Origin of the sequence: Janibacter massiliensis, from assembly GCF_900289115.1 — a bacterium.
Lineage (GTDB): Bacteria > Actinomycetota > Actinomycetes > Actinomycetales > Dermatophilaceae > Janibacter_A > Janibacter_A massiliensis.
Window position 1 is genome coordinate 2180480 of the sequence record NZ_LT985196.1, and the last position, 55551, is coordinate 2236030.

62 protein-coding genes, 1 tRNA gene and 1 pseudogene (2 of these 64 only partly in view) are annotated in these 55551 nt (G+C 72.2%); 29 read left to right on the forward strand and 35 right to left on the reverse strand.

Going from position 1 to position 55551, the window contains the following annotated elements:
• The 3 genes in view from DAA34_RS10615 to DAA34_RS10625 are tightly spaced (at most 43 nt apart) and all read right to left on the reverse strand, a layout consistent with a single transcriptional unit that may run on beyond the window.
• Nucleotides 1–639: the 5' portion of an HIRAN domain-containing protein gene (locus tag DAA34_RS10615; RefSeq protein WP_106819174.1), read on the reverse strand. Its footprint begins 231 nt before the window's first position; only the first 639 of its 870 coding nucleotides appear in the window; the start codon lies at nucleotides 637–639; its stop codon lies beyond the left edge, outside the window.
• A 43-nt stretch (nucleotides 640–682) separates the two neighbouring features.
• Nucleotides 683–1231, reverse strand: coding sequence for a PH domain-containing protein (locus DAA34_RS12540; protein WP_106819176.1), 549 nt, complete (start codon nucleotides 1229–1231; stop codon nucleotides 683–685).
• Nucleotides 1232–1264: 33 nt separating this feature from the next.
• The gene (locus tag DAA34_RS10625; protein ID WP_106819178.1) at nucleotides 1265–1732 is read right to left on the reverse strand and encodes a helix-turn-helix domain-containing protein; all 468 of its coding nucleotides are present in this window, start codon (nucleotides 1730–1732) and stop codon (nucleotides 1265–1267) included.
• A 246-nt stretch (nucleotides 1733–1978) separates the two neighbouring features.
• Between DAA34_RS10625 and DAA34_RS10630 the strand changes: the two genes are divergently transcribed.
• The 26 genes from DAA34_RS10630 (at nucleotide 1979) to DAA34_RS10755 (ending at nucleotide 22843) form a co-directional block, all read left to right on the forward strand.
• Complete coding sequence (locus DAA34_RS10630; RefSeq protein ID WP_158707713.1) at nucleotides 1979–2209, forward strand: helix-turn-helix domain-containing protein; 231 nt, start codon at nucleotides 1979–1981, stop codon at nucleotides 2207–2209.
• A 646-nt stretch (nucleotides 2210–2855) separates the two neighbouring features.
• Nucleotides 2856–3041, forward strand: a complete 186-nt coding sequence (locus tag DAA34_RS12180; protein WP_158707714.1) for a hypothetical protein — start codon at nucleotides 2856–2858, stop codon at nucleotides 3039–3041.
• Nucleotides 3042–3127: 86 nt separating this feature from the next.
• On the forward strand, nucleotides 3128–3814 hold the full coding sequence (locus tag DAA34_RS10640) for a hypothetical protein (protein WP_106819184.1): 687 nt from the start codon (nucleotides 3128–3130) through the stop codon (nucleotides 3812–3814).
• Nucleotides 3811–4038, forward strand: a complete 228-nt coding sequence (locus DAA34_RS10645; RefSeq protein ID WP_106819186.1) for a helix-turn-helix domain-containing protein — start codon at nucleotides 3811–3813, stop codon at nucleotides 4036–4038. The genes DAA34_RS10640 and DAA34_RS10645 overlap by 4 nt, the downstream gene beginning before the upstream one ends.
• Nucleotides 4039–4161: 123 nt before the next feature.
• On the forward strand, nucleotides 4162–4518 hold the full coding sequence (locus tag DAA34_RS10650) for an HNH endonuclease (RefSeq protein ID WP_158707715.1): 357 nt from the start codon (nucleotides 4162–4164) through the stop codon (nucleotides 4516–4518).
• An 87-nt stretch (nucleotides 4519–4605) separates the two neighbouring features.
• Nucleotides 4606–5076 (forward strand): hypothetical protein, encoded by a 471-nt coding sequence (locus tag DAA34_RS10655; protein WP_106819188.1) that lies wholly within the window; start codon nucleotides 4606–4608, stop codon nucleotides 5074–5076.
• Nucleotides 5066–6490 (forward strand): hypothetical protein, encoded by a 1425-nt coding sequence (locus DAA34_RS10660; protein ID WP_158707716.1) that lies wholly within the window; start codon nucleotides 5066–5068, stop codon nucleotides 6488–6490. Before DAA34_RS10655 ends, DAA34_RS10660 begins: the two co-directional genes overlap by 11 nt.
• 26 nt (nucleotides 6491–6516) lie before the next feature.
• Entirely contained in the window at nucleotides 6517–6723 is a 207-nt protein-coding gene (locus DAA34_RS10665) for a hypothetical protein (protein WP_106819190.1), read from the forward strand.
• Nucleotides 6720–7907 (forward strand): phage portal protein, encoded by a 1188-nt coding sequence (locus tag DAA34_RS10670; protein WP_106819191.1) that lies wholly within the window; start codon nucleotides 6720–6722, stop codon nucleotides 7905–7907. The genes DAA34_RS10665 and DAA34_RS10670 overlap by 4 nt, the downstream gene beginning before the upstream one ends.
• Complete coding sequence (locus DAA34_RS10675) at nucleotides 7904–8539, forward strand: HK97 family phage prohead protease (protein WP_158707717.1); 636 nt, start codon at nucleotides 7904–7906, stop codon at nucleotides 8537–8539. The genes DAA34_RS10670 and DAA34_RS10675 overlap by 4 nt, the downstream gene beginning before the upstream one ends.
• Nucleotides 8540–8635: 96 nt before the next feature.
• Nucleotides 8636–9841, forward strand: coding sequence for a phage major capsid protein (locus tag DAA34_RS10680; protein ID WP_106819192.1), 1206 nt, complete (start codon nucleotides 8636–8638; stop codon nucleotides 9839–9841).
• A gap of 89 nt (nucleotides 9842–9930) precedes the next feature.
• Nucleotides 9931–10395, forward strand: coding sequence for a hypothetical protein (locus DAA34_RS10685; protein ID WP_106819193.1), 465 nt, complete (start codon nucleotides 9931–9933; stop codon nucleotides 10393–10395).
• Between the two features lie 2 nt (nucleotides 10396–10397).
• Nucleotides 10398–10982: a hypothetical protein gene (locus DAA34_RS10690; protein WP_106819194.1), complete on the forward strand. Its 585-nt coding sequence runs from the start codon at nucleotides 10398–10400 to the stop codon at nucleotides 10980–10982.
• Nucleotides 10979–11467 carry a hypothetical protein gene (locus tag DAA34_RS10695; protein WP_106819195.1) on the forward strand — a complete coding sequence of 163 codons (489 nt, stop codon included), beginning with the start codon at nucleotides 10979–10981 and terminating at the stop codon, nucleotides 11465–11467. Before DAA34_RS10690 ends, DAA34_RS10695 begins: the two co-directional genes overlap by 4 nt.
• On the forward strand, nucleotides 11464–11781 hold the full coding sequence (locus DAA34_RS10700) for a hypothetical protein (protein ID WP_106819197.1): 318 nt from the start codon (nucleotides 11464–11466) through the stop codon (nucleotides 11779–11781). Before DAA34_RS10695 ends, DAA34_RS10700 begins: the two co-directional genes overlap by 4 nt.
• Entirely contained in the window at nucleotides 11778–12803 is a 1026-nt protein-coding gene (locus tag DAA34_RS10705) for a phage tail tube protein (RefSeq protein ID WP_106819199.1), read from the forward strand. The genes DAA34_RS10700 and DAA34_RS10705 overlap by 4 nt, the downstream gene beginning before the upstream one ends.
• 3 nt (nucleotides 12804–12806) lie before the next feature.
• Complete coding sequence (locus DAA34_RS10710) at nucleotides 12807–13376, forward strand: hypothetical protein (protein ID WP_106819201.1); 570 nt, start codon at nucleotides 12807–12809, stop codon at nucleotides 13374–13376.
• A gap of 118 nt (nucleotides 13377–13494) precedes the next feature.
• Nucleotides 13495–13914, forward strand: a complete 420-nt coding sequence (locus tag DAA34_RS10715) for a hypothetical protein (protein WP_106819203.1) — start codon at nucleotides 13495–13497, stop codon at nucleotides 13912–13914.
• 38 nt (nucleotides 13915–13952) lie between these two features.
• A complete protein-coding gene (locus DAA34_RS12185; protein WP_158707718.1) occupies nucleotides 13953–14099 on the forward strand; it encodes a hypothetical protein in 147 nt (48 codons plus the stop codon).
• A gap of 22 nt (nucleotides 14100–14121) precedes the next feature.
• A complete protein-coding gene (locus tag DAA34_RS10720) occupies nucleotides 14122–15906 on the forward strand; it encodes a phage tail tape measure protein (RefSeq protein WP_106819205.1) in 1785 nt (594 codons plus the stop codon).
• 2228 nt (nucleotides 15907–18134) lie between these two features.
• Nucleotides 18135–19676 carry a hypothetical protein gene (locus DAA34_RS10730; protein WP_106819209.1) on the forward strand — a complete coding sequence of 514 codons (1542 nt, stop codon included), beginning with the start codon at nucleotides 18135–18137 and terminating at the stop codon, nucleotides 19674–19676.
• Nucleotides 19673–20788, forward strand: a complete 1116-nt coding sequence (locus tag DAA34_RS12325; protein WP_199847455.1) for a hypothetical protein — start codon at nucleotides 19673–19675, stop codon at nucleotides 20786–20788. Before DAA34_RS10730 ends, DAA34_RS12325 begins: the two co-directional genes overlap by 4 nt.
• A gap of 47 nt (nucleotides 20789–20835) precedes the next feature.
• The gene (locus DAA34_RS10740) at nucleotides 20836–21279 is read left to right on the forward strand and encodes a hypothetical protein (protein WP_158707719.1); all 444 of its coding nucleotides are present in this window, start codon (nucleotides 20836–20838) and stop codon (nucleotides 21277–21279) included.
• Nucleotides 21276–21659 carry a hypothetical protein gene (locus DAA34_RS10745; RefSeq protein ID WP_106819213.1) on the forward strand — a complete coding sequence of 128 codons (384 nt, stop codon included), beginning with the start codon at nucleotides 21276–21278 and terminating at the stop codon, nucleotides 21657–21659. Before DAA34_RS10740 ends, DAA34_RS10745 begins: the two co-directional genes overlap by 4 nt.
• Before the next feature lie 63 nt (nucleotides 21660–21722).
• Entirely contained in the window at nucleotides 21723–22508 is a 786-nt protein-coding gene (locus tag DAA34_RS10750) for a peptidoglycan recognition protein family protein (RefSeq protein ID WP_106819216.1), read from the forward strand.
• On the forward strand, nucleotides 22505–22843 hold the full coding sequence (locus DAA34_RS10755) for a hypothetical protein (protein WP_106819218.1): 339 nt from the start codon (nucleotides 22505–22507) through the stop codon (nucleotides 22841–22843). The genes DAA34_RS10750 and DAA34_RS10755 overlap by 4 nt, the downstream gene beginning before the upstream one ends.
• An 88-nt stretch (nucleotides 22844–22931) precedes the next feature.
• On the opposite strand, the gene DAA34_RS10760 is transcribed toward DAA34_RS10755, so the two are convergent.
• From DAA34_RS10760 to DAA34_RS10835, 16 genes are all read right to left on the reverse strand, one after another.
• A complete protein-coding gene (locus tag DAA34_RS10760; RefSeq protein WP_106819220.1) occupies nucleotides 22932–23765 on the reverse strand; it encodes a hypothetical protein in 834 nt (277 codons plus the stop codon).
• Between the two features lie 201 nt (nucleotides 23766–23966).
• The gene (locus tag DAA34_RS10765) at nucleotides 23967–24755 is read right to left on the reverse strand and encodes a hypothetical protein (protein ID WP_106819222.1); all 789 of its coding nucleotides are present in this window, start codon (nucleotides 24753–24755) and stop codon (nucleotides 23967–23969) included.
• Nucleotides 24756–24758: 3 nt separating this feature from the next.
• A complete protein-coding gene (locus DAA34_RS10770) occupies nucleotides 24759–25724 on the reverse strand; it encodes a helix-hairpin-helix domain-containing protein (RefSeq protein ID WP_106819224.1) in 966 nt (321 codons plus the stop codon).
• A gap of 125 nt (nucleotides 25725–25849) precedes the next feature.
• The gene (locus DAA34_RS10775) at nucleotides 25850–26272 is read right to left on the reverse strand and encodes an arsenate reductase ArsC (protein ID WP_106819226.1); all 423 of its coding nucleotides are present in this window, start codon (nucleotides 26270–26272) and stop codon (nucleotides 25850–25852) included.
• A 5-nt stretch (nucleotides 26273–26277) separates the two neighbouring features.
• On the reverse strand, nucleotides 26278–27246 hold the full coding sequence (locus tag DAA34_RS10780) for a DegV family protein (protein ID WP_234354218.1): 969 nt from the start codon (nucleotides 27244–27246) through the stop codon (nucleotides 26278–26280).
• Nucleotides 27247–27297: 51 nt separating this feature from the next.
• On the reverse strand, nucleotides 27298–30219 hold the full coding sequence (gene leuS, locus DAA34_RS10785) for a leucine--tRNA ligase (protein WP_106819230.1): 2922 nt from the start codon (nucleotides 30217–30219) through the stop codon (nucleotides 27298–27300).
• An 81-nt stretch (nucleotides 30220–30300) separates the two neighbouring features.
• The gene (locus DAA34_RS10790; RefSeq protein WP_106819232.1) at nucleotides 30301–30969 is read right to left on the reverse strand and encodes a sirohydrochlorin chelatase; all 669 of its coding nucleotides are present in this window, start codon (nucleotides 30967–30969) and stop codon (nucleotides 30301–30303) included.
• Complete coding sequence (locus tag DAA34_RS10795) at nucleotides 30966–31871, reverse strand: sulfite exporter TauE/SafE family protein (protein WP_106819234.1); 906 nt, start codon at nucleotides 31869–31871, stop codon at nucleotides 30966–30968. Before DAA34_RS10795 ends, DAA34_RS10790 begins: the two co-directional genes overlap by 4 nt.
• The gene (locus DAA34_RS10800) at nucleotides 31868–32398 is read right to left on the reverse strand and encodes a precorrin-2 dehydrogenase/sirohydrochlorin ferrochelatase family protein (RefSeq protein WP_106819236.1); all 531 of its coding nucleotides are present in this window, start codon (nucleotides 32396–32398) and stop codon (nucleotides 31868–31870) included. The genes DAA34_RS10795 and DAA34_RS10800 overlap by 4 nt, the downstream gene beginning before the upstream one ends.
• 4 nt (nucleotides 32399–32402) lie before the next feature.
• Nucleotides 32403–33686: a sulfate adenylyltransferase subunit 1 gene (locus DAA34_RS10805; protein WP_106819238.1), complete on the reverse strand. Its 1284-nt coding sequence runs from the start codon at nucleotides 33684–33686 to the stop codon at nucleotides 32403–32405.
• On the reverse strand, nucleotides 33686–34633 hold the full coding sequence (gene cysD, locus DAA34_RS10810; RefSeq protein ID WP_106820114.1) for a sulfate adenylyltransferase subunit CysD: 948 nt from the start codon (nucleotides 34631–34633) through the stop codon (nucleotides 33686–33688). Before cysD ends, DAA34_RS10805 begins: the two co-directional genes overlap by 1 nt.
• A gap of 11 nt (nucleotides 34634–34644) precedes the next feature.
• Entirely contained in the window at nucleotides 34645–35358 is a 714-nt protein-coding gene (locus DAA34_RS10815; RefSeq protein ID WP_106819240.1) for a phosphoadenylyl-sulfate reductase, read from the reverse strand.
• Nucleotides 35355–37061 carry a nitrite/sulfite reductase gene (locus tag DAA34_RS10820; RefSeq protein WP_106819242.1) on the reverse strand — a complete coding sequence of 569 codons (1707 nt, stop codon included), beginning with the start codon at nucleotides 37059–37061 and terminating at the stop codon, nucleotides 35355–35357. The genes DAA34_RS10815 and DAA34_RS10820 overlap by 4 nt, the downstream gene beginning before the upstream one ends.
• Before the next feature lie 240 nt (nucleotides 37062–37301).
• Entirely contained in the window at nucleotides 37302–38666 is a 1365-nt protein-coding gene (locus DAA34_RS10825; RefSeq protein ID WP_106819244.1) for a flavin monoamine oxidase family protein, read from the reverse strand.
• The gene (locus tag DAA34_RS10830; RefSeq protein WP_106819246.1) at nucleotides 38663–39907 is read right to left on the reverse strand and encodes a peptidase C69 family protein; all 1245 of its coding nucleotides are present in this window, start codon (nucleotides 39905–39907) and stop codon (nucleotides 38663–38665) included. The genes DAA34_RS10825 and DAA34_RS10830 overlap by 4 nt, the downstream gene beginning before the upstream one ends.
• Nucleotides 39908–39960: 53 nt before the next feature.
• Nucleotides 39961–40623 (reverse strand): hypothetical protein, encoded by a 663-nt coding sequence (locus DAA34_RS10835; protein WP_106819248.1) that lies wholly within the window; start codon nucleotides 40621–40623, stop codon nucleotides 39961–39963.
• A gap of 137 nt (nucleotides 40624–40760) precedes the next feature.
• Here DAA34_RS10835 and DAA34_RS10840 point away from each other — a divergent pair, with 137 nt between their 5' ends.
• Complete coding sequence (locus tag DAA34_RS10840; protein ID WP_106819250.1) at nucleotides 40761–42611, forward strand: glycerophosphodiester phosphodiesterase family protein; 1851 nt, start codon at nucleotides 40761–40763, stop codon at nucleotides 42609–42611.
• A 53-nt stretch (nucleotides 42612–42664) separates the two neighbouring features.
• On the opposite strand, the gene DAA34_RS10845 is transcribed toward DAA34_RS10840, so the two are convergent.
• From DAA34_RS10845 to DAA34_RS10890, 10 genes and pseudogenes are all read right to left on the reverse strand, one after another.
• Nucleotides 42665–43108 (reverse strand): iron chaperone, encoded by a 444-nt coding sequence (locus tag DAA34_RS10845; RefSeq protein ID WP_106819252.1) that lies wholly within the window; start codon nucleotides 43106–43108, stop codon nucleotides 42665–42667.
• On the reverse strand, nucleotides 43108–43518 hold the full coding sequence (locus DAA34_RS10850) for a VOC family protein (protein ID WP_106819254.1): 411 nt from the start codon (nucleotides 43516–43518) through the stop codon (nucleotides 43108–43110). The genes DAA34_RS10845 and DAA34_RS10850 overlap by 1 nt, the downstream gene beginning before the upstream one ends.
• A gap of 10 nt (nucleotides 43519–43528) precedes the next feature.
• The gene (locus DAA34_RS10855) at nucleotides 43529–43978 is read right to left on the reverse strand and encodes a helix-turn-helix transcriptional regulator (protein WP_106819256.1); all 450 of its coding nucleotides are present in this window, start codon (nucleotides 43976–43978) and stop codon (nucleotides 43529–43531) included.
• Between the two features lie 73 nt (nucleotides 43979–44051).
• A tRNA-Ala gene (locus DAA34_RS10860) sits at nucleotides 44052–44124 on the reverse strand.
• Nucleotides 44125–44191: 67 nt separating this feature from the next.
• Nucleotides 44192–44845 (reverse strand): histidine phosphatase family protein, encoded by a 654-nt coding sequence (locus tag DAA34_RS10865; RefSeq protein ID WP_106819258.1) that lies wholly within the window; start codon nucleotides 44843–44845, stop codon nucleotides 44192–44194.
• Nucleotides 44842–45219 carry a ribosome silencing factor gene (rsfS, locus tag DAA34_RS10870; RefSeq protein WP_106819260.1) on the reverse strand — a complete coding sequence of 126 codons (378 nt, stop codon included), beginning with the start codon at nucleotides 45217–45219 and terminating at the stop codon, nucleotides 44842–44844. The genes DAA34_RS10865 and rsfS overlap by 4 nt, the downstream gene beginning before the upstream one ends.
• 1 nt (nucleotide 45220) lies before the next feature.
• Nucleotides 45221–45841, reverse strand: a complete 621-nt coding sequence (gene nadD / locus DAA34_RS10875) for a nicotinate-nucleotide adenylyltransferase (RefSeq protein WP_267894625.1) — start codon at nucleotides 45839–45841, stop codon at nucleotides 45221–45223.
• The gene (locus DAA34_RS10880; RefSeq protein ID WP_158707720.1) at nucleotides 45838–46113 is read right to left on the reverse strand and encodes a hypothetical protein; all 276 of its coding nucleotides are present in this window, start codon (nucleotides 46111–46113) and stop codon (nucleotides 45838–45840) included. The genes nadD and DAA34_RS10880 overlap by 4 nt, the downstream gene beginning before the upstream one ends.
• A gap of 532 nt (nucleotides 46114–46645) precedes the next feature.
• Nucleotides 46646–47929 carry a glutamate-5-semialdehyde dehydrogenase gene (locus DAA34_RS10885; RefSeq protein WP_106819266.1) on the reverse strand — a complete coding sequence of 428 codons (1284 nt, stop codon included), beginning with the start codon at nucleotides 47927–47929 and terminating at the stop codon, nucleotides 46646–46648.
• A 54-nt stretch (nucleotides 47930–47983) separates the two neighbouring features.
• Nucleotides 47984–48166 (reverse strand): annotated as a pseudogene (locus DAA34_RS10890) (IS481 family transposase); the annotation flags it as partial.
• Nucleotides 48167–48274: 108 nt separating this feature from the next.
• Between DAA34_RS10890 and DAA34_RS10900 the strand changes: the two are divergent.
• Nucleotides 48275–50665: a hypothetical protein gene (locus DAA34_RS10900; protein ID WP_106819268.1), complete on the forward strand. Its 2391-nt coding sequence runs from the start codon at nucleotides 48275–48277 to the stop codon at nucleotides 50663–50665.
• A 101-nt stretch (nucleotides 50666–50766) separates the two neighbouring features.
• On the opposite strand, the gene DAA34_RS12190 is transcribed toward DAA34_RS10900, so the two are convergent.
• Nucleotides 50767–50955, reverse strand: coding sequence for a hypothetical protein (locus tag DAA34_RS12190; protein WP_158707721.1), 189 nt, complete (start codon nucleotides 50953–50955; stop codon nucleotides 50767–50769).
• 109 nt (nucleotides 50956–51064) lie between these two features.
• Here DAA34_RS12190 and pdxY point away from each other — a divergent pair, with 109 nt between their 5' ends.
• Nucleotides 51065–51919: a pyridoxal kinase PdxY gene (gene pdxY, locus DAA34_RS10905; protein ID WP_106819270.1), complete on the forward strand. Its 855-nt coding sequence runs from the start codon at nucleotides 51065–51067 to the stop codon at nucleotides 51917–51919.
• A gap of 21 nt (nucleotides 51920–51940) precedes the next feature.
• Here the strand turns inward: pdxY and proB are convergent, their stop codons facing one another.
• From proB to DAA34_RS10930, 5 genes are all read right to left on the reverse strand, one after another.
• Nucleotides 51941–53092, reverse strand: a complete 1152-nt coding sequence (gene proB / locus DAA34_RS10910; RefSeq protein ID WP_106820116.1) for a glutamate 5-kinase — start codon at nucleotides 53090–53092, stop codon at nucleotides 51941–51943.
• The gene (obgE, locus tag DAA34_RS10915; protein WP_106819272.1) at nucleotides 53085–54602 is read right to left on the reverse strand and encodes a GTPase ObgE; all 1518 of its coding nucleotides are present in this window, start codon (nucleotides 54600–54602) and stop codon (nucleotides 53085–53087) included. Before obgE ends, proB begins: the two co-directional genes overlap by 8 nt.
• A 121-nt stretch (nucleotides 54603–54723) precedes the next feature.
• Complete coding sequence (rpmA, locus tag DAA34_RS10920) at nucleotides 54724–54987, reverse strand: 50S ribosomal protein L27 (protein WP_106819274.1); 264 nt, start codon at nucleotides 54985–54987, stop codon at nucleotides 54724–54726.
• Between the two features lie 42 nt (nucleotides 54988–55029).
• Complete coding sequence (gene rplU / locus DAA34_RS10925; protein WP_106819276.1) at nucleotides 55030–55338, reverse strand: 50S ribosomal protein L21; 309 nt, start codon at nucleotides 55336–55338, stop codon at nucleotides 55030–55032.
• Nucleotides 55339–55502: 164 nt separating this feature from the next.
• On the reverse strand, nucleotides 55503–55551 hold the 3' portion of the coding sequence (locus tag DAA34_RS10930) for an Rne/Rng family ribonuclease (protein WP_106819278.1). Its footprint extends 2576 nt past the window's final position; the window shows 49 of its 2625 coding nt (coding positions 2577–2625); its start codon lies beyond the right edge, outside the window; it ends in the stop codon at nucleotides 55503–55505.

Sequence of the window (55551 nt, forward strand, 5' to 3'; positions counted from 1 at the left end):
GGTCAGGACGGCGGCGTAGGTGGCGTCTGGCCCGTGCTGGCGGTACAGGCCCAGTAGCCGTTCTTGGTGAGGTTCTTCCTTCGTGGCTTGGCAGCGGTTGCCCGGCTCGAGCGCGCGCCACGGCTGCTGGGGGAAGGGGTTCGCGGCGTAGAGGTGGGACGGGTCGGCGGGCAGCTGGACCGTGACCCGCGCGTACACCCTGCGGTCGTCGGCGCGTGCCCACACCCGCGCTGGGGCGTGCAGCGCGTAGCCCCTGGAGGCGAGGTGGGTGAGTGCACCGTTCCACCGGGCGGCGTCGTCTCGAGGCAGGTAGCCGACGTGCTCGCCGCGGACACGGACGCTGATCGCGTTCGCGTCGTAGGGGTTGCCTGGGTCAGGGGCAAGAACGGCGTCGTCTCGGATCTCCTGCCCTTGCAGCGTGGCGAAGGCGGGATGCCCGTGGAGGAGCCGGCGGAAGGCGTCGTCGTACCAGTTTTCTCCCGCGACCTCTTGGGTGATGGGCGTAGGCCCCCAGCTGACGTAGCGACCGAGCTGCGGTGGCGCGGGGACGTGCGGCACCGCCCCACTTGCCCGTGCGTGCGCCGCCGGGTGGTGCGCCGGCTGCGCCGACCGCTTGAACAGGGACGTGAACCACCCCATCAGGACCCCTCTTCCTGCCTGAGAGCCGTGCCGGCCTCGGATGTCAGAGCCGGGCGAGCAGCTCGGCCTTCTTAGTGCTGAACTCGTCGTCGGTGAGGATCCCCGCGTCGCGGAGCTCACCGAGTTGCCGGAGCTGGTCCATGATCTGCGCGGCCGGGTCTGCCGGGGCCGGCGTAGCAGGCGCGGCCGCCGGCGCAGTGGCCGGAGCCGGGGCGGGGCCCGCGGGAGGGGCGGAGGCGGGCACGAGCCGGGCCTTGGTGACCTGGACGAACCCGGCGAGGTCCTCGACCTCGCTGATCCACTTCAGGGTGACCTTGTTGCCGGACGCGAAGAACGTGAGGGTGTGGCCCATCATGCCCTTGGACTGCTCGAACGATGAGATGTTCGAGTAGGGGAAGGACTCCAGGTCGTACCCGCCGATCTTCTTCGCGAAGAAGAGGACCCGCCGGTCGGTCGCGATGAGCGCCCCGTTGCGGCTGGTCTTGCTGCCCATGAGGGTCGTCTCGTAGGCGCCGGCGACCGCGGCTTGGATCTGTTCGCCTTGCTCGAGGTGCTCTCGGGCTGCCTCGACGTGCTTGTCTCGCTTGGCCATGGTGCCCCCTTCGATCGTTGTGTTGTCGGTGGTCTAGGTCTGGGCGTCCTGGTCTTGGGACAGGCGCGCGCGGTCAGCGTCGCCGGGGCGGCCGGCCGAGCGGGCAGCGATGCCCGTCGGTGGACGGCCGTCTACTGCGCGCAGACGCGGCCTCACTTCTCCGAGCTCAGGCCGCTCGGCCATCGAGCGGATCAGCTCCTCGACGGCGCGCCGCTGCCGGTCCGTCAGGAGGGATGCCTCCGCCGGCGGCGACCACGGCCGCACCGTCGCCTCGCCGAGCCACCCGGCGACGTCGTCGCCGAGCTCACGGACGAGCGCCGCGACGGTCTCCGCCGACGGCTTCCGCCCGGTGCCCTTGATCGCGGCCGACACCGTAGACGTGTGCATCCCGCACGCCTCGGCCAGCCTGGACAAGCTCGGCACGTCGTGGGTGTAGCGCGGGTCCGTGAAACCACGCTCCACCAAGCGCGTCGCCCACGGCTCAGACAGGGTCCTCTCCATGTCTGCAACCCTCCTCGCGACACGCGGACGGCGTCTACCTCCGCTGTAGACAGTGAGGTTACAGATTCCACGCGTGTAACTCGCGGTCTGGCGGAAAATGCTGGGGCAAACCCCGCCTCAACCTGTAGACAAAACCGTCTACTGGCGTCTACTCTCTTGCGCAACGCACAACCACCGTCTACGGTCAGGGGAAGTCAGATGGTCCGCACCGAGTGGAGGCTCGATATGCAGCTCAGGGACTCGCACATGCTGAAGCAGTACATGGAGTTCAAGCGCCTCACGATCCGGGAGCTTGCGACCCAGGCGCGCGTCTCGCGCTCCACCGTCGGCCACCTCGTCTCGGGCGCTCGCCGCACCGCGAAGCCCGAGACCGCACGCGCGATCGAGGAGGCGCTCGGCGCCCCACCGGGTCTCCTCTTCGAGCCCCGTGCGTCTCGCGTCTCGCGCGAGGTGAAGCGCGACCCGGTCCCGGCATGACGCCGGCGGAGGAGCGGCGGGCGCGTGAGGTCGAGGAGATCCGCGCGGCGGGTCGTGCGACGGCCCGGCGGCTGCTCGAGGAGCACGGCTCGCCCCCGGAGGACGTCGTGGCTCGTGTGGTCGCGATTCGTGACCGGGTGATCGCCGGGATGACCTCCCCACCCCGGCTCTTATACACATCTCCGAGCCCACGAGACGGACTCCTATCTCGTATGCCGTCTTCTGCTTGAAAAAAAAAAAAAACATCAACAATCCCCCCCTCCTCCCCATCTTCTCTTCTCACTTCATCTTCTTACGCCCCCTCATCAAACCCCACCCCTCCCTACCTCTTCCCTCTTCAATTCTCATATCTTCTCCTTCACCGTCTATCTACCTCTTTNAGGGTCTCGACGCGCGGCAGCTGCGCGATGGGCAGCGGGGCCCGGACGGACTGAGATGGACGGCGCACTTCGCGTCGTGCCTCGCGGCTCGGTCTCGTGCGCGTCGCCGCACATCGTCGCGGGTCGAGCCGGAGCCGTCCACGGAGAGCGTGGCTCCGGTGGTGTCGCTCGAGGACCGGCGCCGGCTGGACGAGGTCGACCGGACGCGGTGCCCGATGCCCGGGTGTGACTGGTCGGACGAGGGCCGCGTCCGGGATCACCCGTTGATGAGGGATCGGCACTACTGGGACACCCACGGCGCTGGGGCTCGACCGCAGTACGCGCGGTGTGCGGAGCCGCCGTACTGCGGGTGGGAGATCACAGTCCCGTCGATCGCGCACCTCGACGAGCTCCGCGCCCAGGTCCGAGAGCACTACGCCACCCACCCCGCCCACACCGCAGAGAGGTCCTGATGAGCGAGCAGACGTCACCGTGCCCAGGCCGGTGCAACCGGGCGTGGCGGGCGGCCGAGGCGCGGGCCCGCCGAGCAGCTGCGGCGGTGATCGCAGACGGTCGCGAGCCGACGGATGATGAGCGGTCGCTCATCCTGCACGGGGTCGAGCCGGCGCCCGGGTCGCCGGTGTGGTGCGCGGCGTGCTCGACGCGGATCCAGGAGTCGCTTGGTCGCCTCCCCGATCTCGTCGCTGGCGTGTGGGCGGTGGCCACGCCGCCGCCCGGCCGGCTGTCGACACAGGTCGGCGCCGGCCGTCTCGCGCCGTTGCCCGCGTCCGAGGTGAAACCGCGGGGCCGTGGCCGGCGGGTCTCGCCGGCGGGGTCACCAGCGATCGTGGTTGTGGACGAGGTCGCCGCCGCGCTGCGTGGGTGGGAGCGTCTGGTGCGGGAGGATCTAGGTCACACCCAGGCGGACCGGCACCGGCCTGGTCAGGACACGGTCACCGCCTCGGTCGCCTACCTCGTGGAGTGGGTCGCCGCGCTCCTGTCGCTGCCGGAGGCTCAGGAGGTCGGGGAGACGATCACCACGCTCGAGCGGCGTCTCGAGATCGCCTCGGGGATGGACGAGGTCCAACGCCTGCAGACCCCGTGCCTGCGGTGCGATCGCCGGGCAGTCGAGCACCGTGATGGAGCTGCCCACGTCGCCTGCGGGCAGTGCGGGGCCGTGTGGACGCTCGATCAGTGGGACTACGCGCTCGGCGTGGCTGCCAGGGCCGGTCGGCGGCGCGCATGACTCGCGTCCTCACCACCGACGACGTCGCGCTGCTGACGACCACCGAGGCAGCCCGGCTGGCCTGCGTCCAGCCACGCACGGTCCGAGCGTGGATCGAGCGGGGCCACCTCGAGCCGGTGGTCATCGACGGGAAGCGCTTCGTGACCGAGGCCGACGTCCTCGACTGCGAACGCGCGAGGCGGCGCTCAGGGCGGCGCCCGCACGCATCCGGCGGTGGATCGTGACCGGGCGACACGCGGCCGCGGGAGGGCTGCTGGCGGACGCCGGAGGGGATGTGTACCCTTCGATGCAGGCGGGACAACTGTGCCCGCTGGCGGCCCTCGGATCGAATGTCGGGGGCCTTCGTCATGCCCCGTGAGTTCCGACCTGGCCGCGAGGGCAGGGAGTGGCGGGCAGCCCGCGCTGCGGTCCTCGTCCCCGGCGTGACCTGCGCATGGCCTGACTGCCCGCACCCCGGAGTCCCGCTCGACCTCGACCTCCCGCGCTCCGACCCATGGTCGGCGACGGTCGACCACCACGTCGAGCTCGTCGACGGCGGTCACCCGACCGACCCGGCGAACCTGGCGCCGATGCACAGGACGTGCAACCAGGCGAAGGAGAACCGACGCCGGTCGAAGGCGCGACTCACCCCGCCGAAGACGCGCCCGGCGACCCGTCTCCGCCCGCGGCGCCCGTCACCGTCCGGCGAGCCGCCAGTTCTTTGAGCGGCCGCCCGCGATGTCGACCGCGCCTTCGACCAAAAAAACACCACGCGGAATCTGGGGTGGCGCGCCACGGAAGGGAGGCCGGCCATGGCCGAGGTCAGGAAGCACGGCCGGTCCGGGTACCGCCGCGGATGCAAGTGCGGGATCTGCCGCGCTGGGCACAGCGAGGCCGCCCGCGAGTACCGCGCCCGCAAGAAGCGCGAGACCGACGTGGCCCGTGATGCGGAAGCACCCACGCCGCCGCCGGCACAGCCCGTGTCCTGCGATGTCGAGTCACGCATCGACTTCAACGCTGCGCCCGGCGAGATCGAGACGGCCCTCACGTCGGAGCTCGAGAAGATGATCGGTGAGCCGCCGTTCAAGCAGACCCTGTTCGTGCTGGCCAGGTACAACGCGCGGATCCTCGACCAGCTCCCGGCGATCGAGCGCCCGGACCTGGCCAGTGGGCTGCAGTCGCGCCTCTTCGACGTGTTCGACAGGCTGCGGAAGGTCGAGGCCGGGACGCGTGTCGGCGTACCCGCTGACCTCTCCGGCCTCCTCGGCCCCGATGACAGCTGAACCGCGCTTCGCCACCCCTCGCAACCCCGCCCGCCAGACCTGCGGCGGGAAGGTCGCGAAGATCATGCGGGCCATCGGCCAGGAGCCCCTGCCGTGGCAGCGCGACGCGCTCGCGGTGGCGTGCGAGATCGACCCGGCCACGGGCCAGTTCTGGTACAACACCGTGATCGTCGTCGTGCTCCGTCGAGCAGGGAAGACGACGATCTCCCGAGCGAAGCTGACGCACCGGGCCCTGACGACCTCGAGCGCGCTGATGGTCTACAGCGCCCAGGACCGGAAGATGGCCCGCCGCCGGCTGAACCAGGACATCTACCGACCGCTCGCGGCGTCTCCGCTCGGGGTGACCCTCACCAGACCGAACTGGCGGCCTGGGGAAGAGACGGTCCACTGGACGACCGGGGCCGAACTCGGTATCTCCGCGATCTCCCGGAAGAGCGGCCACGGCGACACCCTTCACGAGGCGCACGTCGACGAGGCGTTCGCGCACGTCGACTCGACCTACGAGGACGGCGTCCAGCCGGGTCTGATGACGGTCCCCGGATCTCAGCTGTGGGTGCTCTCGGCCGCTGGCGATGAGCGCTCGACCTACCTCCGCAAGAAGGTCGACCTCGGTCGCGCGATCGTCGAGTCGGGCCTCGACTCTCGGACCTGCTACATCGAATACTCCGCCCCGGAAGACGCCGATCCGAACGACCCCGCGACCCTCGCGGCGGCTCACCCCGCGGTCGGTCATCAGATCAACCTGGACCGGACGATGTCCCTCCGGGTCGGCGCTGACGAAGAGGCACTCACCGGGTGGAACCGGGCGTGGCTGGGCTGGTGGCCCCGCAAGAGGATCTCGACGTCGGTGATCCCCGTGGCGGCGCTCGAGAAGAACTTCGTCTCGCCGGAGGTCGACGCCTGGACCGGGACGCCGGTCTGGACGATCGACGTCAGCCCGGAGCGGGAGTACGCGTCGATCGGGATGGGCGCCGAGCCGCTCGACCCGGCACGCCGCGCCTACGTCGAGCTCTACGAGCGGCAGCTCGGCACGTCCGCAGTCGTCTCCACGCTGCGGGCACTCAGGAGAGAGCACGGCGGCAACGTCGTGGTCGTCGACGCCGGCGGTCCAGCGCGCTCGCTGATCCCCGACCTCAAAGCCGAGCGGTTCCGCGTCGAGACGATGTCCGCCACCCGCGTCATCGACGCGTGCGGGTCGTTCTACGACGACGCGCTCGTCGGACGCCTGGCACTGGTGAGCGACGAGGTCGTCAACGACGCGCTCGAGGCCGCGGTGAAGAAGCACGTCGGCAAGTCGTTCAGATGGGCCCGCGGCACCGGGGACATCACCCCCCTGTACGCACTCACTCTCGCCCGGCAGGCCGTCGTCGACGGGCACGCCACCAACTACGCCGTCGCCGACTCCCTGCACTGACCCGACCGCCCTGAACGGAGGACCACATGCCGACGAACCTCGTGACCGACGTCCTCGAGCTCTGCGGGCTGATCCTGCTCGTCCTCGCGGCCGGCACCCTGGCTGTCGCACTCACCCCGCCGAGGTTCGACGCTCCCGCTGCCGGCCTCACCAGTGGCCTCGGGCTCATCGCCATCTCCGCTCTGCTTTCGGCCCGGAGCACGCACGAGACCCGCGCGAAGGACCGCCCGTGACGTTCCTCTTCGGGCGGCCGGAGACTCGGTCGGTCGCGGGCCCGGAGGCGTCCGAGCGTCTGTCAGCGTGGGGCCGCGGTGACAACGTCGCCCTGATGGGTGACAGCCCGGCCGACGCGCTGCGCCTCATCCCGGTCTACTCGGCCGTCGCCGGGATCGCGGAGGACATCGCCACCACGCCCGTCCGTGCATACCGGGACACCGGGGACGGCACGCGCTCGCCGTTGGGGCGCCAGCCGGAGTGGCTGGCGACCCCGGCGCCGTGGGGAGGTCGGATCCCCTGGCTGCACCAGGCGCTGACGAGCCTCCTGCTGCGCGGCAACGCCTACGGCGTCGTCGTCGCGACCGGGTCGAACGGGTGGCCGTCCAAGATCGTGTGGCAGCACCCGGATCGGGTGACCGTCACCGAGAAGGTCCCCGGGATGCCCCCGGAGTACCGCGTCGGCAACGTCCCGGTCCCTGCGGAGTCGATGGTGCACATCCCCGCGTTCGTGCTCCCCGGCTCGTTCGTCGGCCTGAGCCCGGTCAGCCTTTTCCGGGTCCAGCTGACCAAGAGCCACAAGGCGCAGCAGTACGCCGCGGACTTCTTCGACCGCGGGATCATGCCGCCCGGGGTGCTGAAGAACACGCAGCAGACGATCTCGGCGGCGCAGGCTCGACTGGCGAAGTCGAGGTTCAAGGCCGCCGTCGCCGACCGCGACATCTTCGTCACCGGGTCGGACTGGGAATGGACCGCGCTCCAGGTGCCCAAGGACGATGCCGCGTTCCTCGAAGCGATTCAGGCGGGCGCGACGGAGATCGCCGCGATCTTCCGCGTGGCACCGGAGGACATCGGCGGCAAGGCCGGCGGCAGCCTCACGTACTCAACCGTCGAGCTGAACGAGCTGAAGCGGAACCGTCGCACGCTCCTGCCCTGGACGCGCCGGCTCGAGGAGTCGCTCACGGCCTGCCTGCCCCGGCCCCAGTACGTGCGCTTCAACCTCGACGCGCTCGCCCGTGCGGACCTCAAGACCCGGATGGAGGCGCACGAGATCGCGCTCCGGACGGGCATGGAGACCAACGCCGAGGGCCGGGCGCTCGAGGAGCGCCCGCCACTCACCGCGGACGAGATCGCCGAGTGGCAGGCGAACTACCGCAGCACGTCCCCGACCATCACCGTGACCGCACCCAAGGAGGCGCCGTGAGCATCCCCAACCTCGAGACCCGGTGCGCGGACCTCGGCCCCGTCGAGCTGCGCGAGTCGCCCTCCGGTGGCCGCGTCCTCGCCGGGTACGCGGCCGTGTTCAACCGCTACAGCCAGAACCTCGGCGGCTTCGTCGAGCAGGTCGACCCGGCCGCCTTCAACAAGTCCCTCGCAGACGCCGTCCCGGTGATGTGCCGGCTGAACCACGCTGACGCGGCACTCCTGGGTGCCACGTGGGCGGGAACCCTCCGTCTCTCCGTGGACGGGACCGGCCTGCTGTACGAGGTCGACCTGCCCGGGACGAGCGCCGGGAACGACGTCCACACCCTCGCGCAGCGAGGGGACCTCAAGTGGTCCTCGTTCGCGTTTGTCACGATCGAGGACGAGTGGTCGGTGACCGATCAGGGCTTCCCGCTGCGAACCCTCCGCGCGGTGAAGCTGATCGACGTCGCGCCCGTCAACTCGCCTGCGTACCTCGACACCACCGTCGCGGCCCGCTCGCTCGAGCGGGCCCGCGCCACCCAGGACTCCTCGCCCCAGGGCGAGGCGGCACGACCGGACCCGGCAGCGGCAGCACCGCACCCGTCCGTCGCGCTCCGCCGTCGACTCCTCGAGCTCGACGCGCTCCGGTAACACCCCGGCCCGGGCAGCGAGACCCGCACCCGGCAGAACCACCACCACACCGCCATCCAGCCCCGTGCCGGGGCAGACCCAGTCCAGGAGGACACCATGAGCAGCACGCTCGCGAAGACCCTGACCGAGAAGCGTCAGAACATCTGGAACGAGTCGATGGGGCTACTCGACGCCGCGGCGAAGGAGAACCGCGACCTCACCGCCGAGGAGCAGGAGAAGTACGATCGGATGAGCTCGGACCTCTCCGAGCTCCGTCAGCGCATCGACCAGATCGCCGAGACCGAGCGGAACAACGCCGCGATCGAGGTAGCCCTCCGCAACCTCGCGCCGTCCGCCGAGGAGCGGTCCGGCGGGGACCCCGCCGCGGCGCAGGAGGCCGCCATCCGCTCCTTCTTCGCCGGTGAGGTGCGGTCCGTCGAGATCGACCGTGCCCCGGGCGAGTCGTTCCGGGACCTGACGTCGGCCGTCGCCGGCGCCACGCTGGTGCCGAAGACCTTCTACGGGCAGCTCGTCGAGCGGCTCATCGCGGGCAGCGGCATCCTCGCGGCCGGTGCGACGGTCCTCGAGACCGGCACCGGCGAGCCGATGGAGATGCCGGTCGTCACCTCCGGGGTGACGTCGGCGCTCGTCCCCGAGGGCACGGCGATCCCGAAGTCCGACCCGGTCTTCGGGAAGCGGACGCTGGGCGCGTTCAAGTACGGGAACCTCGTCCAGGCGTCGATCGAGCTCGTCAACGACTCGAAGGTCGACCTGACCAGCTGGCTCGCGGACGAGTGCGGCCGGTCGGCCGGCGCAACGCTCGGCGCGGACCTGATCAACGGCGACGGCGTCAACAAGCCCGCCGGTCTCATCGGGTCCGTGACGGCGGGCGTCACCGGCACCGCCGCCACGCCCAAGGCCGACGAGCTGATCGACCTCTTCTACTCGGTGACGGCGCCCTACCGCGCCAGCCGGCAGGCCGCGTGGCTGATGAAGGACTCGGTCATGGGCTCGGTCCGCAAGCTGAAGAGCACGGACGGCCAGTACCTGTGGCAGCCGGCGCTCACCGCGGACGCCCCGGACATCCTCCTGAGCAAGCCGGTCCACACCGACCCGTTCATGCCGACCACCGCGGCGGGCGCGAAGAGCGTCCTGTTCGGCGACATGAGCCGGTACACGGTCCGTCTCGCCGGCGGTGTCCGGTTCGAGCGGTCCGACGAGTACGCCTTCGGCAACGACCTCGTCACCTTCCGGTGCCTGGTCCGCGGCGACGGGCTCCTCGTCGACCAGTCCGGCGCGATCAAGGCGTTCGTCGGCGCCTGATCGGCCTCCTGACCGGGGTGGCCCGACGTCGTCGGGTCGTCGGGCCACCCCTCCACCCGGAACCATCCACGAGCACGAGGAGACAGCACATGCCCGCCACGAAGACGGTCATCATGGCCGCCCAGATCACCGGCACCCGCAACGGCGAGGACTGGCCCGCCCCCGGCAAGGAGATCGAGCTGCCCGAGGGTGAGGCCAACGACCTCGTCCGGTCGGGTCTCGCGATCGACCCGGACGACGTCGAGACCGCGACCGTCCCGGTCGTCGCCGAGACGGCCACGACGGACGGTCGCCGCCCGCTGAAGGCCGGCCCCGCCGGTGAGGGCCTCGACACCGCCACGATCGCCGACAGCAAGTACCCCACCGGGCCCCACGAGGACACCCCGCCGATCGACGGCACCGGGATCCCCGCTGACGCGCCCGGCGACAGCGAGGCCCCGGCGGGCAACGCCTCCCGCGAGGCCTGGGCCGCCTACGCGGTCGAGCAGGGAGCCGACGCGGCCGACGTCGCGGACATGAGCCGCGACCAGCTCCGCGAGACCTACGGCGCCTGACCGTGTACCTCCCGTCCGAGGCCGGCATCCGGTGGGACTCGATCGACCCGGCCGCGACGCCGGTCTCGGACGAGGAGGTCTTCGCGCACCTGCGGTTCGACTCCGAGCAGACCCAGGTCCGCTTCCGTGACCAGGTCATGCTGTACGCGGCGGCGGCCACGCGGGTCGTCGAGGACATCGTCGGCCCCCTTACGGAGGCTCGCGGCGTGCTGACGGTGACGCGCGCGGGGCGCACGGTTCTTCTCCCGACCGCCGCGGCAGTCCTCGAGGTCTCCGTCGGCGGAGCCCCCGTCACCCTCGGGCCCACCAACGTGGACGAGGAAGCCGGGATCGTGTACCTCCCGCCGGCGCTGGTCGGTCGGACGGTGACCATCCGGTACCGCGCCGGTGAGAGCGCGATCCCCCCGAACGTGCGCCTGGCGATCCTCGAGGAAACCCGGTTCCTGTGGCAGCTCGGCCAGCAGGGACCAGGACGCGCGGCCGGCGGGGGCGCGCCGGGAGCGGAGTGGACCCCGTCAGGGTTCGCAGTCCCCCGCCGTGTCGTCGAGCTCTGCGCCGGAGCGAACCGCCTCGCGGGGTTCGCGTGACCGGCTACACCGCCGGCCCGTCGTTCCGGGTGGCGCTCCGCGACGTCGTCGCCGACCTCCTCGAAGTGTCCGGCGCGGACGCGCTCGTGACCCTCGGCCCGCCGGACGGCGCGACCCTCCCGGACACCATCGTCCAGATCGGTGGGGTCACGGCCGACCAGGAGGTCGCCACCATGGGGCCCCAACGCTCCCGCGAGGAGCGGCTCGAGGTCGAGGTCCTCTTCTCCCTCGCGATGGGCGGAGGGTCCGAGGTCGACGACGAGCTCACGGCCCGCGCGTTCGACCTCCTCGGCTCCGTGGAGCACCACCTGCGCGTCGTGGACACCACCGTCCGCGGGACCGTGCGGCAGTGCTTCCTGACCCGCTACCGCTCGGACGGCGCTGGCCCCGACGCAGACACGAGCGCGGGCCGGTTCATCGACATCACCGCCACGTTCACCGCACACGCCCGGGTGACGGGCACAACCAGAAGGAGCTCCCCGTGAGGATCCGCAACGTCTCCCCCCTCGGTGCGCTCGACGTGCCCCTCCTCGGCGCGATCGTCGAGTCCGACGCCGTGGTCGACGTCGCCACCGACCACGCGCGCGTCCTCCTTGAGCAGGACCGGAACTGGCAGCCCGCGGACGACGAGGCTGCCGCGCTCCTCCACGCCGAGCAGGTCGACAAGGCCCCCGCAGGCAACGCCTCCCGCGAGACCTGGGCCGCCTACGCCACCGAGCAGGGCGCCACCAGCGACGAGCTCGACGGGATGACTCGCGACGAGATCCGCGACACCTACGGCCCCCAGGAGGACCAGTGAGCACCCAGCAGGACCTGTCCATCGGACTCGGCAAGGAGACCGTCTACGGCACCTCGGTCCCCGCCCAGACCTTCCTCGAGTTCACCAACGAGAAGCTCACCTACGCCCCGTCCTTCTACCAGGGCAAGGGCCTCCGCCCGCGCTCGCAGGTCGCGCGCGGATCGCGCCGTGGCATCACCCAGGTGAAGGCGGAGGGGTCGATCGAGCTCGAGGCCACCACGAAGGGGCTCGGGACGCTCCTCGCCGCCGCGTTCGGCCTCTCGACGTCGACGGCGATCCCGAATCAGACCGGCGCCTACCAGCAGGTCCACATCCTCGACAAGGACGACTGGCACCCCTCGTACACGATCCAGAAGGGCATCCCCCTCCTGGGTGGCGCGATCCAGGCGTCCACGTTCATCGGCGCGCAGTGCGGCTCGATCAAGATCAGCGCCAAGAAGGGTGACGCGGTCCAGGTCGAGACCGAGTGGGTCGCCAAGGACGTCCGCAACGACGTCGCCTACGCCTCCCCGTCCTACGCGGTCGGCGCCGACATCTTCACCTTCGTCCACGGCGCCATCACCGTCGGCGGCACCATCACCCCGCCCACCGCGACCGCGCTCGCATCCGGTGGGACGACGGTCGCGACCATCACCGAGTGGGACATCGAGGTCAAGCGGAACCTCGACGACAACGGCTGGAACCTCGGATCCGGAACGGGCCGGGCCCGCCCGGCCGCGCTCGGCCTGACGGAGATCACCGGGTCCATGAAGGCGGAGTACAGCGACAACATCCTCCGGGACGCCTACCTCGCGAACACGCCGCTGTCGATGGTCCTCACCTTCACCCACCCGTCCCGGATCGGCGCGAGCACGATCAACCCGACGCTCCAGGTCGTCGTGCCCCAGATCCGCCTCGAGGGTGACTTCCCGACCAGCAACGGCGGCGACGTCATCGAGCTCGACTGCAAGTACGTGGGCCTTCACGACGAGGTCAACGAGCCGATCTACGTCGCGTACCGCACCTCCGACACCGCGATCTGACCGGTGGCGTCACGCTCCACCCGCGGCGCCCGCGGCGCTGGTCAGAACGAGTCGTTCACCGTCACATCGAACCTCCGTGAGGTGCTCGCCGACCTCAAGGAGTTCGACCCCGCGCTGGCCCGCTCGACGCGTCGCGCGCTACGCCGGTCGGGCGACGACGCCATCAACGACATGAAGGCGATCCTCGATCAACCGCCCCCGGGCGTCGTCACGGGCGTGACGAAGAAGCGACGTAAGGTCGTCGCGGTCCACACCAGGGCCGCCACGCGCCGCTCGACCGGGCGCTCGCGGGCGTTCGTGAAGAAGAATCTCAAGACGCGGGTCGTCGCCGGCAAGCGGCGTCAGGGGATCCACATCCGCGGGGACGGGTCGCCCTTCTCTCGCAGCTACAACCTGAAGCGGTGGCGCCACCCGATCCGGTTCAACCCGGACGTCACCACGGCCGACCAGGTGCCGTGGGTGGAGCAGGCCGGCCGCCCGTACTTCGGGAAGCCGATCGCGAACCGAGCCGGCGACATGCGCAAGAACATCGAGCAGGCGCTCACCGAGGCGCTTCAGAAGGTCGAGGCGTGACCGGCCAGTCACCGGGTGACCCGTGGCGATGTGCGTGGTGCGGAAAGCACCACGTCGTGCCGTCACTCGCCCGCGACCACGAGACCCGATGCACCACCCGACCCCAGGAGAGAACCCGATGAGCGACCAGTCCGAGCCCGCACAGACGATGCGCTTCCGCCACAAGGACTTCAAGAACCAGTGGGTCGACGCCGTCTCGATGGACGAGGCCCGCGCGCAGGACCTCGCAGCACTCCAGCGGGAGACCGGCTGGAAGATGGGCAAGGTCCAGGAGATGGCCAAGCTCGAGATGGTCGCAGCGTCGATGGTCGTCTTCTTCACGTGGCGCTCCCGCGGGCGTCTCATCACGCTCCGGCGCGCCGAGGAGATCCTCGACGAGCTCGCTGAGGATGACGTGTGGGTCCCCGATGCCGCGGACGGCGACGGCGACGACAGCGACGGTGAGGCAGCGCCGGACCCTCGACTGGCCCCGCCGGCTTCCGGTCGGGGCGCCGCCGTCGACGAGCAGACGCCAGCCGGGACGACGCGCCACCCGTAACTCGGGAGGACTGGATCACCCACTCGATCCGGTCGCGCATGGTCCACGTGGCCCGGCTCTTCCCCGGCGTGACACCGCCCGTCCTGTGGGCACTCCCGCTCGTCGAGTGCTGGGCCTTCCTCGCCGCGTGCGACGTCGCGCTCGAGGAGGAGCGCCGCGCGGCGACCGAGCTCGACCAGAACTGACTGACCGCCCGAGGAGGTGCTCATGGCCGCCAAGGATCTGATCTTCAACATCATCGCCCGCGACCGCGCGTCGAAGGAGCTCGACAAGGTCGGTGACACCGCCCAGAAGCAGGGCGGGAAGTTCGACAAGCTCTCCGCCGGCGCCGACGTGGCGCTGGCCGCGGTCGGTGGCGCCGCACTCACCGTCGGTGCCGCGTCGGTGCGCGCCGCGTCGTCGACGGAGCAGTCCCTCGGTGGCATGCAGGCCGTGTTCAAGAAGAACGCCGGCCAGATCGACGCGGCGTCCAAGAAGGCCGCCGACAGTCTCGGCATCACCCGGGACGAGTACCTCAGGCTCGCGACTGTCCTCGGCGCCGGCCTCAAGAACAAGGGGATCGAGGACTACGCCGGGTCGACCGAGAAGCTCATCACGATCGGTGGTGACCTTGCGGCGCAGTTCGGCGGCTCCACGAAGGAGAGCGTCGAGGCGCTCGCGTCCGCGATGCGTGGCGAGACAGATCCCATCGAGCGGTACGGCGTCACGATGAACGCCACCATGATCGAGGCCGAGGCCTTCGCGATGGGGCTCGCGAAGCCGACCAAGGACCTCGGCAAGATCAAGGCCGCCCAGAACAAGGCGATCCTCGCTCAGCGGGACTACACCGAGGCGCTCCGAGAGCACGGCAAGGGTTCCGACGAGGCACTGAGCGCTGAGGCCAAGCTGATCAACGCCAAGTCCAGGCTCTCGAAGGCAATGGACGGCGAGAAGGTCCAGCTCACCGACCAGCAGAAGGCCCAGGCCGCGCTGTCGCTGGTCACAAAGCAGACCGCGGACGCGCACGGCGCTGCGGCCCGCGAGTCGGGGACACTGGAACGGCAGCAAGCAAAGCTGAGCGCGAGTTGGGAGGACACCCAGGCACAGCTCGGTCAGTCACTCCTCCCGACGGTCACAAAGCTTGTGGGCGCGCTCGCGACGGTGTCCTCGTGGATGGCGAGCAACCCCGGGAAGGTCAAGGTCGTCGTCGCCGCGCTCGGGGTCCTCACCGGCGTGATGCTGGCGCTCAAGGTGGCCACCCTCGCAGCGGCCGCAGCCGAGGGTGTCGCGTCCGCCGCGAAGCTCGGCGGCGCAGCAGCCACCGGAATCGCGACCGCCGCGCAGTGGGCGTGGAACGCCGCGGCCGCGGCCGCCGCGGCAATGAACCCGTTCGCGTGGATCGCCGTCGCGGTCGTCGCCATCGTCGTCATGTACAAGAAGGTCGGCTGGTTCCGCGAAGGCGTGAACAAGACCTTCTCGTTCATCGTCCGCGCGATCAAGGGCTTCCCCCTGGTGTTCCGGTTCGTAGTCGACAAGATCAAGCACTACGCCGGGATCCTGAAGGACGCGTTCATGAGCGTGTTCAAGTGGACCCCGATGGGACTGCTCATCACCAAGTGGCGCCCCATCATGGGCTTCTTCAAGAACCTCGGGACCACCATCAGCAGGGGCTTTCGCTTCGCGCTCCGCGGCGTCGCCCGCGCCTGGAACGGCTCGATCGGCAAGGTCGGGTTCACCGTCCCCGGGTGGGTTCCCGGGGTCGGCGGCAAGTCCTGGTCCGTGCCCGACATGCCTGTCCCCGCCCTCGCGCGCGGTGGCATCGTCAGCTCCCCGACCCTCGCGCTCATCGGCGAGGCCGGCCCCGAGGCGGTCGTCCCGCTGCACCGCGGTCGCGAGTTTGGTCTCCGCCCCGCCCGTCCGCGTGATGTCCCGGTCGAGATCCCCGTGGTCCTCGACGGGCGCGTCCTCGCCCGCGCCATGGCCCGCGTCAGCCTCGCCGACGGCCGCGCATGAGGCCCACGACACCGGCCTGGGACGCGGCGCTCGCCGACCGCGCGAACCACCCCGTGCAGGTCTCGGGACAGATGGTCACCCGGCCCGGCATCAGCCCGGACGTCCGCGACCTGTCCCGGGCGGTCGAGCTCGTCGTCACCCGCGAGCTCGCAGGTGACGCACCCGAAGAGGTCACCTTCCTCGGCGGCGGAGCGATCACGGAGGCCTCAGCGACCCTCGACCTGCGCGACGGCGCCCCCCACCCCGCGGACTCCCGCGATCGGTGGCTCGCAGGAACCTTCTCCCCCGACGCCGGGTACGACGGGGACCTCCAACCACTCTTCCGCGGCGTCACCCGGGAAGCGAACTTCACCGAGGACACCCGATACGTCACATGGAAGGCCCTGGGCCTCGAGGAGCGGTGCCGCCAGCCCGTCTCCCTGCCCGCGTTCGGCGCGGTCAAGGACCCGACGTTCAACCGGTTGTGGCGCTACCCGACGAACGCCTCGGCCGTCGTAGTCGCCGCGCTCCACGCCGCCGGCATCCGGTACACGCCGGCGCCCCGCGCGAACTGCATCATCTCCGTCCCGCTCGCGTTCGGCGCGCTCGCAGACGTCGGGTGGGTGGCACCAAAGGGGACGGGCGTCCCCCCGGGCGCCTCGTTCCTCACGCAGGGCCGGTTCGGCAGCACGCTCGCGACCATGCCGTCGTGGCAGCTCGACGTGTGGCCGTCAGGGTGGTCGACGTGGCGCCCGGGGTGCCGCTTCATGGCCGAGTTCTTCTACAACCGGAACCGGAGCATCGCCGGCGACTTCATCACCATCAAGCTCGGGTCGACCGGTGAGGTCCGGGTGTACGGCACGTCGAGCGGGACGGTGCAGGTCCTCGCCCGGCAGGACTGGTCGCAGTCCTGGACCACCCTCGGCTCGTGGACCGAACCGGACGGCGGCTGGCACCACTGGTGCATCGCGCTCCACCAGTCCGGGTCCTGGTCGCTCCGCAGGGACACCACCGTCGTGCTGTCCGGGTCGTGGTCCCCGCCGACCGCGGCCGGTCATTACCCGATGCACCTCCTTGTCGAGACCGGCCGCATGCAGGCGCTGGCTGCCTACCTCGTCGACTCCACAACCGCGCTGACCGTGCCGGACGCGTCGATCCTCGACTTCACTCCCCAGGCGGACGTCGAGCAGTCCGCGCTCACCCTGGAAGCTCTGCCCGAGATCCAGTCCCGTGAGGCGTGGGACCTCATCCGCGAGATCGCCGGGGCCGAGTTCGCCGCAGCCGGGTTCGACGAGAGCGGGCGCTTCTCCTACCGCTCCCGCGCAACCGTCAACGCCTCGACGTCCCCCGTGCTGACGCTCGACACCGAGACGATCGACCGCCTCGACGGATCTGCACGTCTCGACAGCGTCCGAACCGCGCTCACCACAACCGCACCACGACCCCGCCTCGAGGAGTACCCCACCGGGTCCACCACCTCGAAGGTCGCAGCGTTCGTCGCGGACCAGCCGCTCGCCTTCCACGACGGCCACTCGTCGACCATCATCGATGTTGGCCGTCCCGTGCAGCTCACCGACGGCAAGGTGTACCTCGTCCAGGCCAACCCCGGCGGCGTGTACGACCTCCCCGCGTCCATGGTCATCTGCACCGACGCGAGCGGCAACAACGTCTACACCAACGCCGGCACCTACATCTGGGCCACGGCCTACCCCATCGGGCCCAACACCATCCGGCTCGAGGTCGAGAACACCACCGGCGTCACGATGTACGCCGTCTGGCCCAAGGCCTTCGACGAGCCCAACTACACCACCACCCCGTTCGGCGTGAAGACCGGAGACCCCGCCCTTTTCATCGCCTCCCGCCACGCCCCCGNGGGGGCGCCCGATGTGTGTAAACGCCACCCCCCCCCCCCCGCCGTCGTCGACGTCACCGACCAGGCCGCCACCGCAGCCTGGGGCACCCGCATCCTCAAGCTCGACGAGAGCCCATGGCGCCAGGGCAGGACCGCCACGACCGCGCTCGCGGAGGCGCTGCTGTCGTCGATCACCAGCCCACGGCTGGAGATCGACGACGTCACGATCCCGGGTGATCTTCGCCTTCAGCTCGCTGACCCGATTATGTTCCGCGACCCGGCCGGGTTGGTCCCGGACATCCGCGCCCGTGTGACCCGGATCCAGCACCGCTTCTCCCGCGCCGTCGAGGCCGGGCACGTCACGACCATCTCCGCCCGCACGATCTGAGGAGCTGCCATGCCGACCCGCCCCGTCCTCGTCCTCGGCGACCAGCCTCAACCACTGGTGCTGCGAGTGACCCGCGGCGAGCCCGCCACGCTCGCCGCGGCACTGCGCGACACCGATCAGCAGCCCCGCCCGTGGGCACCACCGGTCTCCCTCGTCCTCGACGACACCGCCGGCACCCGCATCGACGCGACGCTCGAGGATGACCTCGCGACCTGGAACCTCACCGCCGACCAGGCCGCCGCAGCGGTCGCCGCCGAGCGGGTCCGTATCGAGGAAGCCGGCACCACCGTCGCCGCCGGGTTCGTCGCCGACAGCGACGCGTTCCACGCCGGTCACCGCGGCAACGCGATCCAGGTGGAGCGCGTCCGCCGCGGCAGCCCGGGTAAGGAGCCCCCGCCCACGGACATCACCATCGGGGAGGTGGCGACCCTCCCGACTGGAGTGGGCGCCTCGGCATCCGTCAGGGGAGTTGCGCCCAACCTCATCTTGGATCTCAGGCTGCCGAAGGGCGCCAAGGGTGATCCGTGGGACGCGCAGGCGCAGGCGCAGGCGCAGGGCTTCTGGATGGTCGTGTCCGACACCCCGCCGACCGAGACGACGATGTATGGCGTGCCGGTGGTGTGGGTGCCGGAGGTCGAGCCGCTGCAGGACGTGCCGGTGATCCCGCGGGAGCCCGCGTGGCAGATCAGCGCGGGCACGTTCTCGGTCCCGTCGTTCGTCGGCGTGGACTACATGTACGACGGCCGGGTCGTCACCGGCACCGTGACGGTCCCCTCGACCCGGCCGCTCGACGTGACGGTCACGGCAGTCGCCCAGCCCGGTTACTACCTCACCTCGCCGTACTCGTGGACGAAGAACTACCCCGACCCCAACGCCTACCTGCTCCAGTCCTCGGACGACTTCACGGGTCTCGCAGCGGGCGAGCAGTTCATCACCGCACCGGCGGGTGCTGTCGCGGGGTGGAATACGGCACGCGCATGGGACAACGCGCTCGGCGGTGCGAGCCAGATCAACTGGCGGTACAGCACCTCCATGAACCCGGACCTGACGCTCACGAAGGCCACGGCTGGCGGGGCGATCGAGTTCGTCGGCAAGGGCGCGTGGGTGGGGCAGCAGCGGGCCTTCCAGACGATGGACCAGTCGCAGGTCATCGACTTCGACGTGGATGCCCTGCCGTTCGGGTCGGGCACCTCCAGCTGGACGGTCACCCTCGGCGGGGTCATCTCGGGCAACGCCATCACCGGCGGCGCGAGCGTGAAGGTGACGATGGGCGCGACCCCGCAGATCACGCTCTCGGCGACCGGGCTCACAACCTCCCCGGCCTACAACTACGCGGGTCCGGCGAAGGGTCGCTGGCGGTTCGAGTGGACCGGCGACACCCTGTCGGTCACTGCCCCGTCGGGGCAGAACCACGCATACTCCACCGTGGGGATCACCGGCACCCGTGGTCGCATGGTGGGCGTCGCGGTGTCCCTCTCGAACTACGCCACCGCCTCCCACGCATGGCGGGTCAACAGCATCATGGCCGGGTCGCGGGCGGTGCAGCCGTGAGGAGGCCTCAGGACAACGGCTACTGGTCGCGCTCCATCCCGCGCACCTACCACCCCTCCGAGGGCGCGTGGAAGCCGGGCGAGATGGACCGCTTCAAACTCGAAGGGGCGTCGGCAGTCTCGCCGTTCTCGCCCTATCTGGGTGAGGGCACAGTCCTCCAGCGCGACATCTCTGCCATGCCGATCGCCGAGGACTCGGCCGCGCACGCGAAGTGGATGTGGGACAACGGGACGCTGGTGTCGTCCACCCGGACGGGCCTCAACTCGTCAGCGTTCGGGACCAGACCCATCCCGATCTACGTCGTGGACTCCGCAGACCCCACCTGCGGGTTTCAGTACATGGACGACGCTCGGGGGGCGGGCCAGCAGCACGAGCAGATGTACCTCGAAGGCCCGATCCCGTGGCCGTCGTGGGCGAAGCCTGCTTCCAACCAGGACATGAGCATCGCGATCTACGACACGGCGACCGGGATCATGCGCGAGTTCTTCATGGTCCGACCAGTCTCCGGCAAGCCCGGCCACTGGATTTCCCAGTCTGCCGGGTATTCCATCGCTCGCCCCGGCCTGACGGGGCTGTCTGAGACCAACTACCCGCTCTCGCTGGACACCGGGACGAGCGCGGCAGTGGGTATGCACAACCCGCTGGGGTTCATCGGCGTGGCCGAGGCGCGGATGGGGCGGATAGATCACGCAGTGTGCTTCACGACCTCGCAGATGCGGAAGGGGTGCTCGTGGCCCGCTGTCTCCGGTGACGGCACGAGCGACGACCCGAACGCTCCCGTGGAGGGTCAGTGGTGCCGCCTGCCGAAGTGGGTCGACCCTCGGGACTACCACCCGTTCACCGGCCTCATCATCCGCGCGTTCCAGGAGTACGGCGGGCTGGCGACCGACAAGAACCTCTACTGCCATGCCTTCAACCTGGAGAACTGCCAGACCGAGATTCACCTCACCGGCGTGGACCCGTGGGTCAGCGAAATCCCGAGCCTGTACGAAGGGTCGCTCGACGTCAATGGCTTCCCGTGGCACCTGACCGAGTGGGCGCCCATCGACTGGGGTCGACCCAGCATCGACTGGAAGCTCCGTCCGGGCCACGGGTGGCCAATCGTCCGATGAGCCCTTGGCGAGTCACCCCGACCGATGGAGGCACCGTGGACGGCATCATGACAACCGCTCGTCGCGAGACCTGGCGATGGCTCCTCATCGCCTACGCGATCCTCTCCGCAGCTGTCGGCGCGGTCGGCATCTTCGCGCCGTCCGCCGCGATGGAGGCAGCAGTCGGCCTCTGGACCATCGCCTACGGCGTCGGCATGGTCGGCGCCGGACTGCTCGCCGCTTTCTACGGCATCCTCGGGCGGTGGCGGGCCGTGCAGACCGCGATCCTCTCCCTCGCCGCGCTCGCGGCGCTGCACGGCGGGCTCATCGTCGCAGCGACCGGGACGGGCGGGACGATGAGCGGCCTGCGGGTCGCCGTCGCCGCGGTGGGGCTCATCGGGTGGGTGCTGACGCTCCGGCGGCTCATCGAGCTCCAGGAGGCCACGGCGCGGCTCGAGATGCGGAACCTGCTGCTCCGGGCGGACGCGGACGAGCGGGGTGGTCACGAGTGAACGGGCTCATCATCGAGATCCTCAAGATGGCCCTGCCTGCGGCCGCCGGAGGGGCTTTCATCGGTCCGATCCTCGCGGCCCGCAAGGACGGCCGGGACGGCCGTCGTGACCACGTCGACCTCGTCGGTGAGTGGGAGGCCCGCTACGCCTCCCTCGTGGAGCGGCTGGACGCCTCGATGGGGCGTGCCGCCGCGGCGGAGGACCGGGCCGCTGCGGCCGAGCGCGCAGTGTCGGACCTCACCCGCCGCGTGGACGAGATGACTCGTGTCGAGGAGCTCCTCGCTCAGCACATCGTCTCCCTGCGGACCGGCGTCGAGGTTGGGACGGTCCCGCCCCTGCCGCCGCTGCCGCCGGAGATCGCGGCGCGCCTGCGCTTCTGACCCCCGAACCACCAGCCCCCGAGCCGCACCGGCCGGGGGCTTCGTCATCCCCGGAGGATCACCATGTACCTGACCGACCTGGCTGACGCCTGCCGCAAGAGCGGCCTGCGAGTCGTCGAGGTCCCCGGGTGGCGCACCCGCGGCCACGGACCGATGCAGTCCGTGTCCGGGATCGTCTGCCACCACACCGCGACGTCCGCGCGGGCCACGGGGTCTTATCCGAGCCTGGCCATCGTCCGTGACGGCCGCTCCGACCTGCCGGGCCCGCTCTCGCAGCTCGGGCTCGGCCGTGACGGCGTCGTCTACATCATCGCCGCCGGCAAGTGCTGGCACGCCGGGCCGGTCATCGACGGGCGCTACAGCAACAGCAACGCCATCGGTATCGAGGCCGAGCACGACGGCCTCGGCCCGTGGTGGGACCCGGCGATGTACGACGCCTACGTGCGGCTGGTCGCCGCGCTGCAGTCGCACTACGGGATCGCCGCGCCCCCGCGCGGCCACAAGGAAGTCGCCATCCCCCTCGGGGTGAAGGTCGACCCGACGTTCGACATGGACCGCTTCCGCGCTGACGTGGCGCGGGGAACCACACAGGAGGAGCTCATGGTCACCACCGACGACGAGAAGAAGATCCGCGCGATCGTCCGCGAGGTCGTGCGCGAGGAGGTCCGGGCGGGCATCAAGGCGCTGCTCGCGACGAAGATCCCGCTCAGCGCGGGCGTGAAGGCGATCAACGGGTCGAAGCTGACGGAGATCTCGGTCGCGGGCGCGCTCGGCTACTCGACGCTGATGCTGCCGGTCGCGCGGATCATCCGCGCTGCGGAGCGTCGCAAGAAGGCGGCCCGGAAGTGACGACGGCGACCCCGACTCAGACGCGGCACCCGCGGCGTGCGGCGGCGCGCACGATCGTCCAGACGGCGATCTCGATCGTCCTCGTCCTGGGGATCGTGTGGCCATCGGTCGACGGCATCGCCCGGGACGAGCTCGCCCAGCACGCGACCCTGCCCGCGTGGCTCGACGCGACCCTCGTCGCGGTCGGCGCGGCGATCGCGGTCACGGCCGGGATCCTGTCCCGGGTGATGGCCATCCCCCAGGTCGACCACGCACTCCGCAGGATCGGCCTCTCGGCCGCGCCGCGCCCCGGTAGCCCGTCCGGCGAGGGTCTCGACGTCGACGACCTCCTGTGACCTGATAAGCGCGCACTCATCAGCGCTGGACCGATACGGCCCCCGGCCTCCCCTCGTGGGAGGTCGGGGGCCGTTTCGTCGTGCCCGGTCAGCGGTTGACGATCGCGTGGATGCGCGCCTTGGTGAGACCGGTCGTGGAGGCGATGTCCGTGAGGGAGACGCCCTGCTCGTGTGCGTCGCGGATCGCGGCGTCACGCTCCTGCTGCGCGGCGGTGGCCTGGTCCCGCAGGTGCGAGGCGCGGGCTGCGATGGAGCCCAGGTCGCCGCGCACGTAGGTCTGCACCGCGTCCGCGACGAGGTCCACGTCGTCGTCTGCCCACTCGACGCTCTGCGCGCTGTCGAGGATCTGTCGGGCGGTGGCGGCCGGGAAGCCCGGCTGGACGTTCGACGGCCGGGCAGCGAGCGTCTCGGTCATGGTGTCGACGATCATCGCCTCGATCACGCCGGCGTCGAGACCGCCGCGCAGAAGGACTCGCGCGAGAGCCGCGGGCGCGGGGTCGAGGTGGAAGGACAGCGGCTGCGCGGCCTCCCTGCGTGCGATGACCATGAGGGCCAGCGCCGCGTCGAGGACCTCCGTGCGCTGCTGGCTGCTCCACGTGCGGACCGTCGCGACCGCGAGCCGGGTGCACCGCTCGAGCGCCGCGGCGATCACGGTCTCGTCGTCCTCACCGTAGGCGAGGTCCTCGAGGGACAGCGCCGGCCCGGGCCCGGTGCCGAGGGTCACCCACACGCGGGAGACGAGGTCGACCCGGGACGCTTCGGCGCTCACCTGGGTGAGGCGCTCGTAGCGGCCGCGGTGGTGCGCCCACAGCCCCTCGACGCCGATAGGCGCGCGCTGCTCGGCGGGCGAGATCGGGGACAGCGCGGCCGCCGTGACGATGGCCTCGACGGTGTCTCGCTCGATGTGGTCGTAGTCCAGCATGGCTGCTCCTCGGCTCGGTGTTCTCCTGTGCAAACACCCTCAGTAAACCGCAGTGAACCGAATAAGTCAACAGGTGTGAACGACGCCCGCCCCACCGGCCCGGACCGAACCCGTGACACCGTGTGGGGCAGACGCCCGGGCTGACCTCGCTGTCCCACCCCGCCGAACGCGGGGACTGGCTGATCTCGGCCCAGGTTTTGACTATGTGCGGTGTGCAATCTCCCCCGAGACGGCGCTCAGGTGGGACATCCCGGTCTCGGTCATCGCGTCGGTGAGCTCCGGCGGGGTGCCGGAGGTGTCGCCGACGACGAGCCCCGGCAGGAGCCCGCGGGAGTCGGCGGGCAGCCCGGCGCACGCCTCCCGCAGCCCCGCCCGCATGTGATCGGTCGAGCGCAGCCACGGCGGCCGGGGGTCGACCTCCGGCATCTCGGCCCGGACGACGGCGACCTCGCGCTGGCCTGGATCGGCCGCCCGCAGCCCACCGTCGAACCGCACCCGGTCTCGCCAGCCGAGCTCGCGCCACCGCTCGTCACCCCGGACGAGAACGGGGCTGCTCACCCGCGCGGTCTGCCCTCGCGCCGTCACCCGCTCGAGCCGGACCCGGACGATGACGGTCACCGCGTCCTGGCCGGGCCGCGTGAGCACGACCGGCTCGGCGAGCACCACCCCTTCCATCCGGGCGTGGGTCCCGGCGGCGGCCCACCCCGGGACCGGGCCGGCCGTGCGAACGGACCCGTGGGCCGCGGACGCGAGCAACGTCAGACCCGTCGCCAGGAGGACGAGGGCGGCGAGGGGCCGGGCGCGCAGCACGACCCCGGCGGCGATGCACGACGCCGCGAGCCCACCGACGAGCCAGGGCTCACGCGTGATCGTCGCCGCGGTCCCCGCCCACGCGACGAGGGCGGGCACCAGGAGCCGGAGGTCCAGCCGGGGATGGGCACGGGCAGAGTCGCCGCGTGGTACGTCGGCGTCCCGCCCACGGTGCGGCATCCGTCAGACCGTGACGTGCGGAGCGATCTCCGCGAAGGTCTTCTCGCCGATCCCGCTGACCTCCTTGAGCTCGTCGACCGAGGTGAACCGACCGTGCTCCGTGCGCCACGCGAGGATCTTTTCCGCCGTGACTGGCCCGACGCCCGGCAGCTCCTCGAGCGCTGACTGGTCCGCCTCGTTGAGGTTCACCTGGCCGGCACCGCCCGCCGCACCGCCGGCCGGTGCGGCACCGGGCGCACCCGGCCCGGACGGCGCGAGGACGGACGGTCTCTCACCCGGCGCGGGGATGCGGATCTGCTCACCGTCGACGACCGGTCGCGCCATGTTGACGTCGCTCGTCCGCGCGGGCTGGCGCACGCCCCCGGCCCTGCGGACGGCATCGGCCACCCGGGAACCCGCCGGCAGCCGCACCACCCCCGGCCGGCGGACGCGCCCGACGACGTCGACGACGACCTCCCCGGTCGCCCCGGGTGCGCCGGCGGGCGCCGCGGCACCCGGCGACGGCTCCGCAGCGCCGGCCGACGATGCGGACGCCCCGGCGGTCGACGTGAAGCCGCTGCGGTCTCCCGTCTGCTCGACACCGTCCGGGGATGCGGCGACCGGCGTGCCGGCGTCCTGGGCGCGCAGGACCCGAACCCCCAGGACGACGGCCACCCCGACGACGAGGACGAGCACCGTGGCAAGGACGCGCCCGTCGACGGCCAGCCGACCCTCCCGCAGGGCCGGGGGGATCGTCAGAGGCGCCGGGGCGGCCGTCCCCGCTCGCGCGCGGCGCCGGAGGACTCCGTCGCGGACGCCGTCGGGGGCGGGGTCCGTGGCGACGTCGTCCCGGGTGGGCACCCACGCGTCGCCGGGTCCCCCGCTCGTCGCTCGACCCGCGCGGTCGTCCCCGGGCGTCCGGGAGTCGGCGACCTCGGCGAGGATCTCGAGCAGGCGGTCGCGCGGCGGGTGCTGGCGGGTCAGCGGCATGACCGGGACGCTAGGGATCCGGCCCGGCGCGATCACCCTCGCTCAGGCGCCTGTGGATCGGACCACGCGCCGGCCGCTGGCTGTGGACGGCGACGAGGCCGGGCCGCCGGTCCGACCAGGTCCGCTCAGCCCGCAGACCCCACCACGGGGACGTCGAGGTCGCGCAGCAGCGTCTCGACCCGGACGCGGATCTCGTCCCGGACGCGGCGCACCATCGCCACGTCCTGCCCCGCCGGGTCCTCCAGGACCCAGTCCTCGTAGCGCGTGCCGGGGAAGTACGGGCAGGTGTCCCCGCACCCCATCGTCACGACGACGTCCGAGGCCTGCACGGCCTCCGGGGTGATGATCTTCGGGGTCTCCCCCGCCAGGTCGATGCCGACCTCGAGCATGGCCTCGTGGACCGCCGGGTTGATCGAGTCGGCCGGGGCGGACCCGGCCGAGCGCACCTCGACCGCACCGCCGGACAGGTGCCGGGTCCACGCCGCGCCCATCTGGGACCGCCCGGCGTTGTGGACGCACACGAACATCACGGAGGGCTTCTCGCTCATGGGCATCAGTGTGCCCGAGGCGCGCCGTGACCCGGGCCGTGGGGACAGACGGCGACCCCGATCGTCCCCGGGCCGCCGTGCACGGCGACGACGGCCGCGAGGTCGACGACGGAGACGGACCCCACCTGTGGCAGGCGCTCCTCGAGTCGGCGAGCGAGGCTCTCGGCGCGGTCGGCCGCATCGACGTGCTCGACGACGATCTCGGTGCCGGAGGCCCAGGCCGGGACGGCCGCGACGCGCTCGGTGACGATGTCCTCGATCCGCGCGAGCGCCTTCGTCGCCGTCCGCACCTTCTCGATGGGCACGATCGCCCCGTTGCGGACCTCGAGCACCGGCTTGATCGACAGACGGGCGCTGAGGAAGGCCGCCCCCGCCCCGATCCGACCACCGCGTCGGAGGTGGTCCAGCGAGTCGACGTAGAAGATCGTCGAGCTCGCCCCGCACTCGCGGCGGACGACGTCGACGACGTCGTGGGCGTTCCCCCCGTGCCGACCGGCGCGGGCCGCCCGGGCCGCCGCCAGCCCGACGGCCATCCCGACGGCGCGGCTGTCGACGAGGTGGACGGGCAGCTCGGCGCGACCGGCCGCGAGCCGGGCGGACCCGATCGTGCCGGACAGCTCGGCGCTCGGGTGGACCGAGACGATCGAGCCCGCGCCCCGTTCCGCGGCCGTCGCGTAGGCGCGGGCGAAGGCGTCCGGTGACGGGCGCGAGGTCGTCACCGGGGCCCGTCGCCGCAACGCGTCGGTGACCTCCTGCGCCGTGATGTCGACCCCCTCGACGAACTGCTCGTCGTCGACGACGACGTGCAGCGGCACGACGATCACGCCGGACTCCTCCGCCAGCTCCACCGGCAGCGACGCGGTCGAGTCAACGACGAGCGCCACCGGCTTCTGCTCCGCGGGCGGCGGGTCGCCCGCGGAGGCGACGGTCTCGACCGACGGGTCGTCCGACGCGTCCGTGGGCGTCACGGGCACGCCGAGGCCCACGGTTCCGTCGCCCTCGAGGCCTGCCCCCGTCGTCATGGCTCAGGCGGGGACGACGTTGACGAGCTTCGGCGCACGGACGACGACGGTGCGGATGCCGCCAGCCGTCGCCGCCGCGACCTTCTCGCGGGCCAGCACGAGCTCGCGCAGAGCGTCCTCGGAGATGTCGGCGGGCACCTCGACGCGGTCGCGGACCTTTCCCCTGATCTGGACGACGCAGGTGACCGTGTCCTCGACCAGCAGGCTCTCGTCGACCTCCGGGAACGGCGCGAAGGCGAGTGAGTGCTCGTGACCGAGCCGCCGCCACAGCTCCTCCGCGACGTGCGGCGCGATCGGCGAGAGCATGAGGACGATCGCCTCCGCCACCTCGCGCGGCACCGCGTCGAGCTTGGTCAGGTGGTTGTTCAGCTCGATGAGACGGGCGATCGCCGTGTTGAACCCGAGCGTGGCGTAGTCCGACCGGACGGCCGCGATCGTCCGGTGCAGAAGGGTCGCCGTCGCGGCCTCGAGCGGGGCGTCGACGACGCGGCACTCCCCGCTCTCCTCGTCGACGACGTTGCGCCACAGCCGCTGGAGGAAGCGCTGGCTGCCGACGACCGCGCGGGTGTCCCACGGCTTGCTCTGCTCGAGCGGGCCGAGGGACATCTCGTAGACCCGGAAGGTGTCGGCCCCGTACGCCTCGTACATCTCGTCGGGGCTGACCATGTTCTTCAGCGACTTGCCGATCTTGCCGAACTCGCGGTTGACCGGCTGCCCCTGCCACGTCCACGTCGACTCGGCCCCGTCGGCCGACGGCACCTCCTCGACATCGGCGGCCGGCACGTACTGACCGCGGTCGTCGGTGAACGCCGGCGCCTGGATGTAACCCTGGCTGAAGTACGTCCGGAACGGCTCCTCGCTGCTCACGTGGCCGAGGTCGTGGAGCACCTTGTGCCAGAACCGGGCGTACAGCAGGTGCAGCACCGCGTGCTCGACGCCGCCGATGTAGAGGTCGACGCCGCCGGGGTCGCGCGTGCCGGCGGGCGCCCCGGGCACCGGCTCCGGGCGCGGGCCGATCCAGTACGCCTCGTTCTCGGGGTCGACGAGCGCGTCGGCGTTCGCCGGGTCGAGGTAGCGCAGGTAGTACCAGCACGAACCGGCCCAGTTCGGCATCGTGTTCGTCTCGCGGCGATAGCGGCGGGTGCCCCGGCCGTCGCCGAGGTCGAGCTCGACCTCGACCCACTCCGGCACGCGGCCGAGCGGCGGCTCCGGCGAGGACGAGTCGTCCTCGGGCTCGAACGTGCGCGGACTGTAGTCGGGCACGTCGGGCAGCTCGACGGGAAGCATCGACTCCGGCACGGCGTGCGCGACGCCGTCCTCGTCGAAGACGACGGGGAACGGCTCGCCCCAGTACCGCTGGCGGGAGAAGAGCCAGTCGCGGATCCGATGGGTGACGCTGCCCTCGCCGATCCCCGACTCCTCGAGGTGGGCGATCATCGTCGCCTTCGCCTCCTGCAGCCCGAGCCCGTCGAGGCTCACCTCGCCGTTGCTCGAGGCGACGGCGATCCCGGCACCGGTGAAGGCCTCGGTCATCTCCGCGTCGGGGTCGACCGCCTCGCCGACGGGCGCGACGACCCGCCGGATCGGCAGGTCGAAGGCGCGGGCGTAGTCGAAGTCGCGATCGTCGTGCGCGGGGACGGCCATGATCGCGCCCGTGCCGTAGCCGGCGAGGACGTAGTCGGCGACGAAGACGGGGACCGGCTCGCCGGACAGCGGGTTCGTCGCGAACGCGCCGGTGAAGACCCCGGTCTTCTCCTTGTCCTCGCGCTGCCGCTCGACGTCGCTCTTGCGAGAGGCGGCCCGGCGGTAGGCGTCGACGGCCTCCCGCGGGGTGGCCGCGCCGCCGGTCCACGCGTCGCGGGTCCCCTCCGGCCAGGCGTCCGGGACGAGCGTGTCGACGAGGTCGTGCTCGGGCGCGAGGACCATGAAGGTCGCGCCGAAGAGGGTGTCCGGACGCGTCGTGAAGACCTCGATGACGTCGATCGAGCCGTCGGCGGTCGTCACGGGGAAGGACACCTGCGCGCCGGTGCTGCGCCCGATCCAGTTGCGCTGCATCGTCTTGACCTTCTCGGGCCAGTCGACGCGGTCGAGGTCGTCGGCGAGACGGTCGGCGTACGCGGTGATCCGCATCATCCACTGGCGCAGGTTCTTCTTGAAGACGGGGAAGTTCCCGCGCTCGGAGCGGCCGTCGTTCGTCACCTCCTCGTTCGACAGGACGGTGCCCAGGCCCGGCGCCCAGTTGACCGGGGCCTCGTGGGTGTACGCGAGCCGGTACCCGGCGAGCTCCTCGCTGCGCTCGGCCTGCGACAGCTCGGCCCACGGGCGTCCGTCCGACGTCTCCCGCTCGCCTGCCTCGAGCTGGGCGACGAGCTCGGCGATCGGGCGGGCCCGCCCCGTGCCGCCGTCGGGGCGCACGGCCTCCTCGTCGTACCAGGCGTTGAAGATCTGCAGGAAGATCCACTGCGTCCAGCGGTAGTAGTCCGGGTCGATCGTGCGGATCGCCCGACGGTCGTCGTGCCCCAGGCCCAGTCGGCGCAGCTGCCGCGCCATGACCGCGATGTTGTCCTCGGTCGTCGTCCGGGGGTGCTGCCCGGTCTGGACCGCGTACTGCTCGGCCGGCAGGCCGAAGGCGTCGTACCCGAGGCAGTGCAGCACGTTCTTGCCGAGCATCCGGTGGTAGCGCGCGACGACGTCCGTCGCGATGTACCCGAGGGGGTGGCCGACGTGCAGGCCCGCGCCCGAGGGGTAGGGGAACATGTCCATGACGAGCATGTGCCCGTCGCGTTCGGCCACCTGCTCCGGCTGCGCCCACGGCCCCGCGGGGTTGGGGGCGCGGAAGGTGCCCAGCTCCTCCCACCGGTCCTGCCAGGCGGTCTCGATCCGCCCGGCGAGCTCCGCGGTGTACCGGTGCTGCGTCTGCGTCATGGGGTCCTTCGTCTCTCGTCGGTGCACGCGGTGGCGGCGGGCCAGATTATCGCAGCGGCCTCGGGCGACGGGCCCGCTCGGTCAGTCCCCGAGCGCCTCGCGGTAGCGGCGGACGACGAGGTCGGCGACGGCGTCCGAGGGCAGGACCGGCGCGGTGACGGGCAGGTCCAGCCCGGCGCCGACCGCCTCGAGCCGACGATGGAAGTGCCCCGGGGCGAGCAGGTGCGCCAGGAGCACCGGGGACTCGGGCCGCGCGAGCCCTCCGGCGACGTCGGCCACGGCGGGTCCGTCGCCCGAGAGCACGCCGACCGCGACCTCGCGGCTGGTCCGGTCCGCGAGCGCCCGCGCGACGACCTCGACCTCGGCACGGGCGCGCGGGTCGGAGGACCCGGCGGTCGCGAGCACCACGGGGGCCTGCGGCGCTCCGGCGCCGGCGAGGCGTCCCGCCAGGGCGGTGATCACCTCCGGCGCGGCCCCGAGGTGCTCGGTCACCGTGCCGGAGCCGTGGGCGGCGACGGCGTCCGGGACGTCGGTCCGCACGTGGTAGCCGGCGAGGAGGAACAGGGGGACGACGACGGGATCGACCGTGCCCGCCAGGGCTCGGGCGGGGTCCGGCGCGCGCACGTCGACGTAGCCCAGCCGGACCTCGACCCCCGGCAGCCGACGGCCGGCATCGGCGACGAGGCGCTCGACCGTGGCCGTCCCCGCGTCGCTAGCCGTCCCGTGCGCCAGGACGACGAGGGCGCTCACGCGGGTGCGCCCTCGATCTCGCCCGCCCCGGCGGACCGTCGGGTGAACCGGTGGCGGGTCGCGGCGACACCGACGGCCGCGCCCCACGCGCCGGTGACGACCATGTAGGCGAGCACCCGCGCGTCTCCGTCCACCCCGAGCGCGGACAGCAGGGTGCGCAGGTTGGTCAGGACGATGATGCCGCCGACGGCGGTCCCGAGGACGACGGTCGGCAGCCGGCTGACGAGCCACGCGGCGAACGGCGCGGCGACGAGACCGCCGGCGAGCAGCGCGCCGGCGAGCGCCAGGTCGATGCCGGACCCCCCGAGGCCGACGAGGAAGCCCAGGCTCGCGGCGAGGGTGACGAGGAACTCCGAGGTGTCGACGGACCCGATGACCGTCCGCGGGGCGGTCTTGCCCGCCGACAGCAGGCTCGTCGTCGACACCGGCCCCCAGCCGCCGCCACCGGTGGCGTCGACGAAGCCTCCGACGAGGCCGAGCGGGACGAGGGCCCGGCCGGTGTGCGGCGAGGTGCGTGCCTGGGAGACCTTCGGCGGGCGCAGGGCGAAGCGGAGCATGACGTAGACACCGAGCGCAGCGAGGATGAGCGCCATCACGGGCTCGCCGGCCTCGGTCGACAGCCGCGACAGGACGGTCGCGCCGGCGAACGCGCCGATCGCGCCGGGCAGGCCCAGTCGCAGGACGAGGTTGCGGTCGACGTTGCCCAGCCGCCAGTGCGCGATTCCCGACGCGGCGGTGGTGCCGAGCTCGGAGAGGTGCACGGTCGCCGACGCGACGGCGGGCGTCAGGGCGGCCGCGGACAGCAGGAGGGAGGTGGAGGTGACGCCGTACCCCATGCCGAGCCCGCCGTCGACGAGCTGGGCGGCCAGGCCGACGACGGCGATGATGACGAGCTTTCTCATGCGCTCCTCCGAGCGGTGACCGAGTGTCGGTCGAGCGAGCGGGAGCCGGCCGGGGCGAGGCGCCCGTCGGCGGCGGCGCGGGTCAGGGCGGCGACGGCGAGGTCGCGGGCGGCGACGGCGCGTCGCGGATGGCCACCGGCGTGGACGGCGACGCTGAGCCGACCGCCGGAGACGGGGACGACGCCCCGGGCGGGGACGTGGACCGGTGAGGCCGCGGCGTCCGTCGCGTCGATGGCCCAGATGCCCAGGGCCGCGGCGGCCCTGCGGACGGCGGTGTCCACGGCCGGGACGCCGGTGGCGGTGTGGACCAGGCAGGCCCCCTCGAGGTCGGCCGGACCGTCCCAGGCCCGGGCGGCGTGCTCGACCGCGCCGACGGCGACGTGGGCCGCCACCTGCGGGCACACCTGCGGGGCGATGACGGTGACGCGTGCACCGTCCTCGAGGAACGCCGCCACGCGGCGTGCCGTCACGGGCCCGCCGCCGACGGCGACGACCCGACGGTCGGTGAGGTCGAGGTCGAGGAGCACCGGGTCAGCCCTCCGCGCGGATCGACTCGACCATGCCCGCGGCCAGCGTCGCGCCGGAGGCGGGGTCGACGACGACGAGCGCGCCGCCGGCGCGGGTGCGGGCGTACTCCTCGGCGGGGATCGGCGACGCCAGGCGCAGCGCGACGGTGCCGATGTCGTTGAGCTCGAGCGTGTCCGCCGGGCCGTCGGTGAGGGTGTCGACGTCGAGCCGGTTCTCGATCCGCTCGGCGATCGCGGTCACGGTCGCCGTGCCGTGCTTGACGAGCACCCTGGCCCGCTCGCGCAGCGGCGTCGGGGACAGCCAGCACAGCCGCGCGTCGAGGGACCGGGTGAGCGTCGGCACGTCTTCCGCGGTGACGAGCGTGTCGCCCCGCGAGACGTCGACGTCGTCGGTGAGCCGGATCGTCACCGAGGACGGTGCGCTCGCGCGCTCGAGCGTGCGGCTGCCGAGATCGATCCCGGCGACGCTGGACCGACGGCCCGAGGGCAGGACGACGACCTCGTCGCCCACCGCGACGCTGCCGGAGGTGATCCGGCCTGCGTAGCCGCGGTAGTCGAGCAGGCTCGGGTCGGCGTCCGCACCGATCGCCGCGCCCTGGGGCCGGACGACGAGCTGGACCGGGAGGCGGAAGGGTGCCTCGATCGTGTCGTCGAGGACGGGGATCGTCTCGATGAGCTCGAGCAGGCTCGGGCCCTCGTACCACGGCATCGCCGCGGAGCGCTCCGCGACGTTGTCCCCGACGAGCGCCGAGACCGGCACCGTCGTCACCTTGCGGACCCCGAGCTCGGCGGCCGCGGCCCGGACCTGGGCGTCGACCTCGGCGAACCGCTCCTGCGAGTACCCGACGAGGTCGACCTTGTTCACGGCGACGATGACGTGCGGCGTGCGCAGCAGCGCGACGACGGCGAGGTGCCGCCGGGTCTGCTCGATGACCCCGTGGCGGGCGTCGACGAGGAGGACGACGGCGTCGGCCGTCGAGGACCCGGTGACCATGTTCCGCGTGTACTCGACGTGACCGGGGCAGTCGGCAAGGACGAACGAGCGGTTGGCCGTCGCGAAGTACCGGTGGGCGACGTCGATGGTGATGCCCTGCTCCCGCTCGGCGCGCAGGCCGTCGGTGAGGAGCGCGAGGTCGGGCGCACCCATCCCCCGCTCGCGGCTGACGCGCTCGATCGAGAGCATCTGGTCGGCGAGGACGTTCTTCGTGTCGTGCAGGAGACGGCCGACGAGTGTCGACTTGCCGTCGTCGACGGAACCGGCCGTCGCCAGGCGCAGCAGCGTGCTCATCAGAAGTAGCCCTCCTTCTTGCGGTCCTCCATGGCGGCCTCGGAGAGGCGGTCGTCGGCGCGGGTCGCGCCCCGCTCGGTGAGGGTGCTCGCCGCGACCTCGACGACGACCGCATCGACGTCCGCGGCGTCCGACTCGACGGCGCCGGTGCACGAGATGTCACCGACGGTGCGGTAGCGGACGCTGCGCGGCGCGGCCTGCGCGGCCTCGGCCTCGCTCGTGTGCGGGCCGACCGCAAGGAGCATCCCGTCGCGCTCGTAGACCTCCCGCTCGTGGGCGTAGTAGAGCGAGGGCAGCTCGATCTCCTCGCGGGCGATGTAGCGCCACACGTCGAGCTCGGTCCAGTTGCTCAGCGGGAAGACGCGCACGTGCTCGCCGGGCCGGTGGCGCGGGTTGTACAGGTGCCACAGCTCGGGGCGCTGGTTGCGCGGGTCCCACTGGCCGAACTCGTCCCGGAGGCTGACGACGCGCTCCTTCGCGCGGGCCTTCTCCTCGTCGCGCCGGCCGCCGCCGAAGACCCCGTCGAAGCGGTGCGCGGCGATGGCGTCGAGCAGCGGGATCGTCTGCAGGGGGTTGCGGGTGCCGTCGGGTCGCTCGGTCAGCCGGCCGTCGTCGATGTAGTCCTGCACGGACGCGACCTCGAGCCGGAGCCCGAGCCGTTCGACCGTCGCGTCGCGGAAGGCGAGGACCTCGGGAAAGTTGTGCCCGGTGTCGACGTGGAGGACCGGGAACGGCACGGGCGCGGGCCAGAACGCCTTGCTCGCGAGGTGGAGCATGACGACGGAGTCCTTGCCGCCGGAGAAGAGCAGGACGGGCCGCTCGAGCTCGGCGGTGGCCTCGCGGATGATGTGGATGCCCTCGGCCTCGAGGACGTCGAGGAGGTCGGGCGTGCCGTCGGCCGGTGCGCCGGGGATGCTCGGTGTGGGGGCAAGGGTCGGGGTGGTCATCGTCGGGGTCTTCACGTGTGGATGCCGCACTCGGTCTTCGCGAAGCCGGCCCAGCGACCGGCGCGGGGGTCCTCGCCCGGCGCGACCGGGCGGGTGCAGGGGGCGCACCCGATCGACGGGTAGCCCTGACCGAGCAGGGGGTTGACGGGCAGGAGGTTGGCCTCGGTGTGGTCGATCAGGTCCTGGAGCGTCCACGTGACGAGCGGGTTGATCTTCACCAGGCCATGGGCCGCGTCCCACGACACGACGGGCGCGTCCGCGCGGGTCGGGCCCTCCTCGCGACGGACGCCGGTCACCCAGGCGTCGTAGCCCAAGAGGGCGCGGCGCAGGGGCTCGACCTTGCGCATCCGGCAGCAGGCCGCGGGGTCGCGGTCGTGCAGCCGCGGTCCGTACTTCGCATCCTGCTCGGCGACGGTGAGCTCCGGCAGAGCCTCGACGAGGGTGATGTCGAGCGCGTCCGCGACGGCCGCCTTCGTCTCCTGCGTCTGCGCGAAGTGGTACCCCGTCTCGAGGAAGAGGACGTCGACGCCGGGCAGCGCCTCGGACGCCAGGTGCGGCAGGACGGCGTCGGCCATCGAGCACGCGACGACGAGCCCGTCGCCGAAGGTCTCGGCGGCCCAGGCGAGCACGGTCGCGGCGTCGGCGTCGGCGAAGCGCTCGGCGCCGTCGTGCGCGATCGTCTCGAGCTCCTCCTGCGTGCGGGTCCGGGTGCGGGTCGTCGTCATCGGAGGGCCTCCTCGTCGGCGCGGTGGGCCCAAGCGGCGAAGGACTCACCGGGCTCCCGCCCGGCGTCCCACGCCCGGACGACCCGCTCGACGTAGTCGGGCAGCTCGGCGGCCGCGATCTTGTGCGCGCGCAGGGTCCGGCCGAGCACCGGCTCGTCGGGGTTGCGCGAGTCGGTGAGCGTCCCACCGAGGTGGACCTGGAAGCCCGGGACCTGCTCCCCCTGGTCGGTGGTGACGATCTGCCCCTTGAGGCCGATGTCCGCGGTCTGGATGCGCGCGCAGCTGTTCGGGCAGCCGTTGACGTGCAGGGTGACCTGCTGGTCGAGGTCGAGGTCGGCAAGGCGGCGCTCGAGCTCGTCGATCGCGGCCGCGGCGGTCGCCTTCGTCTCGACGATCGCGAGCTTGCAGAACTCGATGCCCGTGCAGGCCATCGTCGACCGCCGGAAGACGCTCGGCGTCGCGGTGAGACCGAGCTCCTCGAGCCCGGCGACGAGCGTGTCGACCGCATCGGGCTCGACGTCGAGGACGACGAGCTTCTGGTGCGGGGTGAGGCGGACGCGTCGCGACCCGGCCGCCTCGGCGAGCTCGGCGACCCGGGTGAGGATCGACCCGCTGACCCGACCGACCCGCGGCGCGACACCGACGTACCGGCGGCCGTCCTTCTGGAGGTGCACCCCGACGTGGTCGCCGGGGGCGCTCGGCTGCTCCGGCGCCGGTCCGTCGGCCAGGGCGTACCCGAGGTACTCGGTCTCGAGGACCTCCCGGAAGCGCTCCGGTCCCCACTGGGCCAGGAGGAACTTCAGGCGGGCCTTGTTCCGCAGCCGGCGGAAGCCGTAGTCGCGGAAGATCTGGACCACGGCGTGCCAGACGTCGGCCGCCTGGTCCTCGGTGACGAAGGCGCCGAGCCGCTCCGCGAGCCGGGCGCTCGTCGACAGCCCGCCGCCGACCCACAGGTCGTAGCCGGGGCCGAGCTCGGGGTGGACGACGCCGACGAGGGAGATGTCGTTGATCTCGTGGACCACGTCGAGGCTCGGGTGGCCCGTGATGGCGGACTTGAACTTGCGCGGCAGGTTGGCCAGCTCGGGGTCCCCGATGAACCGGCGCTGGATCTCCTCGATGACCGGGGTGGGGTCGATGATCTCGTTCGCGGCGACCCCCGCGAGCGGGCTGCCGAGGATGACGCGCGGGCAGTCGCCGCAGGCCTCGGTCGTGCCCAGGCCGACCGACTCGAGCCGGCGCCAGATCTCCGGGACGTCCTCGACCCGGATCCAGTGGTACTGGATGTTCTGCCGGTCGGAGATGTCGGCGGTGTCGCGCGCGAGCTCGGTCGAGATGCCCGCGACGACCCGCAGCTGCTCGGTCGTCATCGCGCCGCCGTCGGTGCGCACGCGCATCATGAAGTAGCTGTCCTCGAGCTCGCTCGTCTCGAGCTGGGCGGTGCGGCCGCCATCGATGCCGGGGCGACGCTGGGTGTACAGCCCCCACCACCGGAACCGGCCGTGGAGGTCGTCGTCGGAGATCGAGTCGAAGCCTTCCTTGGCGTAGACCTCCTCGATCCGCTGGCGCACGTCGAGGCTGTTCTCCTCCGCCTTGAATCGCTCGTTGCCGTTGAGCGGCTCGCGGCCGTCGACCTTCCACTGCCCGTTCGGCTTGGTCGCCCGCGGCGGGCGGGTGCCGGGCCGGGCGTGGGTGTCGGCGCTCATCGGGTGGCTCCTGCCAGATGCACGGGGGTCAGATGCATAAGGGAATGTTATGCGTACCGAAACATGGGGTTGGCGTGGGGTCCATGATCCGGGCGTGCCGCGCGGGGTCCCCCCGAACCGCGACGGGTTCGACGAAGCGGGGCGCCCCGAACTGCGACGGGTTCGGCGAAGCACGACGGGTTCGAACGGGGCGGCGTTCGTCACACCCGTCGGGGTTCGCCGAACAGGCCGCGGTGACGATCAGCCGGCGGCGAGGACCTCGGCGGCCGTCGTCTCGCCGGACCGGACGGCACCCTCCATGTACCCGTTCCACACCGGGGAGCACTCCGCGCCCGCCCAGTGGATCCGCCCCACCGGGGTCCGCAGGGCGTGCCCGTAGGCGGTCCACACCCCCGGGGCGAAGTGCGCGCCGTAGCACCCGCGGGAGAACTCCTGCGCCATCCAGTCCCGCTCGACGTACTGGACCGGCGTGAGCGCCTGCGGTCCGACGTAACGCGCGAAGCACGCGAGGACCGCCTCCCGGCGCTCCTGCTCCGGACGTCGGGCCCACTCCCGACCGTCGTCGGCCTCGATGAAGCCCATGAGGATGCCCGGCGTCCCCGACGGCGGTGAGTTGTCGAAGGTGACCTTCACCGGCCCGCGGTCGCTCGCGGCCTGGCCGTTGAGCCCCGCGTCGCGCCAGAACGGGTGGTCGTAGGCGGCGTAGCACTTGATGACCGATCCGGCGGGGACGCGCTGGGTCAGCTGGTCGCGCCAGCTCGGCAGGGCCGGCGCGTACTCGAGGCGGCCGGCGAGCGTCGGCGGGAGGGTGACGACGACCCGGTCGGCCGTGACGACCGTGCCGGTGCGGGTCTCCACGCGCACCCCGGCCGTGTCGTGCTCGATCCGCCGGACCGGCTCGCCGAGCCGGACCCGGTCGCCGAGGGCGGCGGCCATGGCCTCGGCGATGCGGATGCTCCCACCGACGACCCGGTCCTGCTGGGCGCCGGCGTCGGTCGCGAGGAGCGTCTCGAGGTCGGTCCCGGAGTGGCTGTAGAAGAGGGCGTGGAGCAGCGACAGGTCCGTCGAGTCGGCCGAGAAGACCGCCTCGCACGCGATGCGGAAGTACGCCCGGCCCGACGGGGTCCGGAGGGTGCGCCGGATCCACGTCTCGAAGGTCTGCCCGTCGAGGTCGTGCGCGTCGGGGCTCTCCCACGGCCGGCGCAGGTCGACGCGCGAGCTGAGGGCGGTGAACCGGGCCAGGCCCTGCCCGAGGTCGGCGAGCGCGAACGGGCTCAGCCGAGGGACGGCGCCCTTGTGCGAGCGCATCGTCGTCCGGCGGCCCCGGAGGTCGATGACCATGCGGCCCTTGTCGTTCCACGTCCGGAAGGTCTCCAGGCCGAGGTCGGCGACGAGCTCGTACATCCGGTTCTGGCCGGGGCCGAGCCACTGGCCGCCGAGCTCGATCGGGGTGCCGTCGGCCAGGTGGCCGCCCTCGACGCGGCCCCCGACCCGGTTTCGGGCCTCGAGGACGGTGACCTCGGCACCGGACGCGAGCAGCCGGGTCGCGCACGCCAACCCCGCCAGGCCCGCGCCGATGACGACGACCGACGGCTGCGCGGTCATGCGGCAGCCCCGCTCTGCTCCGCCGGAACGGGCATCCCCGCCCGGCGGTCCCACCGGCGCCACAGGGCACGCAGCCACGCCGGGCGCCGGTCGGGGAGGTCGGCGGCGCGCAGGTCGTCCGCCCACCGGGCGTAGGCGCCGTCCGCGACCTCCCACGCGTCGACGGGGTTCGGGGGGGCGGCGAGCCAGGCGCGCTGGACCCGGTCGAGCTCGTCGCCGAACCGCGCGAGCGCGGCGCCGTGGTCCCGGATCGCCAGGCGGTGCAGCTCCTCGTGGTGCCACCACCGGTCGGCGTGGTCGTACCGGTTCCCGCTCGTGGCCGCACCGCGCGGGGGCCCGCTCGGCGCCTGGTCGGCGGTGGGGGCGGGCTCGGGGACGAAGAGGGACACGCACGGCGCGCTCGTGCCGGTGACCCAGTGGGTCGGACGGCCGCGGAGGTCGGCGATCCACGATCCGGTCGTCTGGGTGGAGGTGAGCAGGCCCCCGGCGTGGGCGCACGGGGCGGACAGCGCGCCGTTGACCGTCGACCACCGCGGAGCCGGACCGTCGTGCTCCCGCAGCGCGGTGATGACGTCGGCGACCCCGTCCGCCGTGGCGGCGCTCGCCTCGGTGCGGGCACGGCGCGCGTCGCACCCGGCGACGCGCCCCTTGACCGGGTCGGCGTGCGCCTGCGCGAAGCCGGTGATCGTCAGCCCGTTGCTGATCGACCGACCCGGCCCGGTGACCTCCTCGACGGCCGACCGGCGGCCAGCGGTCTCGACGACGAACGCGGTCGTCGGGTCGGCGACGATGAAGGAGTTGTCGTACGTGAAGCGCGGGTGCTCGTGGCTGCACGACCCGCCCTGACCGTGCCGTTCGAGGAGGGTGACGATCACCTCGACGGCGGCCGCGGCGGTGTCGGCCCTCTCAAGCGCCAGGCGGAGGAGGTCCATCCCGAGCAGCTCCGTCCCCGTCGGCTCGCCCCGGTCCGTCCGCCGGGTGAAGACCGCCTCGTTGCCGATCGTCACCCCGTGCTCGTTCGTCCCCATCTCCGCTCCCCACATCCACCAGGGTCGGGAGACAAGCAGGGCGTTCGTGCGCTCCACCTGCGGGATCGTGCTGTGGGTGCAGCGCACGGTCGAGCCCGGCTCGTGGGTGCGGGCCGGCACCCGCTCCAGGTGCTGCGACTCGTTCGGGTCGCGGTCGGAGTTCTTCCCGAAGATCATCCCGTCGGCGGTGACGGTGACGAGCGTGTCGCACATGCGCCCACCGTAGGGCCGGGACGAGCCTCGCGGAACGGGTCCGGCGGACCGTCTCACCTGTCGAGGGTGTCTCCTTCGGGGGCAAGGTCGAGGACGTGGTGGTCGCCCTCGCGGCGGAAACCGAGGCGGTCGTAGTACGCCCCGCGCATCCCCGGCGGCGTCGTCACCCGGGTCCAGCCGCGGCCGCGGAACGGTCCGTCGGGGCCCAGGACGAACTCCCCCGGCGTGCGGTCGCGGAACCGCGGGGTGACGTAGTCGAGCCGGATGCGGGCCTGCCCGTCGCCGCGGTCCTCGACGAGGACGACCCCGACGGTCTCGTCGCCGAGGAGGACGAGGTACGCCTCGTCGCCCGCCCCGAACGCGGCCCCAGGGTCGAAGCCGGGGTTGAACCGGGCGATGTCCGCGGCCCGCGTGGTGAGGACGTGCCGCAGGTAGGCGTCGTCGGGGGCCACCCGCAGGACCTCGTACCGCTGCGCGTCGTGGCGTTCCCGCACCGACCGGGACAGCTGGACCACGTTGATGACGGCGAGGACGACGTTGAGGCCCACCATCGGCCACACGTGCGCCAGCCCGTTGTAGGCGATGAGCACGAGGCACCCGACCAGGTTGATGACCCGCAGCCGGAGCAGCTGGGTCTGCAGGAGCGAGACGACGAGGATCGCCGACCCGACCCAGCCGAGCGCCTCGAGCGCGGCGGTAGACAGATGCCAAGGCATCCCCCCAGCCTGCCTCACCCGCCGTCGTCATCGCCCGTTCGCCGAGCGCGTGCACTCCCGTCACCCGGAGTTCGCCCACGTCGGCGCCAGCGGCCCTAGCGTCGAGCCGCCCCTCCCCCTGACCGAACGGACCCCCCGTGAAGCGCCCTCAGACCCTCCGCCCGCTCGGCGTGACCGTCGCCGTCGCCGTCGTCGCGGCCCTCGTCCCCGCCTTCTCCAGCCCGGCACCCGCCACCAGCGCCCCCGGCGACGTCGTCCTGCGTGAGTCCTTCGACTCCGGCACGATGCCCGCCGGGTTCACCCCGGTCAGCGGGTCCTGGACCGTCCGCGACGGACGCCTCGTCGTCGAGGGCGGGTCGATCTCCCGGCTGACGTTCGGCCCGCACCTGGAGAACTACCGCGTCGATGCGACGGTGCGCTTCGAGAAGGTCGCGAACAGCGGCCGCTGGACCGGCATCATGGTCGACACGCCCAAGGACGGGCAGGTCCCGTGGTGGCAGGCCGTGATGCGGTCGCAGAGCACCGCGAGCAACGGCATCGAGATCGCCACCCGGACGAGCAAGAACGCGTGGAACGTCCCGTTCACCGCCTCGGCCCCCACCGACGCCGGCACCGGGCGCGACGTCCGTGTCTCGATCGAGGTCCAGCGCGACCACGTCACGTGGTCCTACGACGGCACGAAGGTGCTCGAGGGCGACATCGAGCGGACGAGTAAGGGCGTCCTCGGGCTCGTCGCCGACGGTGCGACGGTCTCCTTCGACGACATCACGGTCACCGAGATCGCCCCGAAGCCGCTCGTGCGGGGTGACGGCGAGCTTCCGGTGACGATCGGCCACCGCGGGTACAGCCAGGTCAACCCGGAGAACTCCCTCGCGGCGATGGCGGCGAGCCAGAAGTCGGGAGCGGAGTACATCGAGACCGACGTGCACACCTCTGCCGACGGCGTGCCGATGATCATGCACGACCAGACGGTGAGCAGGACGACGAACGGCACCGGTGACGTCGCGACCCTCGACGGCTCCTTCATCGCCGCGCTGAGGAACGGCTCGTGGTTCTCGCCGGCGTTCGCCGACCAGGAGGTCCCGACCCTCGCCGAGTTCCTCGACACGTTCGCGGTCGGTCGGGGCAAGCTCCTGCTCGAGATCAAGGGGCCGGAGACCGACGCCGAGGTCGCCCGGATCTGCCGCCTGATCCGTGACCGGCGGTTGACCGACCGCGTGGTCATCCAGTCGTTCGACGTCAACGTCCTCCGCTCCGCACGCGCCCACGCGCCGGAGATCAAGCGGGGCCTGCTGCGCGGCAGCCTCGACGCCGACCCGGTGGCGACCAGCAAGGACCTCGACGTCGTCGCGTACAACCCCTCCTTCGGCGCCCTGCAGACGCGACCCAGCATCGTCGCCGACCTCCACGCCGCCGGAATCGCCGTCATGCCGTGGACGATCGACTCGCCGAAGGACTGGGCGACCCTGGTCGCGCAGGACGTCGACGGCGTCATCACGAACCGTCCCGGCGCGTTCATCGGCTGGAAGTCGGCGATCGAGGCACAGCCGACCCCGGCGGCGCCGACCGTGACGGTCGTCGCTCCGAAGGATGGTGCCACGGTCGAGCGCGGTGACCTGCTCGCGATCGCCGTGACGACGACCGACGCGACGAGCACGACGATCACCCTCGACGGGAAGAGCGTCGAGAACGGCGCCGCGATCGACACGGCAACCCTCTCCTACGGCACGCACACCGTCGCGGCCGGGGTCGACGGCCCGGGCGGCACGGCGGGTGCGTCGTCGACGTTCCGCGTGGTCACCACGGTCGCCGGGTTCAGAGGCCGGGTCGCCCGGTCCGGCCTCTCGCCGCAGGAGACGATGCAGATCCTGCGTGACGTCGACGCGCAGCGCTGGGACAAGGTGCGTCGCACGATCGAGCGCAGCGACCTGAGCACCGCCGAGCGCGTGGCCCTCGTCGAGGAGCTGGAGCAGCTCGACCGCCGCTGAACCGAGTGCCGGGGGTCCCGCCGATCTGGCGGGACCCCTCGCCCGTCGCGGGATCAGTCGTCCGCCAGACCGCAGGCGCGGGTGACGAGGGCCTCGATGCGCTGCTCGACGTCGGTGTCGATGCTCGTCACAGCGTAGGCGCTCGGCCACATCGAGCCGTCGTCGAGCCGCGCGACGTCGTTGAAGCCGAGGGTGCAGTACCGGGTGCCGAACTTGCCGCGGACCTGGAGGAAGAGGACGACCTTGCCGTCGGCGTCCGCGTACGCGGGCATCCCGTACCAGGTCTTCGGCGCGAGGTCCGGCGCCGTGCGGGTGACGATCGCGTGGACACGCTCGGCGACGGCCTTGTCCTCGGGGTCCATCCCGGCGATCGCGTCGAGGCAGGCGACCTCGTCCTTGGCCTTCCGGCTGCCCTTCCTCCCGCTCGAGGCCTCGGCCTTGAGCTCCTCGGCGCGGGCGGCCATCGCCTCCCGCTCGGCCTTGGTGAACCCGGGCATCAGGCGTCCCGCTGGACGAGGCGGACGAGGTTGCCGGACGGGTCACGGAAGGCCGCGTCGCGGTTGCCCCACTGCTGGTCGGTCGGCTCCTGGACGACCTCGGCGCCGGACTCGACGATGCGGGCGAACGCCCCCTCGAGGTCGGGGGTCACGAGGTTGATGCCGAAATAGCTGCCCTTCGTCACGAGCTCGGTGAGGACGCGACGCTCGTCGTCGGTGACGCCCGGCGTGACGCCCGGCGGGTGGAGGACGATCGCGGTGTCCTGACCCGTGGGGCCGACGGTGATCCACCGCATCGTCCCCTCGCCGACGTCGAGCCGGACCTCGAAGCCGAGGACGTCGCGGTAGAAGGCGAGGGACGCCTCGGGGTCGGTGGTCGGCAGGAAGCTCTGGAAGATCGTGATGTCCATGCCGACGACGTTACGGAGCCAGCGGCGGCGGCACTTCTCGATTCCGGACAGGCTTCGTCACGGTCCGCGCGAGGCACGGGGTGAGCCCGGCGAGGTTCCGGCGCGCCCGTTCCCGGTACTGCGTCGGCGTCATCCCGACGAGCTCACCGAACCGGGTCGTGAAGGAGCCGAGCGAGGACGCACCGACGAGCAGGCAGATGTCGGTCACGCTGCGGTCCGTCTCCCGGAGCAGGGCCATCGCCCGCTCGACCCGGCGCGTCATGAGGTACCCGTACGGCGTCTCGTCGTAGGCCTTCGTGAACTCGCGCGTGAGGTGTCGGGCCGACAGGTGCGCCCCGGCTGCGAGCTCCTCGACGTCGAGCGGCTGGGCGTAGTCGCGGTCGATCCGGTCGCGCACGGCCCGCAGCCGCCGCAGCAGCGCCGCCCGGTCCGGATAGCTCGCGCCCATCGTCGTGATCATCGCACTCACCCTCGCAACGACGAAGCCCCTCCGGGAACGGGAGGGGCTTCGAGGACCATCACGGTGCGGGCGGTGGAGCTGAGGGGATTCGAACCCCTGACCCCCTCCATGCCATGGAGGTGCGCTACCAACTGCGCTACAGCCCCGAGTGGGTGGGCCCCCTCGCGGGGACTGCGTAACTCTACCCACGGGCGAGGGTGCTCGCCAAATCGGTCAGGACGCGACGTTCCACGCCTCGATCCGCCAGCCGCCGGGCCGTTCCCCGACCTCCGCCCAGTGGCAGTTCTCCAGCGACCCCAGCGCCAGCCAGGCCGTGCGCGCGTCGATGCCGGCGAGCTCGGCCGCCACGGTCCGCCCCGACACCCCGTGGGCGACGACCAGGGCCGTCCCCCCGGCCGGCAGCGCCGCGAGGACCTCCTGCGCCGCCGGAAGCACCCGGTCCGCCACGTCGGCCAGCGACTCGCCCGTCACCCCGCGCCGGAAGTCCTCGCCGGTGCGCATCCTCTCCATGTCCTGCGGGTAGGCCCGAGCAACCTCGGCGACCGTGCGCCCGGCCCACTCCCCCACGTGGATCTCGCGGAACCGCCGGTCCAGCCGGACCTCCAGCCCGAGCACGTCGGCGATGGTCCGCGCGGTGTCGGCGGCCCGCCGCAGGTCGGAGGCGACGACGACGTCGATCCCCCGCCCGCCGAGCGCCCGCGCCGCCGCCGCGGCCTGCTCCCGCCCGAGGTCGGACAGGTCGGTGTCGATCTGCCCCTGCCAGATCCCCCCGGCGTTGTGGGTCGTCTGGCCGTGCCGCAGGACGAGCAACCGCCGGGGCCGCTCGAGCCCGGTGACCTGTGCCGTCGCCGACGAGCTCCCGCTCACGTCTGGTCGCTGCCCTTGACGCCCAGGTCGATCTCCGGGCAGTCGCGCCACAGCCGGGCGAGCTCGTAGTACTCGCGCTCCTCGTCGTGCTGGACGTGGACGACGACGTCGCCGAAGTCGAGGAGCACCCAGCGACCCTCGCGCTGGCCCTCGCGCCGGATCGTCTTGACGCCGTGCTCCTCGCGCAGCCGGTCCTCGATCTCGTCGACGACGGCGCCGACCTGCCGCTCGGTGCTCGCGGAGACGATGAGGAAGACGTCGGTCAGCGGCAGGTGGCCGGAGACGTCGATCCCCGTGATCGTCGTCGCGATCTTGTCGGAGGCCGCCTCGGCAGCGGTCGTGGCCAGCTCGATGGCGCGGTCGGTCGCGGGCACGTCAGTCCTGCTTCCCCGGGCTGGCACCGGTCGCCCGGTACAGCCCGTGCTTGGCGATGTACTGCACGACCCCGTCGGGCACGAGGTACCAGACGGGCTCGTCGGCGGCGACACGCGCGCGGCAGTCGGTCGAGCTGATCGCCATCGCGGGCACCTCCTGGAGAGTCACCCGGTCGTCGGGCAGCCCCTTGTCCGACAGGACGTGACCAGGGCGCGTCACGCCGATGAAGTGCGCGAGCTCGAACATCTCGTCCGCGTCCTTCCACGACAGGATCTTCGCGAGAGCGTCGGCGCCGGTGATGAAGAACAGCTCCGCCTCGGGCCGCTTCGTGTGCAGATCACGCAGGGTGTCGATCGTGTACGTCGGACCCCCGCGGTCGATGTCGACGCGGCTGACAGTGAACCGCGGGTTGCTTGCGGTCGCGACGACGGTCATGAGGTACCGGTGCTCGGCGGGCGAGACGCGCTGCGCGTCCTTCTGGTACGGCCGGCCCGTGGGGACGAAGACGACCTCGTTGAGGTCGAACCGCGCCGCGGCCTCGCTGGCGGCGACGAGGTGCCCGTGGTGGATCGGGTCGAAGGTGCCACCCATGACCCCGATGCGGGTGGCGGGCGTGCTCAGTGCCGGGCCCCGTGCCCGGGGTTCACGGGACCGTCGAGCGACGGGTCCGCGGGGTGGTCCTCCGTCCCACCGAGCTTGGCCGCGGTGTGGCGGAACGACCACACGGCGGCGAGGCCCAGCGCGAACAGGACGACGGCGAGGAGCCCGAAGCCCCAGTCCGGCATCGGCAGCTCCTTGTGGTGCAGCTGCGGCACGAGTGCGTCCTCGTCGGTCTCGAGCACGAGGCGGGTGAGGGCCATCGAGACGTCCTGGGCCACGGAAAGCATCGTCATGGGGCGCAAGCCTACCGGCCGGGCCCGGGTGTCCGGGATGTGGTCACCCCGGACCACGTCGTCCACGGGCCCCACCCACAGGGGTGTGGACAACCCCGGCGGACCGGGCCGTTTCCTGTGGACGAACGGACGACGGCCGACCGTTCGTCGCAACCGCCGAGCGGGTCGGTGAAGCGACTTGCGACACGCCGTTACCGGGACGTAGGAAAGACCTCAAGCCTCGTCGCGGGCCGGACCAGCGGTCGGGAGATCCCGGCCGCCCCGCGCGCTCGACGAGAGGACCGGAGGGATAACGACGACTCCTGCCCCTTCACGAAGGGGTGCTCGCCCGAGCCCGCTCGGGTGGAGGCCGCGGGCGGCGCCGCGGTGAGGCGGCGTGGCCGGCCGGTCCGAGTGGGAACCGACCCCGGTCGGTACCGCCGCCGCGCGGGGCCGCAAGGCATCCCCTCACCGAGGCGAGGGCCTCACGGAGTCATCCGTGAGGCCCTCGCGCCGTTCGACCGCCCGTGCCCGGCTCGCCGCCGGGGCGCCCTCATCGGGTCTGGCCGTCGCCCTCGACGATCCACTTCGTGCTCGTCAGCTCCGGCAGGGCCATCGGGCCGCGGGCGTGGAGCTTCTGGGTCGAGATGCCGATCTCCGCGCCGAACCCGAACTCGCCGCCGTCGGTGAACCGGCTCGAGGCGTTGACGACGACCGCTGCCGCGTCGACCTCGTTCGTCCAGCGCCGGGCCGCCGCCCGGTCCTCGGTGACGATGACCTCGGTGTGCGCGGTGCCGTGCCGGCGCACGTGCTCGACGGCGCCGTCGAGGCTGGGCACGGTGACGACCGACATGACGAGCGCGTTCCACTCGGTGTCGACGTCGCCCTCCTCGAGCGGGACGGTGGCCACCCCCGCCCGGGCGGCGACCCCCGCGGCGCGCTCGTCGGCGTGCAGCTCGACCCCGGCGTCGGCCAGCTCGGCGAGGATGTCCGGCAGGAGCGTGCCGGCGACGTCCTCGTGGACGAGCAGCGTCTCGGCCGCGTTGCACACGCTCGGCCGGTGGGTCTTGGAGTTGAGGGCGATCGACCGGGCCTTCTGCGCGTCCGCGCCCTCGTCGAGGTAGACGTGGCAGACCCCTGCGCCGGTCTCGATGACGGGCACGGTCGACTCGGAGACGACCTGCTGGATCAGGCCCGCTCCCCCGCGCGGGATGAGCAGGTCGACGTAGCCGCGGGCACGCATCAGGGCCGTCGCGGCCTCCCGACCGCCCTCGAGCAGCTGGACCGCGTCCTCCGGCAGCCCCTCCGCGGCGAGCGCGCCCCGGATCGCGCCGACGAGCGCCCGGTTGGAGGACTCGGCCGCCGAGCCCCCGCGGAGGATGACGGCGTTCCCGGACTTCAGCGCGAGGGCCGCGGCATCGACGGTGACGTTCGGCCGCGCCTCGTAGATCATCCCGACGACGCCCATCGGCACCCGGACCTCCCGGATCTGGAGGCCGTTGGCGAGCGTCGAGCCGCGGACGACCTCCCCGACCGGGTCGGGCAGCGCCGCGACGTCGCGGACGGCCTGGGCGATCGCCCGGATACGTCCCTCGTCGAGCGCGAGCCGGTCGAGCAGCCCCTGCGCCATCCCGCCCGAGCGCCCCCGCTCGAGGTCCTCCGCGTTCGCCGCGACGATCGGCTCGACCGCCGCGTCGAGCGCGTCGGCGATGGCCCGCAGCGCGGTGTCCTTCGCGGCGCGCGGCAGCTGGGCGAGGACGTGCGAGGCGGCGCGGGAGCGGGTCGCGAGCTCCCGCACGAGGGAGTCGGCGTCGGAGTGCTGGGCGATGTCGGACATGGCCGAAGCCTAGGTGTACCCGGCAGAGACGTTCATGACAGACGGCTGGTCGGGGTCGGTGATGACCTGCTCGATCCGCGTGATGCCGTGCGCGGCGAAGTACTGACCGGCGCGGGCCAGGAACGCCGCGCAGGTCGTGCCCTTCTCGTCGGGGTGGATCTCGCTGTAGGCCAGGCGGGAATGGTCATCGACGGCTGAGTGCACGTAGTCGTAACCGATCCGGGCCCGACGGTTCCTGGCGGCNCTCGTCGTCACGCACGACCCGCGGGTGGCCGGCGCGGCCGACCGGGTGCTGCACATGGAGGACGGCCGGTTCGTCGAGCAGCCCTCGGCGTGGGGACAGTGGTGATCGGGCCCCTGTCCCGCAGCGGTCCGGTGCTGCGCGCGTTCACCCGGAGTGCGGCGCTGCGTCGGAGCGTCGGCCTCGTCGGCGTGGTCGTCGCGCTGCTCGCCTTCACGTTCACGTTCAGCATGGCGTTCACCAAGTCGGCCGATCAGCGCGTCGCGTGGGACCTCGGTAAGGCGGAGGCGTCCGCCCGGGGATGGAGGTCAGTCGACATCGGGCACGGCCCGACCGCCGCCGAGGCACGGGCGCTGAGCACGCGGCGCGCCTACGGGTGGCTCGGCCTGGAGGGGCTGTTCGACGACAGTGCGGGCGACCCCGTCGCCTACCAGGAGGGGCCGTGGGCGGACCGCCCGTTCCCGCAGCGAGACACCCTGGTCGAGGGGCGCTGGCCGACCCGGCCGGGTGAGGTCGCCGCAGCAACGGGCCTCGGGGTCGGCCCCGGCGACCGGTTCGTCCTCGACAACAAGCTCGTCACCTTCCGCGTCGTCGGCGTCGTGCGTAACGCCTCCGCTCTCGACGCCCGCACCCTGTACGCCGCACCGGGCACGTGGGCCTCCTACGACCCGGCGATCATCCAGCGGTACCCCTCGATGAGCACCTCCACCGTGGCGTACTGGCGCGGGGGAGGGAACCCGCAGCAGACGGCTGCGGCGATCACCGGGGACGGACCCGACGACACCGACATGATGGTGACCACTCGGGAGGAGATGACCAGCAGCCACCAGTCGAGCATGCTGCTGAAGAAGCCGCTGCTCTACCGCGGACCATCAACGCTGCTCCTCATCGGGGTCGGGTCCCTGCTCGCACTGTTCAGCGGCCGCTGGGTGCGGGCGAACGCGCCGACGCTCCGGGCGGTCGGGGTCCCCCGCTCGACCGTCACGACGGCCACCGTGACGGCCAACGCAGCGGCTGCGGTCGTGGTGAGTCTGGCCGCTGCGCTCGTCGGTTACGTCCTCGGTCTGGCTGCCAGACCCCTCGCGTTGCAAGCCACATCTCGCGAACCGCCACCCATCTCCGTTCCGCTGGCAGAGATCCTCGTCCTCGTCCTCGTCCCCGTCCTCTCGGCAGCCCTGGTCGGGGTGTGGACCGCACGGCCACCGACCACCTCACCCAGGACGAACCAGTACCGAGGACGGCTCCTCACAGTCGCGCGGCGCGCCCTTGTCGTCGCGCTGCTGTGCGCGGCGATCCTCCTCGTCGCGCCCGCCGGCACCAGCACGAACTCTTTGTCGATTCTCGTCCTCGCCCTCGCACTCGCGTGGGCGTTGCTCCTTCCCGATGTCTTGGCCGCAGGAGCTCGAGTGCTGGCCATGGCCGGTCCCTCGGCGGACCTCGCCGCCCGCAAGATCCGCACCCAGGGCGGGCTCGTCTCCTCCGTCGCCCTGGCGCTGTGTTCCGCCTCCATCATCGTCCTGAGCCTTGCGACCTCCCTCTCCTCCGAACAGGCATACTCCGCAGCGCACCTGGTCACGGACATCCCCCGCGACCGCGTCATCCTGACCGCCAACGGCGCGGCCCTGCCACGCCAGATCCGCACCGACTTCGAGAAGGCGTCCGGCCTCACCGACCCGGTGGCCACCACCAACGTCGGCATGAGCACCCGCGACGGCGGCGGCTCGCTGACGACGGTAAGAACCGTCACCGACGTCGAACGCCTCCTCGGCCACCGCCTCGGCGACCGCCAACGCACCGTCCTCGAGACCGGCGGAGTCCTCCTCCAGAGCGAAGGCCCGGCCACCTTCCGCGTCGATCCCGATGGCCGGACCTGGAAACCCCCGGCGGCGGCGACGGTTGAGATGGACCCTGGATGGACCAACCTCATGGTCGGCCTCACCCTCGACCGGAACCTTCCCAGCCACCCAGCCAACCCGTCGGCCCTCGTCTACGCCGCAGCCACTTCCGCAGACATGCAACGGGCGAAGAACGCCCCGACAGCCGGCGGGTTCGACGCTCAGTACGTCACTACCCCGTACACGCCCCCACCGCTCCAGCTCCCGCTATGGCTGACCGGTGCATCGTGGCTCTTCGCTGTCGCCGTCGGCGCGATGGCCTGGGTCGTCGCGCGCCGCATCTCCGCCGACCTCGCCACCATCGCCACCGGCCTCCGCGCCGTCGGCATCCCCGCCTCGTACACCCGCTGCGTCGCCACGGCCTATATCTCCTACCCCCTCATCACCGCGGTCGGATGGTCCGTCCTCGGAGCAGTAGTCGCCGTGGCCATCCCAACCGCCTTCGTACCTGACGCCCACCTCGTTCTTTCCATCCCGTGGCTGTTGGTCGGCTCGGTACTCATCGCCTGCATCGTCTCCGTTGGCATCGCCACGAACCTGGTGCTGTACCGACAACGCCGGCCATCACCGCCGGCCCGCCTCACGCGCCCGGCCGGCTGATCGCATATACAGCGCGACGACGGCTGGACTCCTATGAATCGGCGTCCGGGGACCACGGTGAGTCAAGCGGCCGGAACGGCGATGTCTGACGACGTGCCCCCTCACCGGCCGCGCTCGACGCCGCGGCTGCGCTGGCGCGACCGCTTCGCGGCCTTGGCCTTCGACGGCTCCTGCCGTACCGCGTCACGCGCGGGGCGGGCCTGACCCACGTCGGCGGCCACCCGCGCGCGCGGCGTCCCCGTCGCCGCCACCGCCCGACGACGGGACTCCAACGGCTTGGCTGCAGGCATCTTCCAGACTCCTCTCCGAGACGATCATCGCCCCAGCTCAGGTGTCCGGGAAAGCGGGTCAGGCTCCAGTGTCACCAACCTCTCTGCCGGGTACACCTAGGATGCCCCGGTGACGACGATCCTCTCCATCCAGTCCGCGGTCGCCTACGGCCACGTCGGGAACTCGGCCGCCGTCTTCCCCATGCAGCGTCTGGGCGTCGAGGTCTGGCCGGTGAGCACGGTGCTCTTCAGCAACCACACCGGCTACGGCCAGTGGCGCGGGCCGCTCGTGGCGCCGTCCGACGTGCGGGAGGTCGTCACCGGCGTCGAGGAGCGCGGGGCGCTGGCAGAGGTCGACGCCGTCCTGTCCGGCTACCAGGGCGGGGAGGAGATCGGCGCGGCGATCCTCGACGCGGTCGCCCGGACGAAGGCCGCCAACCCCGAGGCGATCTACGCGTGCGACCCCGTGATGGGCAACGCGAAGTCCGGCTGCTTCGTCCACCCCGCGATCCCCGTCCTGCTGCGGGACGAGGTCGTCCCGCAGGCCGACCTCATCACTCCCAACCAGTTCGAGCTCGGCTTCCTCACCGAGACCGAGCCGGCGGACCTCGGCTCGACGCTCGCCGCGGTCGACCGCGCCCGCGAGATGGGGCCGTCCACGGTGCTCGTCACGAGCGTCCTGCGGCCGGACCGCCCGAGCGACACCATCGAGATGCTCGCCTGCCACGAGGACGAGGCGTGGATCGTCCGCACCCCGCACCTGCCCCTGAAGGCGAACGGGTCGGGCGACGTGACCGCAGCCCTCTTCACGACGCACTGGCTGCGGACGGGCGACCTGCGCGTGTCCCTGGAGCGCACCGTGTCCTCCGTGTTCGCGCTGCTGCAGGCGACGCTCGACTCCGGCCGCCGTGAGCTGCAGCTCGTCCAGACCCAGGACGCGTTCGCCGACCCGGCCTGCGAGTTCACCGCCCAGCGCGTGCGCTGAGCACGCCGGTCTGCGCCGCGGTCAGGGGCGGTCGGTGGTGAGCACGAGGTGGTCGCGGTGGATGACCTCACGCTCGTACTCGGGGCCCAGGTCGGCCGCGAGCTCCTTGGTCGAGCGGCCCAGGAGCTTCGGCAGCTCCGCCGAGGAGTAGGCGACGAGCCCGCGGGCGACGACCGAGCCGTCCGGTGCGCACACGTCGACCGCGTCCCCCTCGAGGAAGGTCCCGCTCACCCCGACGACCCCCGCCGGAAGCAACGACCGGCCCTTCGTCGTGAGCGCCCGCACCGCGCCGTCGTCGACCGTGAGACGTCCCTTCGCGGCGGTCGCGTGCCGCAGCCACAGAGTCCTCGACCGGGCCGCCTTGCGCTGGCGCGGGGGGAGGAAGACGGTGCCGACGTCCTCCCCCGCCAGCGCGGCAGCGACGGTCGGGGCGGAGGTGAGCACCGCGGGGATCCCGGCGGCGTTGGCGATCGTCGCCGCCTCCACCTTCGTCGCCATGCCGCCGGAGCCGACGGACGAGCCGGTTCCACCGATCTCGATCTGCTCGAGGATCGCCGGGTCGTCGACGAGGTCGATCCGTCGCGCGCCCGGGCGGCCGGGCCTGTCGGTGTACAGCCCGTCGACGTCGGTGAGCAGGACGAGGGCGTCGGCGCGGATGAGGTGGGCGACGAGCGCGGCGAGGCGGTCGTTGTCGCCGAAGCGGATCTCCTGGGTGGCGACGGTGTCGTTCTCGTTCACGACGGGCACCACCCCCAGCCGCAGCAGCTCGTCGAGCGTGCGGCGGGCGTTCGTGTAGTGCCCGCGGCGGGTGACGTCGTCGATCGTCAGGAGCACCTGCCCGACGGTGAGCCCGTGGGCACCGAAGGCCTGCTGGTACGCGGCGACGAGCGCCCCCTGCCCGACGGCCGCCGCCGCCTGCTGGAGCGCGAGGGCGCGGGGCCGGCGCGAGAGGCCGAGCGGCCCCAGACCCGCTGCGATCGCCCCGGAGGAGACGAGGACGACCTGCGACCCGGCCAGGCGCCGGTGGGCCAGGACATCGACGAGACCCCGCAACCGGTCCAGGTCGAGGGCGCCACCGTTTGCCCCGGCCAGCGACGACGAGCCGACCTTGACGACGACCCGCCGGGCGTCGCGCACCCGCGAGCGCCCGTCCCGGCCCGCGGCCTCAGTCATCGTCCTCACGCCACACGCCGGCCCGCCGCTCATGGGCGAGCTCCTCGCGGGCGGCGGTCTGGGCGTCCTTGCGGGCGTGGAACTCCTCGCGCCGCTGCGCGCTCGTCCGGCGGCCGCCGGCCTCCTCGAGCCGCAGGTCGGTCCCGCGGGCGCCGAGCAGCTCCGCCCCGGAGACCAGGGTGGGCTCCCAGTCGAAGACGACCGCGTCGTCGGCATCGCCGATGAGGACGGTCGACCCGGCGACCGCCCCGGCCTTGACGAGGGCCTCCTCGACCCCGGCGCGGGCGAGCCGGTCCGCGAGGTAGCCGACGGCCTCGTCGTTGCTGAAGTCGGTCTGCCGCACCCAACGCGTCGGCCGCTCGCCGATGACGCGATAAGCCTCGCCCTCGGGCGTGCTCTCCCGGCGCACGTGGAAGCCCGCGTCGTCGACCGCCCGCGGGCGCAGGACGACCCGCTGCGGGGCGTGGTCGACCTGCGCCATCTCCGCGCGGTGCGCCACGACGTGCCGGGCCAGGGCGAAGGTGAGCTCCTTGAGGCCCGAGTGCGCCACCGCAGAGACGACGTGCACCTCGAGCCCGCGCTCCTCGAGGTCGGGACGCACCATCTCGGCGAGCTCGCGCGCCTCGGGCACGTCGGCCTTGTTGAGGACGACGATCCGGGTCCGGTCCGACAGCGGCTTGCCCCCGAGGGTGTCGTCGGCGACGTACTCGCTCAGCTCGTGCTCGATGACCTCGAGGTCGGTCATCGGGTCGCGGCCGGGCTCGAGGGTGGCGCAGTCGATGACGTGGACGAGCACCGAGCACCGCTCGACGTGCCGGAGGAACTCCAGACCGAGCCCGCGTCCCTCGTGCGCCCCGGGGATGAGCCCGGGGACGTCGGCGACGGTGAAGCGCTCGGAGCCCGCGGTGACGACACCGAGGTTCGGCACGAGCGTCGTGAACGGGTAGTCGGCGATCTTCGGACGCGCCGCTGAGAGGACGGACACGAGCGAGGACTTGCCCGCGCTGGGGAAGCCGATGAGCGCGACGTCGGCGAGCGACTTCAGCTCGAGGACGACGTCGAGGGCCTCCCCCGGCTCACCGAGCAGCGCGAAGCCCGGGGCCTTGCGGCGCGGGCTCGCGAGCGCCTTGTTGCCCAGCCCGCCGCGGCCGCCGCGCGCGACGACGAGCCGCGCGTCGTCCTCGACGAGGTCGGCGAGGATCCGCCCGTCGCGGGTGCGCACCACCGTCCCGGCAGGGACCGGCAGGATCAGGTCCTCGCCGTTCGCGCCGTGCCGCTCGTCCCCGGCGCCGGGCGCGCCGTTGCCTGCCCGGCGGTGCGGGCTGCGGTGGTAGTCGAGCAGCGTCGTGCTCTGGGGGTCCACGGCCAGGACGACGTCGCCGCCGTGCCCGCCGTTGCCACCGTCGGGGCCGCCGAGCGGCTTGAACTTCTCCCGGTGGACGGAGGCGACGCCGTGCCCACCGTTCCCGGCGGTCACGTGCAGGACGACTCGGTCGACGAAGGTCGTCACGTCGGTCTCCTCGAGGGTCAGGGGTGGGTCGGGCGCGGTACGCGTCGAGGGCGGGTCACCATCGTGACCCGCCCTCGACGTCGGTGGCGCGAGGCTGGGCCCGCGCCGGGATGATCGGTGCTCAGGCGGTCGCGTCCGCCGGGACGATGTTGACGACCTTGCGGCCGCGCTTCGTCCCGAACTCGACGGCACCGGCCGCGAGCGCGAACAGCGTGTCATCGCCACCGCGACCGACGTTCTCGCCCGGGTGGAAGTGGGTGCCGCGCTGGCGGACGATGATCTCGCCGATGCCGACCTGCTGGCCGCCGAAGCGCTTCACGCCGAGGTACTGGGGGTTGGAGTCGCGACCGTTGCGGGTCGAGGACGCACCCTTCTTGTGTGCCATGTCAGTTCCCTTCGCGTACTGGGGTCCCGGTGACGCCGCGCGTCAGGCCGAGATGTCCGTGATCTTGATCTGGGTGAGCGGCTGGCGGTGGCCCTGGCGCTTCCGGTAGCCGGTCTTGTTCTTGTACTTCATGATCGTGATCTTCGGGCCCTTGGCGGGACCGACGACCTCGGCCTTGACGGACACCTTCGCCAGGGCGGCGGCGTCGGAGGTGACGGTCGAGCCGTCGACGAGGAGGAGCGGCGTCAGGTCGATGCTGTCACCGGCGGACCCGGCGACCTTGTTGACGAGGAGGACGTCGCCCACGGCGACCTTCTCCTGACGGCCGCCGGCACGGACGATCGCGTACACGGGGAGCTCACTTTCACTTGCGGGCGGCACGCGCTCTCGGTCTGGACCGTCCGACAGGACCCGGCGTCACGAGGACGAGACGGGGCGTCAGCACGGTGGGCGCACCTGAAGGGCGAGAGTACCGGCCCGAGCGCGCTGGCCCAAACCGCCGGCGGCGGCCCGCCTCAGTCCTGCGGCTCGTCGGCCGGGCTGCTGCTCGACGGACCCGGGTCG

Bases quoted from the DNA above. Each gene is read 5' to 3' on its own strand.
- DAA34_RS12540 (WP_106819176.1), bottom strand. From the start codon at position 1,231: ATGGCCAAGCGAGACAAGCACGTCGAGGCAGCCCGAGAGCACCTCGAG.
- DAA34_RS10625 (WP_106819178.1), bottom strand. From the start codon at position 1,732: ATGGAGAGGACCCTGTCTGAGCCGTGGGCGACGCGCTTGGTGGAGCGT.
- DAA34_RS10630 (WP_158707713.1), top strand. From the start codon at position 1,979: ATGCTGAAGCAGTACATGGAGTTCAAGCGCCTCACGATCCGGGAGCTT.
- DAA34_RS12180 (WP_158707714.1), top strand. From the start codon at position 2,856: ATGAGGGATCGGCACTACTGGGACACCCACGGCGCTGGGGCTCGACCG.
- DAA34_RS10645 (WP_106819186.1), top strand. From the start codon at position 3,811: ATGACTCGCGTCCTCACCACCGACGACGTCGCGCTGCTGACGACCACC.
- DAA34_RS10650 (WP_158707715.1), top strand. From the start codon at position 4,162: ATGCCCCGTGAGTTCCGACCTGGCCGCGAGGGCAGGGAGTGGCGGGCA.
- DAA34_RS10655 (WP_106819188.1), top strand. From the start codon at position 4,606: ATGGCCGAGGTCAGGAAGCACGGCCGGTCCGGGTACCGCCGCGGATGC.
- DAA34_RS10660 (WP_158707716.1), top strand. From the start codon at position 5,066: ATGACAGCTGAACCGCGCTTCGCCACCCCTCGCAACCCCGCCCGCCAG.
- DAA34_RS10665 (WP_106819190.1), top strand. From the start codon at position 6,517: ATGCCGACGAACCTCGTGACCGACGTCCTCGAGCTCTGCGGGCTGATC.
- DAA34_RS10680 (WP_106819192.1), top strand. From the start codon at position 8,636: ATGAGCAGCACGCTCGCGAAGACCCTGACCGAGAAGCGTCAGAACATC.
- DAA34_RS10685 (WP_106819193.1), top strand. From the start codon at position 9,931: ATGCCCGCCACGAAGACGGTCATCATGGCCGCCCAGATCACCGGCACC.
- DAA34_RS10715 (WP_106819203.1), top strand. From the start codon at position 13,495: ATGAGCGACCAGTCCGAGCCCGCACAGACGATGCGCTTCCGCCACAAG.
- DAA34_RS12185 (WP_158707718.1), top strand. From the start codon at position 13,953: ATGGTCCACGTGGCCCGGCTCTTCCCCGGCGTGACACCGCCCGTCCTG.
- DAA34_RS10720 (WP_106819205.1), top strand. From the start codon at position 14,122: ATGGCCGCCAAGGATCTGATCTTCAACATCATCGCCCGCGACCGCGCG.
- DAA34_RS10730 (WP_106819209.1), top strand. From the start codon at position 18,135: ATGCCGACCCGCCCCGTCCTCGTCCTCGGCGACCAGCCTCAACCACTG.
- DAA34_RS10740 (WP_158707719.1), top strand. From the start codon at position 20,836: ATGACAACCGCTCGTCGCGAGACCTGGCGATGGCTCCTCATCGCCTAC.
- DAA34_RS10750 (WP_106819216.1), top strand. From the start codon at position 21,723: ATGTACCTGACCGACCTGGCTGACGCCTGCCGCAAGAGCGGCCTGCGA.
- DAA34_RS10760 (WP_106819220.1), bottom strand. From the start codon at position 23,765: ATGCTGGACTACGACCACATCGAGCGAGACACCGTCGAGGCCATCGTC.
- DAA34_RS10765 (WP_106819222.1), bottom strand. From the start codon at position 24,755: ATGCCGCACCGTGGGCGGGACGCCGACGTACCACGCGGCGACTCTGCC.
- DAA34_RS10770 (WP_106819224.1), bottom strand. From the start codon at position 25,724: ATGCCGCTGACCCGCCAGCACCCGCCGCGCGACCGCCTGCTCGAGATC.
- DAA34_RS10775 (WP_106819226.1), bottom strand. From the start codon at position 26,272: ATGAGCGAGAAGCCCTCCGTGATGTTCGTGTGCGTCCACAACGCCGGG.
- leuS (WP_106819230.1), bottom strand. From the start codon at position 30,219: ATGACGCAGACGCAGCACCGGTACACCGCGGAGCTCGCCGGGCGGATC.
- DAA34_RS10795 (WP_106819234.1), bottom strand. From the start codon at position 31,871: ATGAGAAAGCTCGTCATCATCGCCGTCGTCGGCCTGGCCGCCCAGCTC.
- DAA34_RS10805 (WP_106819238.1), bottom strand. From the start codon at position 33,686: ATGAGCACGCTGCTGCGCCTGGCGACGGCCGGTTCCGTCGACGACGGC.
- cysD (WP_106820114.1), bottom strand. From the start codon at position 34,633: ATGACCACCCCGACCCTTGCCCCCACACCGAGCATCCCCGGCGCACCG.
- DAA34_RS10815 (WP_106819240.1), bottom strand. From the start codon at position 35,358: ATGACGACGACCCGCACCCGGACCCGCACGCAGGAGGAGCTCGAGACG.
- DAA34_RS10820 (WP_106819242.1), bottom strand. From the start codon at position 37,061: ATGAGCGCCGACACCCACGCCCGGCCCGGCACCCGCCCGCCGCGGGCG.
- DAA34_RS10825 (WP_106819244.1), bottom strand. From the start codon at position 38,666: ATGACCGCGCAGCCGTCGGTCGTCGTCATCGGCGCGGGCCTGGCGGGG.
- DAA34_RS10830 (WP_106819246.1), bottom strand. From the start codon at position 39,907: ATGTGCGACACGCTCGTCACCGTCACCGCCGACGGGATGATCTTCGGG.
- DAA34_RS10835 (WP_106819248.1), bottom strand. From the start codon at position 40,623: ATGCCTTGGCATCTGTCTACCGCCGCGCTCGAGGCGCTCGGCTGGGTC.
- DAA34_RS10845 (WP_106819252.1), bottom strand. From the start codon at position 43,108: ATGCCCGGGTTCACCAAGGCCGAGCGGGAGGCGATGGCCGCCCGCGCC.
- DAA34_RS10850 (WP_106819254.1), bottom strand. From the start codon at position 43,518: ATGGACATCACGATCTTCCAGAGCTTCCTGCCGACCACCGACCCCGAG.
- DAA34_RS10855 (WP_106819256.1), bottom strand. From the start codon at position 43,978: ATGATCACGACGATGGGCGCGAGCTATCCGGACCGGGCGGCGCTGCTG.
- DAA34_RS10880 (WP_158707720.1), bottom strand. From the start codon at position 46,113: ATGACGATGCTTTCCGTGGCCCAGGACGTCTCGATGGCCCTCACCCGC.
- DAA34_RS10885 (WP_106819266.1), bottom strand. From the start codon at position 47,929: ATGTCCGACATCGCCCAGCACTCCGACGCCGACTCCCTCGTGCGGGAG.
- DAA34_RS12190 (WP_158707721.1), bottom strand. From the start codon at position 50,955: ATGCCTGCAGCCAAGCCGTTGGAGTCCCGTCGTCGGGCGGTGGCGGCG.
- proB (WP_106820116.1), bottom strand. From the start codon at position 53,092: ATGACTGAGGCCGCGGGCCGGGACGGGCGCTCGCGGGTGCGCGACGCC.
- rpmA (WP_106819274.1), bottom strand. From the start codon at position 54,987: ATGGCACACAAGAAGGGTGCGTCCTCGACCCGCAACGGTCGCGACTCC.